This is a genomic window from Microlunatus parietis, from assembly GCF_013407955.1.
Lineage (GTDB): Bacteria > Actinomycetota > Actinomycetes > Propionibacteriales > Propionibacteriaceae > Microlunatus > Microlunatus parietis.
Genome location: NZ_JACCBU010000001.1, coordinates 619,373 through 677,043, shown reverse-complemented (window position 1 = coordinate 677,043; position 57,671 = coordinate 619,373). Strand labels below are relative to the sequence as shown.

General features: G+C 70.2%; 47 protein-coding genes and 2 pseudogenes (2 of these 49 running past the window's edge). 20 read left to right on the top strand and 29 right to left on the bottom strand.

The genetic code is table 11. The features are described from left to right. Nucleotides 1–547, bottom strand: partial view of an aldose 1-epimerase family protein gene (locus BKA15_RS03230; RefSeq protein ID WP_179748069.1) — the 5' portion only. It extends 392 nt beyond the left edge of the window; 547 of the gene's 939 nt are visible here — the first part of the coding sequence; its start codon is at nt 545–547; its stop codon lies beyond the left edge, outside the window. A 25-nt stretch (nt 548–572) separates the two neighbouring features. On the opposite strand from BKA15_RS03230, the gene miaB reads away from it, so the two are divergent. The 3 genes from miaB to BKA15_RS03215 all read left to right on the top strand — a co-directional run bounded on the left by miaB (nt 573) and on the right by BKA15_RS03215 (nt 4,295). Next, on the top strand, nt 573–2,036 hold the full coding sequence (gene miaB / locus BKA15_RS03225; protein WP_179748068.1) for a tRNA (N6-isopentenyl adenosine(37)-C2)-methylthiotransferase MiaB: 1,464 nt from the start codon (nt 573–575) through the stop codon (nt 2,034–2,036). A gap of 129 nt (nt 2,037–2,165) precedes the next feature. Further along, nucleotides 2,166–2,693, top strand: coding sequence for a ferritin (locus BKA15_RS03220; RefSeq protein WP_179748067.1), 528 nt, complete (start codon nt 2,166–2,168; stop codon nt 2,691–2,693). Between the two features lie 81 nt (nt 2,694–2,774). Then, the gene (locus BKA15_RS03215; protein ID WP_179748066.1) at nt 2,775–4,295 is read left to right on the top strand and encodes a hypothetical protein; all 1,521 of its coding nucleotides are present in this window, start codon (nt 2,775–2,777) and stop codon (nt 4,293–4,295) included. Between the two features lie 105 nt (nt 4,296–4,400). Here the strand turns inward: BKA15_RS03215 and BKA15_RS03210 are convergent, their stop codons facing one another. Beyond that, complete coding sequence (locus BKA15_RS03210) at nt 4,401–4,607, bottom strand: antitoxin (RefSeq protein ID WP_179748065.1); 207 nt, start codon at nt 4,605–4,607, stop codon at nt 4,401–4,403. Between the two features lie 191 nt (nt 4,608–4,798). On the opposite strand from BKA15_RS03210, the gene miaA reads away from it, so the two are divergent. From miaA to BKA15_RS03190, 4 genes are all read left to right on the top strand, one after another. Beyond that, the gene (gene miaA, locus BKA15_RS03205) at nt 4,799–5,707 is read left to right on the top strand and encodes a tRNA (adenosine(37)-N6)-dimethylallyltransferase MiaA (protein WP_179758199.1); all 909 of its coding nucleotides are present in this window, start codon (nt 4,799–4,801) and stop codon (nt 5,705–5,707) included. A gap of 4 nt (nt 5,708–5,711) precedes the next feature. Next, nucleotides 5,712–6,557, top strand: coding sequence for a diaminopimelate epimerase (gene dapF, locus BKA15_RS03200; protein ID WP_312878801.1), 846 nt, complete (start codon nt 5,712–5,714; stop codon nt 6,555–6,557). A 63-nt stretch (nt 6,558–6,620) separates the two neighbouring features. Then, nucleotides 6,621–8,114, top strand: a complete 1,494-nt coding sequence (gene hflX / locus BKA15_RS03195; protein ID WP_179748064.1) for a GTPase HflX — start codon at nt 6,621–6,623, stop codon at nt 8,112–8,114. 63 nt (nt 8,115–8,177) lie between these two features. Beyond that, a complete protein-coding gene (locus BKA15_RS03190; RefSeq protein ID WP_376766786.1) occupies nt 8,178–10,277 on the top strand; it encodes an ATP-dependent DNA helicase in 2,100 nt (699 codons plus the stop codon). 13 nt (nt 10,278–10,290) lie between these two features. Here the strand turns inward: BKA15_RS03190 and BKA15_RS03185 are convergent, their stop codons facing one another. The 9 genes and pseudogenes from BKA15_RS03185 to BKA15_RS03150 form a co-directional block, all read right to left on the bottom strand. Further along, nucleotides 10,291–11,058: an SDR family oxidoreductase gene (locus BKA15_RS03185; protein WP_179748063.1), complete on the bottom strand. Its 768-nt coding sequence runs from the start codon at nt 11,056–11,058 to the stop codon at nt 10,291–10,293. Then, nucleotides 11,055–11,870: a 5-dehydro-4-deoxy-D-glucuronate isomerase gene (kduI, locus tag BKA15_RS03180; protein WP_179748062.1), complete on the bottom strand. Its 816-nt coding sequence runs from the start codon at nt 11,868–11,870 to the stop codon at nt 11,055–11,057. The genes BKA15_RS03185 and kduI overlap by 4 nt, the downstream gene beginning before the upstream one ends. After that, nucleotides 11,867–12,967, bottom strand: coding sequence for a mandelate racemase/muconate lactonizing enzyme family protein (locus tag BKA15_RS03175; protein WP_179748061.1), 1,101 nt, complete (start codon nt 12,965–12,967; stop codon nt 11,867–11,869). The genes kduI and BKA15_RS03175 overlap by 4 nt, the downstream gene beginning before the upstream one ends. Before the next feature lie 36 nt (nt 12,968–13,003). Beyond that, nucleotides 13,004–14,959 (bottom strand): ABC transporter substrate-binding protein, encoded by a 1,956-nt coding sequence (locus BKA15_RS03170; RefSeq protein WP_179748060.1) that lies wholly within the window; start codon nt 14,957–14,959, stop codon nt 13,004–13,006. Beyond that, nucleotides 14,956–15,993: pseudogene (locus BKA15_RS03165) on the bottom strand (ABC transporter ATP-binding protein); the annotation flags it as partial. The gene BKA15_RS03170 and the pseudogene BKA15_RS03165, both read right to left, overlap by 4 nt. A gap of 23 nt (nt 15,994–16,016) precedes the next feature. Next, the gene (locus tag BKA15_RS36225; protein ID WP_281385374.1) at nt 16,017–16,592 is read right to left on the bottom strand and encodes an oligopeptide/dipeptide ABC transporter ATP-binding protein; all 576 of its coding nucleotides are present in this window, start codon (nt 16,590–16,592) and stop codon (nt 16,017–16,019) included. A 103-nt stretch (nt 16,593–16,695) separates the two neighbouring features. Further along, a pseudogene (locus BKA15_RS35235) lies at nt 16,696–17,082 on the bottom strand (ATP-binding cassette domain-containing protein); the annotation flags it as partial. Between the two features lie 10 nt (nt 17,083–17,092). Beyond that, the gene (locus BKA15_RS03155; protein WP_179748058.1) at nt 17,093–18,277 is read right to left on the bottom strand and encodes an ABC transporter permease; all 1,185 of its coding nucleotides are present in this window, start codon (nt 18,275–18,277) and stop codon (nt 17,093–17,095) included. Further along, nucleotides 18,270–19,262 carry an ABC transporter permease gene (locus BKA15_RS03150; RefSeq protein WP_179748057.1) on the bottom strand — a complete coding sequence of 331 codons (993 nt, stop codon included), beginning with the start codon at nt 19,260–19,262 and terminating at the stop codon, nt 18,270–18,272. Before BKA15_RS03150 ends, BKA15_RS03155 begins: the two co-directional genes overlap by 8 nt. Before the next feature lie 167 nt (nt 19,263–19,429). On the opposite strand from BKA15_RS03150, the gene BKA15_RS03145 reads away from it, so the two are divergent. Beyond that, nucleotides 19,430–20,197 carry an IclR family transcriptional regulator gene (locus tag BKA15_RS03145; RefSeq protein ID WP_179748056.1) on the top strand — a complete coding sequence of 256 codons (768 nt, stop codon included), beginning with the start codon at nt 19,430–19,432 and terminating at the stop codon, nt 20,195–20,197. Nucleotides 20,198–20,297: 100 nt separating this feature from the next. Here BKA15_RS03145 and lexA read toward each other — a convergent pair whose 3' ends face one another. Continuing rightward, the gene (lexA, locus tag BKA15_RS03140; protein WP_179748055.1) at nt 20,298–21,164 is read right to left on the bottom strand and encodes a transcriptional repressor LexA; all 867 of its coding nucleotides are present in this window, start codon (nt 21,162–21,164) and stop codon (nt 20,298–20,300) included. A gap of 113 nt (nt 21,165–21,277) precedes the next feature. Next, on the bottom strand, nt 21,278–22,054 hold the full coding sequence (locus BKA15_RS03135) for a DUF899 family protein (RefSeq protein ID WP_179748054.1): 777 nt from the start codon (nt 22,052–22,054) through the stop codon (nt 21,278–21,280). A gap of 402 nt (nt 22,055–22,456) precedes the next feature. On the opposite strand from BKA15_RS03135, the gene BKA15_RS03130 reads away from it, so the two are divergent. After that, nucleotides 22,457–22,798, top strand: a complete 342-nt coding sequence (locus BKA15_RS03130; RefSeq protein ID WP_179748053.1) for a hypothetical protein — start codon at nt 22,457–22,459, stop codon at nt 22,796–22,798. Here the strand turns inward: BKA15_RS03130 and BKA15_RS03125 are convergent. Next, on the bottom strand, nt 22,773–23,351 hold the full coding sequence (locus tag BKA15_RS03125; protein WP_179748052.1) for an RDD family protein: 579 nt from the start codon (nt 23,349–23,351) through the stop codon (nt 22,773–22,775). The two genes, BKA15_RS03130 and BKA15_RS03125, sit on opposite strands and share 26 nt — an antisense overlap. A gap of 627 nt (nt 23,352–23,978) precedes the next feature. Here BKA15_RS03125 and BKA15_RS03120 point away from each other — a divergent pair. The 4 genes from BKA15_RS03120 to BKA15_RS03105 all read left to right on the top strand — a co-directional run bounded on the left by BKA15_RS03120 (nt 23,979) and on the right by BKA15_RS03105 (nt 28,946). After that, nucleotides 23,979–24,887 (top strand): acyl-CoA thioester hydrolase/BAAT C-terminal domain-containing protein, encoded by a 909-nt coding sequence (locus tag BKA15_RS03120; RefSeq protein WP_179748051.1) that lies wholly within the window; start codon nt 23,979–23,981, stop codon nt 24,885–24,887. 55 nt (nt 24,888–24,942) lie between these two features. Continuing rightward, nucleotides 24,943–25,389, top strand: a complete 447-nt coding sequence (locus BKA15_RS34750) for a DUF2752 domain-containing protein (protein WP_218871039.1) — start codon at nt 24,943–24,945, stop codon at nt 25,387–25,389. A 156-nt stretch (nt 25,390–25,545) separates the two neighbouring features. Continuing rightward, entirely contained in the window at nt 25,546–26,091 is a 546-nt protein-coding gene (nrdR, locus tag BKA15_RS03110; protein ID WP_179748050.1) for a transcriptional regulator NrdR, read from the top strand. A gap of 50 nt (nt 26,092–26,141) precedes the next feature. Continuing rightward, nucleotides 26,142–28,946 carry a vitamin B12-dependent ribonucleotide reductase gene (locus BKA15_RS03105; RefSeq protein ID WP_179748049.1) on the top strand — a complete coding sequence of 935 codons (2,805 nt, stop codon included), beginning with the start codon at nt 26,142–26,144 and terminating at the stop codon, nt 28,944–28,946. A 12-nt stretch (nt 28,947–28,958) separates the two neighbouring features. On the opposite strand, the gene BKA15_RS03100 is transcribed toward BKA15_RS03105, so the two are convergent. From BKA15_RS03100 to BKA15_RS03065, 8 genes are all read right to left on the bottom strand, one after another. Then, on the bottom strand, nt 28,959–30,677 hold the full coding sequence (locus BKA15_RS03100) for an alginate lyase family protein (RefSeq protein WP_179748048.1): 1,719 nt from the start codon (nt 30,675–30,677) through the stop codon (nt 28,959–28,961). A gap of 121 nt (nt 30,678–30,798) precedes the next feature. Beyond that, nucleotides 30,799–32,646 carry a glycosyl hydrolase family 28-related protein gene (locus tag BKA15_RS03095; protein WP_179748047.1) on the bottom strand — a complete coding sequence of 616 codons (1,848 nt, stop codon included), beginning with the start codon at nt 32,644–32,646 and terminating at the stop codon, nt 30,799–30,801. A gap of 56 nt (nt 32,647–32,702) precedes the next feature. Continuing rightward, on the bottom strand, nt 32,703–34,217 hold the full coding sequence (locus BKA15_RS03090; RefSeq protein ID WP_179748046.1) for an ABC transporter substrate-binding protein: 1,515 nt from the start codon (nt 34,215–34,217) through the stop codon (nt 32,703–32,705). Between the two features lie 55 nt (nt 34,218–34,272). Continuing rightward, nucleotides 34,273–34,599 (bottom strand): DUF6385 domain-containing protein, encoded by a 327-nt coding sequence (locus tag BKA15_RS35230; protein ID WP_218871038.1) that lies wholly within the window; start codon nt 34,597–34,599, stop codon nt 34,273–34,275. A gap of 21 nt (nt 34,600–34,620) precedes the next feature. Then, nucleotides 34,621–35,553 (bottom strand): DUF6772 family protein, encoded by a 933-nt coding sequence (locus BKA15_RS03080; protein WP_179748045.1) that lies wholly within the window; start codon nt 35,551–35,553, stop codon nt 34,621–34,623. A 29-nt stretch (nt 35,554–35,582) separates the two neighbouring features. Continuing rightward, the gene (locus BKA15_RS03075; protein WP_179748044.1) at nt 35,583–37,217 is read right to left on the bottom strand and encodes a sialidase family protein; all 1,635 of its coding nucleotides are present in this window, start codon (nt 37,215–37,217) and stop codon (nt 35,583–35,585) included. Beyond that, a complete protein-coding gene (locus tag BKA15_RS03070; RefSeq protein ID WP_179748043.1) occupies nt 37,214–38,287 on the bottom strand; it encodes a LacI family DNA-binding transcriptional regulator in 1,074 nt (357 codons plus the stop codon). Before BKA15_RS03070 ends, BKA15_RS03075 begins: the two co-directional genes overlap by 4 nt. A 120-nt stretch (nt 38,288–38,407) precedes the next feature. Then, entirely contained in the window at nt 38,408–41,875 is a 3,468-nt protein-coding gene (locus BKA15_RS03065; RefSeq protein WP_179748042.1) for a hypothetical protein, read from the bottom strand. Nucleotides 41,876–42,000: 125 nt separating this feature from the next. Here BKA15_RS03065 and BKA15_RS03060 point away from each other — a divergent pair, with 125 nt between their 5' ends. Further along, entirely contained in the window at nt 42,001–43,611 is a 1,611-nt protein-coding gene (locus BKA15_RS03060) for an extracellular solute-binding protein (RefSeq protein WP_179748041.1), read from the top strand. Between the two features lie 38 nt (nt 43,612–43,649). Here BKA15_RS03060 and BKA15_RS03055 read toward each other — a convergent pair whose 3' ends face one another. Further along, nucleotides 43,650–44,222 (bottom strand): hypothetical protein, encoded by a 573-nt coding sequence (locus BKA15_RS03055; protein ID WP_179748040.1) that lies wholly within the window; start codon nt 44,220–44,222, stop codon nt 43,650–43,652. A gap of 520 nt (nt 44,223–44,742) precedes the next feature. On the opposite strand from BKA15_RS03055, the gene BKA15_RS03050 reads away from it, so the two are divergent. The 5 genes from BKA15_RS03050 to BKA15_RS03030 are packed head-to-tail and all read left to right on the top strand — an operon-like array spanning nt 44,743 to nt 50,641. Beyond that, a complete protein-coding gene (locus tag BKA15_RS03050) occupies nt 44,743–46,014 on the top strand; it encodes a nucleoside permease (protein ID WP_218871037.1) in 1,272 nt (423 codons plus the stop codon). A gap of 44 nt (nt 46,015–46,058) precedes the next feature. Further along, nucleotides 46,059–47,000 carry an AEC family transporter gene (locus tag BKA15_RS03045; protein ID WP_179748039.1) on the top strand — a complete coding sequence of 314 codons (942 nt, stop codon included), beginning with the start codon at nt 46,059–46,061 and terminating at the stop codon, nt 46,998–47,000. 39 nt (nt 47,001–47,039) lie between these two features. Beyond that, the gene (locus tag BKA15_RS03040; RefSeq protein WP_179748038.1) at nt 47,040–47,999 is read left to right on the top strand and encodes a hydroxymethylglutaryl-CoA lyase; all 960 of its coding nucleotides are present in this window, start codon (nt 47,040–47,042) and stop codon (nt 47,997–47,999) included. Between the two features lie 46 nt (nt 48,000–48,045). After that, complete coding sequence (locus tag BKA15_RS03035; protein WP_179748037.1) at nt 48,046–48,981, top strand: T3SS (YopN, CesT) and YbjN peptide-binding chaperone 1; 936 nt, start codon at nt 48,046–48,048, stop codon at nt 48,979–48,981. Continuing rightward, nucleotides 48,965–50,641, top strand: a complete 1,677-nt coding sequence (locus BKA15_RS03030) for an NAD-binding protein (protein ID WP_179748036.1) — start codon at nt 48,965–48,967, stop codon at nt 50,639–50,641. Before BKA15_RS03035 ends, BKA15_RS03030 begins: the two co-directional genes overlap by 17 nt. An 80-nt stretch (nt 50,642–50,721) precedes the next feature. Here BKA15_RS03030 and BKA15_RS03025 read toward each other — a convergent pair whose 3' ends face one another. The 5 genes from BKA15_RS03025 to BKA15_RS03005 form a co-directional block, all read right to left on the bottom strand. Beyond that, on the bottom strand, nt 50,722–51,153 hold the full coding sequence (locus BKA15_RS03025; RefSeq protein WP_179748035.1) for an endonuclease domain-containing protein: 432 nt from the start codon (nt 51,151–51,153) through the stop codon (nt 50,722–50,724). Nucleotides 51,154–51,748: 595 nt separating this feature from the next. Beyond that, nucleotides 51,749–52,612 carry a P1 family peptidase gene (locus tag BKA15_RS03020; RefSeq protein ID WP_179748034.1) on the bottom strand — a complete coding sequence of 288 codons (864 nt, stop codon included), beginning with the start codon at nt 52,610–52,612 and terminating at the stop codon, nt 51,749–51,751. After that, nucleotides 52,612–52,869 carry a hypothetical protein gene (locus BKA15_RS03015; RefSeq protein ID WP_179748033.1) on the bottom strand — a complete coding sequence of 86 codons (258 nt, stop codon included), beginning with the start codon at nt 52,867–52,869 and terminating at the stop codon, nt 52,612–52,614. Before BKA15_RS03015 ends, BKA15_RS03020 begins: the two co-directional genes overlap by 1 nt. Further along, nucleotides 52,869–54,071, bottom strand: a complete 1,203-nt coding sequence (locus BKA15_RS03010; protein WP_179748032.1) for an inorganic phosphate transporter — start codon at nt 54,069–54,071, stop codon at nt 52,869–52,871. The genes BKA15_RS03015 and BKA15_RS03010 overlap by 1 nt, the downstream gene beginning before the upstream one ends. Nucleotides 54,072–54,154: 83 nt before the next feature. Continuing rightward, nucleotides 54,155–55,471 (bottom strand): sigma-70 RNA polymerase sigma factor region 4 domain-containing protein, encoded by a 1,317-nt coding sequence (locus BKA15_RS03005; RefSeq protein ID WP_179748031.1) that lies wholly within the window; start codon nt 55,469–55,471, stop codon nt 54,155–54,157. 94 nt (nt 55,472–55,565) lie between these two features. Between BKA15_RS03005 and BKA15_RS03000 the strand changes: the two genes are divergently transcribed. Further along, a complete protein-coding gene (locus BKA15_RS03000) occupies nt 55,566–56,423 on the top strand; it encodes a phosphotransferase family protein (RefSeq protein WP_179748030.1) in 858 nt (285 codons plus the stop codon). Between the two features lie 7 nt (nt 56,424–56,430). On the opposite strand, the gene pgm is transcribed toward BKA15_RS03000, so the two are convergent. Beyond that, on the bottom strand, nt 56,431–57,671 hold the 3' portion of the coding sequence (pgm, locus tag BKA15_RS02995) for a phosphoglucomutase (alpha-D-glucose-1,6-bisphosphate-dependent) (RefSeq protein ID WP_179748029.1). It continues 388 nt past the right edge of the window; only the last 1,241 of its 1,629 coding nucleotides appear in the window; its start codon lies beyond the right edge, outside the window — the gene reads right to left on this strand; it ends in the stop codon at nt 56,431–56,433.

The following is a 57,671-nucleotide window of genomic DNA, read 5'->3' as shown; positions in this document are numbered from 1 at the left end:
ACACTTCGTCGACCGTCGACTCCCCGACGGTCAGGTACGGATGCGCGGCATAACCGAACGGCACCGGGACGTCGCCGATGTTGGTCACCGACACCTCGACCAGCAGCCCGGCCTCGGAGACGCTGTGCCCGATCGTCGCCTCGACGGTCCCGGGCCAGCCCGGCTGCGGGAAGACCCGGACCCGCTGCACCACCCGGTCGGCGCCCAGCTCGACCAGCGTCCAGGGCACGTGCCGGACCAGGCCATGGATGGCGTTGTTCCGGTCCGGCTCGGTGAGCGCCAGCTGCTGCGTCACGCCCTCGTACGGATAGCGGCCGTCACGGATCCGGTTCGGCCAGGGCAGCAACTGCTGGCCGAGGCCGCCGTGGATCACCTCGTGCTCGTCGAAGCCGCGGACCACGTCGCGGCCGGACACCCGGTAGGTCCGCAGCGTCGCGCCGACCTCGGTGATCACCGCCCGATGGTCGCCGGAGCCGATCTCGTACTGCTCGCCGGTGGGGTACGTCACGGGCCGCAACTCTACTGTCCGCCGGTCCGGCCCGCCCATCGGGCGGCATTACCCTAGGACCATCATGTCGCGCACCTACCAGATCCGCACCTACGGCTGCCAGATGAACGTCCACGACTCCGAGCGCCTGTCCGGGCTGCTCGAGGACGCGGGCTACCGGCGCGCCGGCGACGAGAGCCAGGCGGACGTGGTCGTCTTCAACACCTGCGCGGTCCGGGAGAACGCCGACAACCGCCTGTACGGCAGCCTCGGTCACCTGCTGCCGACCAAGAAGGCGCACCCCGGCATGCAGATCGCCGTCGGCGGCTGCCTGGCCCAGAAGGACCAGCACTCCATCGTGCAGAAGGCGCCCTGGGTGGATGTCGTGTTCGGCACTCACAACATCGGCTCGCTGCCGGTGCTGCTGGAGCGGGCCCGGATCGAGTCCGAAGCTCAGGTGGAGATCAAGGAGTCGCTGGAGACCTTCCCGTCGACGCTGCCGACCCGGCGCGACTCGCCGTACGCGGCGTGGGTCTCGATCAGCGTCGGCTGCAACAACACCTGCACGTTCTGCATCGTGCCGGCGCTGCGCGGCAAGGAGACCGACCGGCGGCCCGGCGACATCCTGGCCGAGGTCCGCGCGCTGGTCGCCGAGGGTGTCCAGGAGATCACCCTGCTCGGCCAGAACGTCAACGCGTACGGGGTCGAGTTCGGCGACCGGGCCGCGTTCGCCAAGCTGCTCCGGGCCTGCGGCGAGATCGAGGGCCTGGACCGGGTCCGGTTCACCTCGCCGCACCCGAAGGACTTCACCGACGACGTGATCGCCGCGATGGCGGAGACGCCGAACGTGATGCCGCAGCTGCACATGCCGCTGCAGTCCGGCTCGGACGCCGTGCTGCGCCGGATGCGCCGCTCCTACCGGAGCGAGCGCTATCTCGGGATTATCGACAAGGTCCGTGCCGCCATGCCGGAGGCCGCGATCACCACCGACATCATCGTCGGCTTCCCCGGCGAGACCGAGCAGGACTTCCAGGCGACGGTGGACGTCGTCCGGGCGGCCCGGTTCGCGGGGTCGTACACGTTCCAGTACTCCATCCGGCCCGGCACGCCGGCCGCGACGATGCCCGACCAGATCCCGAAGCCGGTCGTGCAGGAGCGCTACGTCCGGTTGGTCGAGGTGGTCGAGGACGTCGCCTGGACCGAGAACAAGACCCAGCTCGGCCGCACCGTCGAGGTGATGTTCGCCGAGGGGGAGGGCCGCAAGGACGCCGCCACCGCGCGGCTGTCCGGGCGGGCCCGGGACAACCGCCTGGTTCACGTCGCGGTGCCGGAGGATCCGGAACTGCGGCCGCGGCCGGGCGACGTGGCCGACGCCGTGATCACGTACGCGGCGCCGCATCACCTGACCGCCGACGACGGCATCACCGGTCTGCGCCGGACCCGCGGCGGCGACGCCTGGGCGGCCCGGCAGGCCCGGCCCGCCGACGCCGTTCCGGACCGTCCGGTGGTGACCCTCGGCATGCCCGGAATCGGCGCGCCGGTCGGCTGACGCGACGCTCCGCATCGGTTCCGCGTCCGGTCCCGCGGACGGTCAGTGGGCCGTGTCACCATGGGGGCGCGGGTGACCATCCCCCTGACGGTCACTGGCGCAAACCCAGAGCGACCAGGAGCAATACAGATGCCAGCAGAGCGTTTCGTGGAGCAGCTCAACGTTCAGATCGGACACGAGTTCTCCGCTCACCAGCAGTACATCGCCTGCGCCGTCTACTACGACGGCCTGACGATGCCCCAGATGGCCCAGTTCTTCTACAAGCAGGCGATGGAGGAGCGGGACCACGCGATGATGATGGTGCAGTATCTGGTCGACCAGAGCGCACCGGTGCAGATCCCCGCCGTCGAGCAGCCGGTGAACGAGTTCGCCGACATCGTCGCGCCCGCCGAACTGGCGCTGGAACAGGAGAAACGGGTCACCGGCCAGATCAACGAACTGACCAAGATCGCCCGCGAGGAGAACGACTTCGCCTCCGACCAGTTCATGCAATGGTTCGTCAAGGAGCAGGTCGAGGAGGTCGCCACCATGGGCGACCTGGTGACTGTCGTGAACCGGTCCCGGGACAACATCGAGGCGATCGAGGAGTACGTCCAGCGGGAGCAGTCCGGCGGCACCACCGACCCGACCGCACCGCCCATCGCGGGCGCCGGCTGAGGGTCCCGGCCGGGCGGTGATCCCGCCCGGCACGTGGCGTGAGTCACGGCGCTCAAGCCGCCTGATGCAAGAATGACGGCCGTGCCTGACGATTGGGATTGGTTCTGGGCCGGCGAGCACGGCCGCGACCGGCTGCTCCGCGAAGAGGTCGAGACGCTGTCGTACCAGGCGTCCGCGGCCGCCAGCCGGGCCAGCCGGATGCAGAGCCAGCTGGCCAAGTTGCAGGGGTCGCTGGAGACCCGGCTGAACGCGCTGTCCAAGGCCTTCGATGCCTACGTCGAGCTCGGCGACGTCCGCGAGGAGCTGGCCGGCTACCCGGACACGTCGGCGATCCGGCGCGACGTGATGGCCGTGATCGAGCAACTCTCCAACGGCCTGCCGGCCAGCCCGGTGGACCCGCGCGGCGTGGACTACTGGCTGCCGCACGCCACCAACACGGTGATCGAGATCGTCGGCGGCGACGCGGAGGCCGGGAAGTCGAACCTCGCTGCCACGCCGGAGGCCAGGCTGTACGTGGTCGCCGCGGTCGGCGCGCTGGGCCACGGCGAACGGGTCGCCGACCGGCTGCCGGAGTTGCTGATCACCGACCGGGAGCTGACCGGCCAGCAGGTCGTCCTGCTGGACGCCGTCGTCGCCGGGGTCTTCGGCCCGAAGGCGCTGGAGTCGTTGGAGCCGTCGTTCCGGCCGTTGCTGCAGCGGACCGACCCGGCCGGCTGGCGGGCGACGATCGAGCGGATCACCGGGGTGACGAACGACGACTTCATCCTCAACTGGATCCGCGGCCAGTTCGCCGAGTCGACCGCGGCCCCGTCGCCCGATGCGCAGTCGTCGCCGCCGCCCGCGAAGCCGGCCGCGGCGGGCAGCACCGCGGGCGAGGCGGATCCGCGGGCACGCCTGCGCGGGCTGGTCGTGTCCCTGATCGGCAGCGGCTACGGCGGCGAGGGCGCGTTGCTGGCCCGGGCCCGGGAGCTGCGCTGGCAGATCGAGAACCCCGGCCGGACCCGTCCGGAGTCGGAGCAGGGCCCGGCGCCGGTCGACGCCCTGGACCGCCTCGTGCACCACCTCAAGGAACTGCCGGTCGGCTCGCCGGAGCAGCGCACCTTGCTCCGCTGGGTGGCTCCCGGGCTGCAGACGTTCGTCGAGCCGCTCGGCACCGTCGCGGTCCGGCCGCCGGCCTCGGTCGATATCCGTACCTATTACGGGTCGCTCCCGGTCACCGCCGCCGGACCGGATCAGAACCGCTGGCAGCAGATCGTCCGCAACGTCGAGGAGGCCGGCCAGCTGCCGCCCGGCAAGCTCTACGGCTTCGGCATCGCGGCCGGGGTCTGCGCGGTGCTGGCGCTGATCTGTGCCTTGACCGGCCAGACCGTGCTCGCCGTCCTGACGATCATCGCCGCCGTGATCCTGGGCGTCATGTGCGCCATGCAGCTGCGCGCCCGGCACGAGGCGGCCGAGGCGGCCAGGACCGGTCTGGACCAGGTGAACCAGCAGCTCCGGGACGGGGTGCGGCGGGCCGAGCTCGCCGACACCGCGGCCCGCGAAGCCGCCGAGGAACGCCAGCGCCTGGTCGACCACATCCGGGCCAACCTGGCCCGCCTCTGACGTCGCCGGGCCGGCTGCGGCGGGCCTGGCCTGCAGCGGCCGGGCATGAAGCGAGGGGCCGCCCAGGGGCGACCCCTCGTTGATAGGCCTAAGTTCTGGCGAGAATCAGGCGGGCTGTTCCGGCTCGTCCTGGTTGCCACCGCCGAGGAAGTTCCCGGCCTGGTCCTTGACGAAGTCGGCACCCTGATCGATCTGCTCCGAGTGCTGCCCGCCGGTCTTCTCGTCGACAAAGTTGGCGGCCTGATCGATGCCCTGGTCGACCGCTTCCTGGTTGTCGCCCAGCATTTCCTTGGCCTTGTCGAAGATACCCATACTCCGTCCTCCGTTCCTGCTCCGGTACCAGCCACCACTCTGGCGGCGCGGCAGGTGACCTCCCCGCATGGAAGCGGACGCCTGCGGTACGCCCCCTTTCTATCGCTTCCGGACTCGCCTGGCCAGTGTCCCCGCCGTGCGCCGCGTCTGCGTCGCGGGTCCGGATCCGGCACACTGCTCGGGTGACAGTGGTGCTGGTCGGACCGACCGCCTCGGGCAAGTCGGCGCTGGCCCTGGCGCTGGCCGAGCGGCTGATCGCGGCGGGCCGGCCGGCCGAGATCGTCAACGCCGACTCGATGCTCGTCTACCGCAGGATGGACATCGGTACGGCCAAACCGAGCGCGGCCGAGCTCGCTGCCGTACCGCATCATCTGGTGGACATCTACGACATCGACCGGACCGCGACCGTCGCCGAGTTCCAGGAGTTGGCCCGGGCCGCGATCGCCGACTGCCGGGCCCGGACGGTGCTGCCGATCGTCGTCGGCGGCTCGGCGCTCTACATCCGCGCGATCGTGGACGACTTCCGCTTTCCCGGTACGGACGCCGCACTCCGGGCCGAGCTGGAACGGGAACTGGAGCAGCACGGGCCCGAGCCGTTGCACGCCAGGCTGGCCGAGGCCGACCCGGCCGCCGCGGCCGCGATCGAACCGCGCAACGGGCGCCGGATCGTACGGGCGCTCGAGGTCATCCGGCTGACCGGCGAGCCGTTCCAGGCGACCCTGCCGGCGCACACGGCGGTGCTGCCCGACCTGACCATGCTCGGCCTCGACGTGGACCGGCCCACGCTGGACCGCCGGATCGCGGACCGGGTGCAGGCGATGTGGCGGGCCGGCTTCGTCGACGAGGTACGCGAGCTGGCCGCCCGCGGCCTCCGGGACGGGCTGACCGCCTCCCGCGCGCTCGGCTATCGCCAGGTGTTGGCGTACCTGGACGGCGAGACCGACGAGGCCGGCGCGATGGACGCGACGATCACCGCGACCCGGAAGTTCGCCCGCCGGCAGGACGCCTGGTTCCGCCGCGACCCACGCATCCGCTGGCTCCCGTACGACGCGGACGACCTGGTGCCGCGCGCACTGGCGCTGGCGGCAGTGGAACACTGAGACCGTGCACAGCTTGACCTTCACCAAGGGCCACGGCACCCGCAACGACTTCGTGATCGTGCTGGACCGAGAGGACATGCACGACCCGAGTCCGGACGAGGTGCGGGCCGTCTGCGACCGCCGGGCCGGCATCGGCGGCGACGGGCTGCTGCGCGCGGTGAAGGCGGGCCGGATCGCGGAGTGGGATGGCGATCCCGACCTGTGGTTCATGGACTACCGCAACGCCGACGGCTCGGTCGCCGAGATGTGCGGCAACGGGGTCCGGGTCTTCGCCCGCTACCTGGCCGACAACGGGCTGGCCGACGGGCCGGTGATCCCGATCGCGACCCGGTCCGGGGTGCGCGAGGCCACCCTGCTGCCCGACCGCCGGGTCCGGGTGGACGTCGGCACGGTCACCGTCGAACCCGGAGCGGTCAAGGTCACCGCGGCCGGGCTGGACCAGGCCGTGCCGGCCACCAAGGTCGACGTGGGCAATCCGCACGCCGTCGCGTTCGTCGACGATCCGGCGGTCCTCGACCTGACCAGGCCGCCGGTCTGGGAGCCGGCCGAGGCCTTCCCGGCCGGCGTGAACTGCGAATTCGTCCGGATCGTCGGCGAGCGGCACGTGGAGATGCGGGTGTTCGAGCGGGGCGTTGGCGAGACGCTGTCCTGCGGCACCGGCACCGTGGCGGTCGCCGCGGCCGCCGCCGAGCGGGAGGGTGTGGCCGAGCGGCCGGTGACGTACCGGGTGGACGTGCCGGGCGGCACCGTGGAGGTCGAACTGGCCGGCGGCGACGGCGTGGAGCAGGCCTTCCTGACCGGCCCGGCGGTGATCGTCGGCCACGGCGAGTTCACCCTGCCGGAAGGCTGATCCGGCCCGGCCGGCCGAAATCGGTGGTCGGGATTTGCCCCGGCGTGAGAGTCTGGGTTGACGATGACATCAGCCGCAGAGAATCCCCTCGACGACGCGTACGTCGACGACACCGCACCCGAGCCGTACCCCAGTGGCGAGCCTGATCCCGAGGCTGTGGCCGAGGACGAGAGTGGCGGCTACGACGGAGCGCAGTGGGACCTCGAGGACCGGCTGTCGCTCCGCCGCGTGGCCGGGCTCTCCACCGAACTCACCGACGTCACCGAGGTCGAATACCGCCAGCTCCGGCTGGAACGGGTCGTCCTGGTCAGCGTCTGGACCACCGGCAGCGAGGTCGACGCCGAGAACTCGCTGCTCGAGCTCAAGCTGCTGGCCGAGACCGCGGGCTCGGAGATCCTGGAGGGCCTGATCCAGCGCCGCCAGCGGCCGGACCCGGCAACCTACATCGGCCGCGGCAAGGTCGACGAACTGCGCCAGGTCGTGGTGGCCACCGGCGCCGACACGGTGATCTGTGACGGCGAACTGGCCCCGGCTCAGCTGCGCAACCTGGAGGACCGGGTCAAGGTCAAGGTGATCGACCGGACCGCGTTGATCCTGGACATCTTCGCCCAGCACGCGAAGAGCGCCGAGGGCAAGGCGCAGGTCGAGCTGGCCCAGTTGCAGTACCTGAAGCAACGCCTCCGCGGCTGGGGCGGCAACCTGTCCCGGCAGGCCGGCGGACGGGCCAGCGGCGGCGCCGGCATCGGCGGCCGTGGTCCCGGCGAGACGAAGCTGGAGACCGACCGGCGCCGGATCAACAGCCGGATCGCGAAGCTGCGGGCGTCGCTGCGCGACATGGACTCGACCCGGGAGACCAAGCGGGCCGAACGGCGCCGGCACGAGATCCCGTCGGTGGCGATCGTCGGCTACACCAACGCCGGCAAGTCCAGCCTGCTGAACCGACTCACCGGGGCCGGCGTGCTGGTCGAGGACGCGCTGTTCGCGACCCTGGACCCGACCACCCGGCGGGCCGAGACGACCGACGGCCGGGTCTACACGCTGACCGACACCGTCGGTTTCGTCCGGCACCTGCCGCACGACCTGGTCGAGGCGTTCGCGTCGACCCTGGAGGAGTCGGCCCAGGCCGATCTGCTGGTCCACGTCGTGGACGGCTCGGACGCCGATCCGGTCGGTCAGATCAAGGCCGTCCGTACGGTGCTGGGCGACATCGGCGCCGGCAAGGTGGCCGAGTTGATCGTGATCAACAAGGCCGACCGGGCCGAGCCGGACCAGCTGACCACACTGCGCAGCCAGTATCCGGACGCCATGATCGTTTCGGCGCGGACCGGTCGCGGGATCGACGAGCTGCGGGCCCGGGTGGAAGCCGGTCTGCCGCGCCCGGAGATCGAGGTGACCGCCCTGATTCCGTACCAGCGTGGGGATCTGGTCAATCGGATCCATCAGGCCGGCGAGCTCCTCGATGTCGATCACCAGGCCGAGGGCAGCCTGGTCCGGGCCCGCGTGAACGCGCAGCTGGCCGGAATGCTGGAGCCGTATCAGGTGGCTCCGGCCAGCTGAGTTCAGTGCCCTGAGCCTGTCGAAGGGTCGGCTGTCGGCCACGGCCCTTAAGGTTGTCGGGTGGTGGCGGAACCGACGGCGCAGGTACGGGAGAGCGAGACGACGGAACCGGGACACCGGAAGGTGCTCGACGCCGCCGTCTCGGGGATCTCCGGCCAGGAACGTCCCGGCCAGGTGGAGATGGCCGACGCCATCGCCGCAGCGCTGGATTCCGGGCGTCACCTGCTGGTCCAGGCCGGCACCGGCACCGGCAAGTCGCTCGGCTACCTGGCGCCCGCGTTGATCAAGCTCGTCGAGGGATCGGCGACCCGGATCGTGGTCGCGACCGCGACCCTGGCCCTGCAGAGTCAGCTGGCCGACAACGACATCCCGGCCGCGCTGGCGGCGGTCAAGCAGGTGACCGGCAAGCAGCCCCGGCACGCGGTCCTCAAGGGCCGGACCAACTATGCCTGCCTGTACCGGGCGCGCAGCGGGGGAGCGGACGACCAGGCGGCGCTGTTCGGTGTCGACGATCTCGCCGACACCCTGCCGAGCGCCGGGTCGGCGGCCGAGCCGGAGTCCGCGCTCGGGGCCGAGGTGCTGCGGCTGCGGGAGTGGATCGAGGAGGAGCACGACCGGACCGGCCTGGCCGACCGGGACGGCGCGCCGAGCCACTCCGAGCGGGCCTGGCAGCAGGTGTCGATCCCGGTCCGGGAGTGCCTCGGCGTGCAGCGCTGCCCCTACGGCGACTCCTGCTTCGTGGAGCGGTCCCGCGACGTCGCCCGCGCCGCCGACCTGATCGTCACCAACCACGCGCTGCTCGCGATCAACGCTATGCACGGCGAGACCGCGCTGCCCGAGCACGACGCGGTGATCATCGACGAGGCGCACGAGCTGGTGTCTCGGGTGACCGGGGCGGCGTCCGCAGAGCTGAGCCCGCAGGCCATCGAACGGGTCGGCCGGCGCGCCGCCGGGTATCTGGAGGACGAGGTCGCGCTGGACCTGCTCGAGTCGGCGGACGCGCTGCGGGCGGCCCTGGACGAGTCGCCGCTGGAGCGGATCGAGGACCCGGACTCGCCGCTCGGCCTGGCCTGCGCGACGGTACGGACCGCGGCTCGGCGCGCCGTCAGTGACCTGACCAGCGGCGGCGAGAAGGCCGACCCGGAGCAGCGGCAGGCGGCCGCGGCGGTGAAGGAGATCTTCGACATCGCCGAGCGAATGGCCGGGATGAGCCAGTACGACGTGATCTGGGTGACCGAACGGGAACGCACCGGCCGGGAGGCGTGCGTGGCGCCGCTGTCGGTGTCCGGCCTGATGCGGTCCAGCATCTTCGGCGCCCGGACCGTCGTCCTCACCTCGGCGACGCTCAAGCTCGGCGGCGACTTCGGGCCGGTCGCGGCGTCGGTCGGGCTGCGGCCGGAGGAGCGGGACGACTCCGTACCGAACGGGGGCGAGGGCGCGGAGTCCGATGATCGGGAGGGTGAGGATCCAGAGGGGCCCCAGCCGTGGCGCGGGCTCGACGTCGGCTCGCCGTTCGACTATCCGCGGCAGGGCATCCTCTACATTGCCACCGACCTGCCGCCGCCCGGCCGGGACGGGATGGCCGAGCAGACGCTGGCCGAGATCGCCGAACTGGTCTGGGCCGCCGGCGGCCGTACCCTCGGGCTGTTCTCGTCCCGGCGGGCCGCCGAGGCCGCCGCGACGTACGTCCGCAAGCAACTGCCGAAGCAGACGATCCTGTGCCAGGGCGACGCGCAACTGACCGAACTGAAGCGCCGGTTCGTCGCCGAGGAGGAGAGCTCGCTGTTCGGCACGCTGTCGCTGTGGCAGGGCGTCGACGTGCCGGGCGACACCTGCATCCAGGTGATCATCGACCGGATCCCGTTCCCGCGGCCGGACGATCCGCTGCTGCTGGCGCGGCAGCGGTCGGTGGCCGAGGCCGGCGGCAACGGCTTCATGGCGGTGGCCGCAACGCACGCCGCGCTGCTGCTGGCGCAGGGCACCGGGCGGTTGATCCGGCGGATCAGCGACCGCGGCCTGGTCGCCGTCCTTGATCCGCGGCTGGCCACGGCGAGGTACGGAAGCTTCCTGCGCGCCTCGCTGCCGGCGTTCTGGCCGACCCGGGACCGCGAGGTCGCCGTACAGGCGCTGCGCCGGCTGACCACCCCGCCCGGCACGGCCTGACCGTTTCTTCGCGTCAGCGACCGAGCCAGCCGCCGTCGACGGCGAGGATCGCTCCGTGGACGTACCGGGCGGCATCGCTGGCCAGGAACACGGCCGCCCCGGCGACGTCCTCGGCGGTGCCCCACCGGCCGGCCGGGATCCGGTCCAGGATCTGCCGGGACCGCTCCGGATCGTTGCGCAAAGCCACGTTGTTGTCGGTCGCGATGTAGCCGGGCGCGATCGCGTTGACGTTGACCCCGGAGCCGGCCCACTCGTTGGCCAGCGCCTTGGTGAGGCCGACGATCCCATGTTTCGCGGCGGCGTAGCCCGGCACGGTGATGCCGCCCTGGAAGCTCAGCAGGGAGGCGGTGAAGATGATCTTGCCGTAGCCGCGCTCCACCTGCGACCGGCCGATCGGCCGGGTGAGCAGGAACTGGCTGCCGAGATCGGTGGCGAGCACGTGCTCCCAGTCCGCCCGGGTGTGCTCGGCCGCCGGCGCCCGCCGGATCGTTCCGGCGTTGTTGATCAAGATGTCGATCGGCGGGTCGTGCCGGGCCAGCTCCGTACCGAACGCCTCGGCCGCGTCGGCGTCGGACAGGTCGAGCCGGCGGGCGTCGCACCGCCGGCCGAGGGCGGTCACCCGCCGCTCGACCTCGCTGCCGGCGGTCTCGATGGTGGCGCTGACGGCGATGATGTCCGCACCGGCGCGGGCCAGGGCCTCGGCCATCGCGAGCCCGAGACCCCGGTTGGCGCCGGTGACGAGCGCGAGCCGCCCGCTGAGATCGAGCCGGAACCCGGTCATCGCAGGGAGGCGACGGCGACCGCGTCCATGTCCGCGTAGTCCTGGTTCTCCCCGGCCATCGCCCAGATGAACGAGTACGCCCGCGTCCCGGCACCGCTGTGGATCGACCAGCCGGGACTGATCACCGCCTGGTCGTCGGCGACGATGATCGGCCGGGTGTCCTCCGGCGGCCCGGCCAGGTGCACGACATGATCATCTTCGCCGAGCCCGGTGTAGAGGTAGACCTCGGTACGGCGCAGATGGGTGTGCGGCGGCATGGTGTTCCAGACGCTGCCCGGATGCAGCGTCGTCACCCCGAGCACCAGGTTCGCCGAGGCGACGCCGTCGGTGTGGATGTGCCGCCGGATCGTGCGCCGGTTGGCGCGTTCCTGCTCGCCGAGCTCGGTCGCGTGCGCCTTCTCCCGGTCGGCCACCGCGGTCGGGCAGTGCTGATGGGCGGGCGCCGAGACGAGGTAGACCCGTCCCGTTCCGTCGAGCGAGATCTCGCCGGTGCCGAGCCCGACGTAGAGCACGTCCAGCGGATCGAGCCGGTGATCGGTGCCGTCGGTGGTGACCGTGACCGGGCCGCTCAGCGGTACGACGGCCAGCTCCCGGCGGGCGCAGAGCGCCTGGCCGCCCAGCTCGGCCGGTGCGGTGACCGGGCAGGGCGCGCCGGCGAGGGTGACGCCGCCGAGCAGCAGCCGGTCGTCGAGCGAGTTGACCCAGGTCACCCGGTCGGCGTCGAAGAGTCCTTCGACGAGGAACCGGGAACGCACCTCCGTGCTGTCCAGCCGGGCGAACTCGCGGGGATGGGTGGCGGGCAGGATCTTCACGACGCTCCTGAGTTCAGCTGGTCCGGGACGGGGATGCCGAAGCCCGGCTGGTCGGGGACGGTGATCAGGCCGTCCTTGATCAGGTACCGGCCGGTGTCCACGTCGACGGTGTCGCCCGGAACTCCTTCCACGATGGGCACGTTGCCGAGCCCGGCGGCCAGCTGCGCCGCGTACAAGGTCTTCAGCGGCAGTCCCCAGGCATGCGGCGACGCCTGCGCGCCGGCCTTCGCCACCGTCGGCATCAGCCGGCGCCAGGGGGTCAGGCCGTACGAGACGACGTCCATCAGCATCATGTCGAGGGCGCCGTCGGCGGCGATGTCCAGCAGCTTGTCGACGTCGGGATGGGACTCGCCGTCGGCGATCAGCGTCTTCGGGCTGACCCGGTCGAGGTGTTTCCGCAGCGCCGCCAGGTCGGCAGCGCTGTCCAGGAACGGTTCCTCGACCCAATAGAGGTTGCAGTCGGCCACGGCGTCCAGGTAGCGCAGGAAGCCGTCCAGGTCGTAGCCGTCGTTGGCGTCCACCAGAATCCGGGCCTCGGGGTACGCCGCGCGTACCGCCCGGGTCACCGCGATGTCGCGCTCGTCGCCGGTCTCTCGCTCCATCCACCGGTTGCCCCGGCCGATCTTGAGCTTGAAGTCGGTGAACCCGAGGCCGGTGTCGTCGGCACAGTGGCCCAGGACGGCGTCGATGCCGCGCGGCGCGTCGTCCGGGTCCAGGTCGGCGAAGTAGATGCCGCCGTCGTAGCACGGCACCGTCGGCGAGCCGGCGGCGCCGAGCAACGCGTACACGGGCTGGTCCAGGATGACGCCGGCCAGGTCGTGCAGCGCGAAGTCGAGCCACCGGTGCTCGTCCGGGACACCGTCCTCCTCGTCGAACAGGTCACCGACCGGACGGCCGACCACGGTGCCCGGATCGGCCGCCGGGCCGGCGAGGAGTCCCCAGCCGGCCCGGCCGGTGTCGGTCCTGATGATCGCGGCGTCGCTGGTCGGACCGTCGCCGTGGCTGCCCAGCCTGGCGTTACGACCGATCGTGCGCGGATAACGGGTCGTGATCTTGATGGTCTCCACCGAAACGACGGTGTGATCATGAAGGGACATGATGCCTCTCTGCCGGTTGATCATGAACAAGGATGGTCAGCTGCTGAAGTAGGACTGGCACACGTCGATCTGGTAAAAGGGCTGGGCCGGGTCGACCGGCACCGGGACGTTGCGGAAGCGTTCGCTGGCGATGCCGTAGCTGACCGGGGTCAGCACGGTGCCCATCACCCAGAAGTTCTCCTGGGCGATCTTGAGGATCTCCTTGGTCAACTCGACCTGCTTGGCCCGGCCGGTGGTGGCCTTCACCTGGTCGTACAGCTCGAACTGCCGCTTGATCTCGGCCGGCGGCTCCATCGCGTCCTCGCCCTTCGGATCCTCGGACCAGATCGACCAGCCGCGGGCGAAGGTCAGGTAGGCCGGGTCGGGGAAGTACCAGTCCGGCACCTGGGTCGGGTTGAGCCCGCCGTCGCCCTCCCAGGCGTACACGTCGCTGTCGTTGGACTCGTTCTGGGAGGCCAGCAGTGATCGTTCCTGGGGCTGCAGCCGGGCGTCGATGCCGACCTCCTGCCAGTGCTTGCGCACCAGCTCCAGCGTGTCGGACGGCTTCGCGACCGAACCGGCCGCGAACGCCATGTTGAAGGCGATCGGCTTGCCGTCCGGGCCGATCCGCCGGCCCTGCCCGTCCCGTCGGTAGCCGGCCTTGTCGAGGTGCTCGTTGGCCTTGTCGAGATCGAACTCCGTGTACTGCTTGGCGAACGTCTCGTCGTAGAACGGCGACTCCGGCCGGGGCGCGGCCTGCCACGGCTCGCCCTGGCGCTGGTGGGCGACCTGGATGATCTCGTCCCGGTTCAGCGCGTACGACAGCCCGATCCGGAAGTCGAGGTTGTTGAAGATCTCCCGCCGCACCGGGTTCTTGTGGCTGAGGTTGAAGATGATCAACGCATTGTTCATGATCTCCGGGCTGGTGTCGAAGAACCGGTACTTGCCCTTCTCCCGGCCGTCGGCCAGAACGGGCTTGTTCTGCGACGTGTTGAAGTGCCGGAAGTGCATGTCGAACTGGCCGTTCTGGGCCTTGAGCAGCATCACCTCCTCGTCCTGGATGATCGTGAACTCGACCGCGTCGATGTAGGGGAGCTGGTTCCCCTCCGGGTCGGTCTTCCAGTAGTAGGGGTTGCGGACGAAGGTGGTGCTGCCGCCCTCGCCGAGCACGGTGGCCGGGCCCCAGGCGTGCAGCCGCGGCAGCTCCGGGTTCTGCCACACCGCGTTGTACGGGGTGCCCTCGATGCCGCCGCCCTTGCGCCCGAACAGCTCGACCCAGTCCGCGGCGCCCTCCTTCTTCACAAGATCATTGATCTTGGGGTTGTACTTCTTGTGGAACTGCTCCAGATAGTGCTTGGGCTTGGTGACCAGGCCCCCTCCGAGCCCGCTCTCCAGCCACAGCGAGTGCGGCTTGCTCAGGGTGAGGGTGACGGTCAGCTCGTCCACCTTGGTCGCGGTGACCACGGTGTCGCCGAGCACGGACAGTTCCTCGTTGTTGTAGACGTCGTTCTGGGCGAAGACCACGTCGTCGGCGGTGAACGGCGCGCCGTCGGACCAACGCATCCCCTCGCGCAGCTTGAACGTGTACTTGGCGCCGGTGGGGTCGGCCTCGAACGACTCGGCGACGTTCGGCAGCAGCTCGTTCATGTTCGGGTTCCAGCGGACCATCGGCTCGCTGAACAGTTGATCAAGCCAGGCGGCGTCGGCCGGACCGAGCAGGGCGGTCCGCCACTTGCCGCCGTACTGGCCGATCTGCTCGACCGGCGGGATCACGACCGGGGTCTTGGGCAGCCGCTCGGCCAGCGGCGGCAGCTCGCCGGCCTCGACCTGCTTGGCCAGGTCGGGCGCCTGCTGGCCCTGGATGGCGCCGGCCTGTGGATCTTGGTTGCCGGACGACGTCGGCGCGGTGGACAGGAAGCTGCAGCCGGGCAGCGCGGCGGCGGCGACGGTGGCGCCGCCGACCTGGATCAGGCGGCGCCGGGAGAAGGCGGACGGGGGCGTGTGCTGGTTCATGGGACGGGAACCTCTTCTTCGGGGTGGTGAGGCGCGATGCCGGTCAGCTCGAGTTGATCGGCGAAGTGGCAGGCGACCGTACGGTCACCCGGGGTGGCGCCGAGTTCCGGTGACTCGTCGGCGCAGCGCTGCGGCCGGCGGTACGGACAGCGCGTGTGGAATCGGCAGCCGGACGGGGGATGGCCCGGGTCGGGAAGATCCTCGGCGAGGTGCTTGCGCCGGCCCTGGCCACGCAGGTCCGGGTCGGGCCGCGGGACCGAACCGAGCAGCGCCTCCGTGTAGGGATGCCGCGGGGCGCGGAACAGCTCGCGGGTCGGGCCCTGCTCGACGATCCGGCCGAGGTACATCACCGCGGTCCGGTCGCACAGGTACTCAACCACGGAGAGGTCGTGGGAGATGAACAGGTAGGTGAGCCGGAACTCCTCCTGAAGATCACGGAGCAGGTTGAGGATCTGGGCCCGGACCGAGACGTCGAGGGCCGACACCGCCTCGTCCGCGATCACCAGCCGGGGCTGCAGGATCAGCGCCCGCGCGATGTTCACCCGCTGCCGTTCCCCGCCGGAGAAGGCGTGCGGGTAGCGGCGCAGGTAGTCCGGGCGCAGGCCGACCTTGCGGAGCATCTCCGCCACCCGGTCGTCGAGCTCGGAGCCGGTGGCGATCTTGTGCGTGCGGAGCGGCTCGCCGACCAGATCCCGCAGCGTCATCCGCGGATTCAAGGAGGAGAAGGGATCCTGGAAGATCAGCCGTACCTCGCGCTGGTAGTCGCGCAGCGGCTCGCCGCTCAACTCGGCGACCTCGACCGACGACCCGGCCGCCGTGCGGTACTGCATCCGGCCGGACGTCGGCCGGTAACTGCGGACGATGCACCGGCCGAGGGTCGTCTTGCCGCAGCCGGACTCGCCGACCAGGCCCAGCGTCTCGCCCTCGGTGATCGTCAGGTCGACCCCGTCGACCGCTCGGAGCTGGCCGACGGTCCGCTTGAACACGCCCCGCCGGATCGGGAAGGCCATCGACAGGTCGTTGACGGTGAGCAGCGGAGCGGCGGGTACGGACTCGGTCATCGGGTCGCCATCCTCGGGTCCGGACGACCGGCGTCGTCGACGGCCGGGTCGTACAGGTGGCACTGGACCGACGCATCGTCGGCCAGTCGGGTCGTGGCCGGGACGTTCTGCTCGCAGAAGCCGGCGATGGCCGCGTCGCAGCGCGGATGGTACGAGCAGCCGACCGGCCGCCGGCTCGGATGCGGCACCAGGCCGGGGATGGCCTGCAGCCGATGCCGGCGGTCGAGGCCGAAGGTGGGGATCGACCGCAGCAGCGCCCGGGTGTACGGATGCGACGGCTGGTGGAAGATCCGCGACACCGGGCCGTACTCGACCACCTTGCCGAGGTACATCACCGCGACCTCGTCGGCTACCTCGGCCACCACACCGAGGTCGTGGGTGATGAAGAGGATCGACATCGCCAGGTCCTCTTTGAGTTCCAGCAGGAGGTCGAGGATCCGGGCCTGGGTCGTGACGTCGAGCGCGGTAGTGGGTTCGTCGGCGATCAGCAGCGCCGGCTGGCAGGCCAGCGCGATCGCGATCATGGCTCGCTGGCAGAGCCCGCCGGACAACTGGAAGGAATAGGCGTCCATCCGGTCCTCGGGCCGCGGGATCCCGACCCGGGCGCAGTTGCTCGATGCCGCGGTCCCGGGCCTCCCGCTTGGAGACCGGCTGGTGCAGCCGGATCGCCTCGACGATCTGATCACCGATGGTGTGCATCGGCGACAGGGACGCCATCGGCTCCTGGAACACCATCGAGATCTCGTTGCCGCGGATCCGTCGCATCGGTTCGCCGCGCGGGTCCAGTCCGGCCAGGTCGACCGGTTCGCTCGTCCCGTCCCGGGACCAGAGGATCTGCCCGCCGATGTGACGTCCGGGTGGGTCGACGAGCCGGAGCACCGACCGTGCGGTGACCGACTTGCCGCAGCCGGACTCGCCGACCACGCAGACGACGCGGTTGCGGCCCACCGAGAGATTCACCCCGTCGACCGCGGGCACGGTGCCCTCGCTGCCGACGAAGTGCGTCTTGAGGTCGACGATGTCGAGCAGGGGGCGGTCGGAGGTCAGGGCGTTTTCGATCATGAGATGGGCCTCATCGCCGGTAGGGGTCGGCGGCGTCGCGGAGCCCGTCGCCGAGGAAGTTCAGGGACAGTACGGCCACCACGACGGCGAGGCCGGGCACCAGCAGCCAGGGCGCATCGGCCAGCGTGCGTACGTTCTGGGCCTCCTGGAGCAGCACGCCCCAGGACACGACCGGTGCCTGCAGGCCGAGGCCGAGGAAGCTCAGCGCGGTCTCGGCCAAGATCATTCCCGGGATCGAGAGGGTCAGCGAGGCGATCAGGTGGCTGCTGAACGAGGGCAGCATGTGCCGGAAGATCGTCCGGGCCCGCCGGGAGCCGTCCAGCGTCGCGGCCTCGACGAACTGCTCCTCGCGCAGCGACAGGAAGCGCCCGCGGACGACCCGGGCCAGGTCGGTCCAGGCGATCATGGACAGGATGATCGTGATCGCGAAATAGCGGGTCAGTGGACCCCAGTCCGCCGGCAACGCCGCCGCGAGGGCGAGCCAGAGCGGCAGGGTGGGGAAGGACATGAAGAACTCGACGATCCGCTGGATGATCATGTCGGTACGGCCGCCGACGTAGCCGGAGATCCCGCCGAGGGTGACCCCGATCAGGAATGCGATGGCGACCCCGACCAGGCCGATCGACATCGAGATCTGGGTTCCCAAGATCATTCTGGAGAGCAGGTCGTGGCCGGTCCGGTCCGCGCCGAGCAGGAACATCGGCTGGCCCGGCGTCACCGGCCCGATCAGGTGGCGGTCGGCCGGGATGAACCCGAACAGCCGGTACTCCTCGCCCTTGACGAACAACCCGACCGGGATCTTCTGGGTCGGGTCGACCGTGAAGGTCAGTTTCAGCGTCTCCTGGTCCTGCACGCTGGTCAGGCCGTGGACGTACAGGCCGAATTCGGTACGGCCACCGGACGTGTCGACGATGTGCAGCTGCTGCGGCGGCGCGTACGTGTAGCCGGGATCGAGGTGCCCGCTGGAGAACGGGGCCAGGAAGTTCGCGAACAGGGCGATCAGATAGATGATCACGGTGATCACCAGGCCGACGACGGCCATCCGGTGCCGCCGGAAGCTCCAGACCACGAGCTTCCACTGCGGGGCCACCGCGACGACGTCGTCATGATCACGATGCGACGCCGGTTCCTCGGCGACGGCGGTCGCCGACGGGCCGGCCGGTACGGATTCGGGGAGCAGTCGATGTTCAGCCATGGCCGTGCCTCACTCGGGGATCGATCCAGGCCAGCAGGAGGTCGGACAGGAAGGTGCCGATCACCGTGAGCACGCTGACGATGAAGAGCACGCTGCCGGCGAGGTACATGTCCTGGCTGAGCAGGGCCTGCAGCATCACCGGGCCGGTGGTCGGCAGGGACAGCACCTGGGCGACGATCACCTCGCCGGAGATGAGGGCCGGCAGCACCCAGCCGACGGTCGAGATGAACGGGTTGAGCGCCACCCGGAGCGGATACTTGATCACCAGTCGTCGCTCGTGGGCGCCGCGGGCCCGGGCTGCCACCACGTAGGGCTTGCGCAGTTCGTCGAGCAGGTTGGCCCGCAGGATGCGGATCAGCCCCGCGGTGCCGGCGGTGCCGAGCACCACGACCGGCACCCACAGGTGGGAGAACAGGTCCAAGAGCTTGCCCAGATTCCAGTCCGACGCGGCGAACTCGGGGGAGAACAGCCCGCCGAGGTCCTGGCCGAACACCTTGAAGGCGATGAACATCAAGATCAACGCCAGCAGGAAGTTCGGAATCGCCAGCCCGAGGAAGCCCAGCGTGGTGACCGTGTAGTCGCCGATCGAGTACGGCTTGACGGCGGAATAGACGCCGATCGGGAAGGCGACCGCCCAGGTGAAGAGCAGGGTGAGGACCGAGATGCCGATGGTCAGCGGGAGCCGGTCGGCCAGCAGGTCGGCGACCGGCCGGTTCCATTCGAAGGACTGGCCGAAGTCGCCGTGCAGCAGGATGCCGCCGATCCATTTCAGGTACTGCACGTAGATCGGGTCGTTCAGCCCGTACCGCGCCTCGAGTGCCCTCAGCTGGGCCTCGTTGATCGAGTCACCCTGGGAGGCCAGCTGAGCCTGCAGCGCGGTCAGGTAGTCACCCGGCGGCAACTGGATGATCGCGAACGAGGCCACCGAGATCGCCAGCACCGTCACGACCATGAACGCGACCCGGCGTAACAGGTAGGTGATCACAGGACGCCCGGTGCGGGTCCGGGGTCGGTCGCGGTCATCGCACAACTCCTTCGTCGCGGTGTTGTCCACATATGTAGTTTCAATCCTCATATGTAGACTGCTTCCAGAAACTTAGAATGTATGCTCGGTTCCGCACTGTCAACCCCGGTACCTCGGAAGGTGGACCGATGGACTATCGACCGGTCAAGTCGGCCGAACGCGCCATCCGGCTCCTCGAAGTTCTGGCCGCGTCGCCGGAACTGCTCACGCTGCCTGAGCTGCAGGAGCGGCTGGGCTATCCGCGATCGAGCCTGTACGCCCTGGTCCGCACGCTCCGCGACCTCGGCTGGATCGAGTCGGACTCGACCGGATCAGCGTTCGGGATCGGTCCGGACGCGCTGAGTTCCGGCACGGCGTACCTGGACCGGGATCCCGCGACGACGTACGTCGCCAAGGCGTTGGATGCGCTCTCCCGGGAGGTCGAGCATGCGGCCCACTACGCGCGCCGGGACGGTTCGTCCGTGCTCTACCTGGCCAGCCACGACTACGACGACGGGGTCTACTGCGCCTATCAGGTCGGGCGCCGGCGGCCGGCCCACATGACCGCACTCGGCAAGGCGCTGCTCGCCGAGCTCACTCCGGCGGAGGTCGACGAGCTGCTGCCGCAGCGGCTGACGGCCGCGACAGAGCACACGGTGACCGATCGGCGTCAGCTGCACCGCCAGTTGGACCTGGCGCGGGACCGGGGCTGGGCCATGGAACGGGAGGAGGGGGTGCTCGGCATCGCCTGCGTCGCGACCGTCGTCAGTTACCGGATCCCGGCCACCGATGCGATGAGCTGCACGCTTCCGGTCGAGGTGGCCGACGAGCCGGCCGAGCTGGCCAAGGTGACCGACGCCTTGATCGACCATGCCCGGCGGCTGGAGCGCACGCTGCGGGCCGAGGGGATCCGGTAGTCGGGTCGTTCCTGTCCTTGGTTCACGTCTTCGTGATCAAGGACAGCACCCGGAAGTCGATCATGGCGAGCGCCGGACTGCGCGCCTGAGGCGCTGGTGATCAGCCGAGCCGGCGGAGCACGGCGACGACCTTGCCGAGGATCGTGGCGTGGTTGCCGTCGATCGGGTCGTAGGCGGGGTTGTGCGGCATCAGCCAGACCTGGTTGCCGGTCCGCTTGAACGTCTTGACCGTCGCCTCGGTGTCCAGCAGGGCGGCGACGATGTCACCGTTCTCGGCGGTCTGCGCCTTCCGCACCACCACCCAGTCGCCGTCACAGATCGCCGCATCGACCATGGAGTCGCCGCGGACTTCGAGCAGGAAGAGCTCGCCGTCGCCGACCAGCTGGCGGGGCAGCGCGAACACGTCCTGCACCTGCTCCTCGGCCAGGATCGGACCGCCGGCCGCGATCCGGCCCAGCACCGGGACGTGCACCGGTGCCGGGAAGTTGTTGCCGACCTCCGACTCGTCGAACTCGGACTCGGTGGCCGCCGAGACCGGTCGCGCCACCGCGGCAGCGGCCGGGTCGCCCGGCAGCAGCACCTCGAGCGCCCGCGGCCGGTTCGGGTCGCGGCGCAGGAAGCCCTTGGCCTCGAGCACCTTCAACTGGTGCGCGACGCTGGACGAGCTGGCCAGCCCGACCGCGTCACCCATCTCCCGGATGCTCGGCGGATAGCCGCGGGCCTCGACCGTCTCCTTGATGACCTCGAGCACCCGGCGCTGCCGCGGCGTCAGGCCGGCGGCGTCGATCGGGCCGTCCGGCAGCGAGCTCACGGTCGCGCCGAGCTCGGCCGCGACGTCGGCGTCCCGCGGCCGGCCGCGACGGCGCGCCGGGGTGGCCGGGGTCTTCGATGCGTCGTCGGTCGCCCGCGACCGCGTCGCCGCCGGGCCCCGCTTCTTGTCCGATGCCTTGTCGTCGCGCTTCGCCATGCACCTGACAGTAGAGAAGCGGTCCGACAAATTCAAACATCTGTTCGACCGGCGTGTCGGCGGTTCGAACGTCACGTTCGACGATGCCGATGGAGTCCGCCCCCGCTGATCACTCAGGTGCCGAGGTCGTCGGAGCGTCCGGCTTCGATCCGTGACCAGTGTGCGATGGGACGTCCGTTCGTCCGCCAGTGATCGGGGTTCGGCTCGTCACCCCAGGGCTGGGGCCAGCCGTCGGGGGAGTCCTCCCACGTCTCCTGCCGACCGTAGACGGTCATGTCCCACAATCCGATGGTCGGGGCCATGATCTCGACGCCGCGACCGCCGGTGAAGTACGTCTCGAACACTCGCTCGCCGTCGCGAACGTAGGCGACGAGATGGTGACTCTGCCAGTCGCGGGCCTCGAGCAGTTGCGGCGCGGTCTTCTCGACCGAATACCACGGCATTTCCAGGCCCAGGAAGTCCCGGTAGCGGATGCTTTCCTCGTACGGCCCCTTGCAGAGCGCGGCGTACGTGACGTCGCGCGAATGCAGGTACGACAGCTCGCGGACCTGGCAGTTGAAGAACGTGCAGCCCTCACACTGCTCCGCGGCGGATCTGCCGGGCCACCAGGCGTGGTAATAGCCGAGGAGCTGCTTGCGCCCCTCGAAGACGTCGAGGATCGTGACCGGACCGTCGGGTCCGATCACCTCGATCGTGGCGTCGATCTCCACCATCGGCAGCCGACGCCGGGCCGCGGCGATGGCGTCGCCTTCGCGGGTGTGCGCCTTCTCCCGTACCTTCAGTTCTGCCATCTCGGCCATGAAGGTCGCCCGGTCGACCGCTCGTGGCAGGCTCGGTGCTTCGCCGGCGGCGGCCCTCATCCGGTCCGGGGTTGGTGATTCGTCGGTCATGTCGATCTCCTGTGTCGTCGGTGACGGGATCCCGGTCCGCCGACCCGATCCGGCGAGGCGCGGAACTCACGCCTTCTGTCGTCGCCCGGACACGCCACATCGGGGGTGCGTGTCCTCACGCAAGCTACCGCAGCGTGATCAACCGTCTTCCGCGGCGGCCTGTTGGCACCGTGCCCGCCTGGAAGGCGCGACGGGTAGTGACTTTTGTCAGATGGATCGTCGGCCGTGGTTGGTGAGGCCTCCGGTCGAGGCGGACTGTCAGTGGTCGCTGATTGACTCGAATCCATCGGAAGACACACCCGAACACGCGTGCGAATGTGCTTGCTTTCGACGACAACGCAGAGGCATTATCAAACACACGTTCTATCGAACATCAGTTCGAGCTGACAGAGGGAGAAGGCGATGGCGACAGCAGCCTTGATCGCGGATCCGACCCGGACTCGCGTTCGTCGTCCCAGCCGTGGATCGGCCCGGCAGGTCCGGCCGGTCACGCAGCCGGTGACCGCGATCCGCGGCCCGCAGGTCCGGCAGACCCCGGTGGCGGGCGTGCGTTCCTGCCGGGACGCCGGCGTCGTGCCGGTGCGCGACCTGGACGTGCAGTGGCGGCTGACCAACCGGGGGATCGCGGTGATCATGGTCGTCGGGCTGCTGATCGCCGCCGCGGCGCTGACCGTGATCGGGGCGACCGTGGCGCGAGTGACCAGCGACGACTACCGGCCTACGGCCCAGTCGGCCGTTCGCTGACCGGACCGGTCTGCGGGGCCGGCTCGTCGACGACGATCGTCTGCATGAGTTTGTCGGCGAAGGTTTGCCGCTTCTCGTCCCAGAGGGGCCACAGATAGCCGATGTACGCGGCGCCGTCGACGATGTGGACCAGATCTCGCAGGAACGCATAACCCGCGCCGATCGGCTGCCCGGTCTGCTCGCCGATCAACTTGATCTTCATCAACCGCTTGCCGAGTGACTGCCCGGTCCGGCCGGCCGTGATCCACCGGTTGTAGATGTTCCAGCCGAGAGCGATCAACCAGAGCACGACGACAACGACGATCCAGAGCGTGAAGTCGGACAGGTTCGGGCTGTATGTGCCCGAGTTCTGGATGGACGCGAACAAGCTCAAGATCACGTTCACGTAGCCGATCATGAAGAAGATCAGATAGACCATCGACGGAACGGTGTCGATCAGATTCGCCCCGACCCGCTTGCCCCAGGACGCGTAATCCGTGCGGAGCTGCGGTCGCGGCGGAAACGGCAGCGGGTACGGCTGCCCGGCAGCCGGGGCCGGTGGGCCAGGCGGCACCGGTCCGGGTGGTGGCCCGGGCTGCGCGGCGGGTGGTTGACCCTGCGGGGCGAACGCCGGCGGGCCCGGCTGGTACGGCGGAGGTTGATTCGGGGGTGCGGCGGGACCGGACCAGGACTGCTGCGTTGAACTGGGACCAGGGGCGGCCCACGAACTGTCCGGAGCCGTTTGCGGCCCGGCCTGCCACGGCTGATCCGACGCCGGACCGGATCGGGCGTGATCAGAATCGGGTCCCGGCTGCGCGGGTCCCGACCCACGGAACTCCGGCTGGGTCGGTCCGCCCTGGTCGGGCTGGTCCGGAGCCGGGCGTGCCCACGGACTCTCCTGGACCGGCGGCCCGGCCGGACCGGGCGGAGGCGCGTCGGCGGCCGGCCTCGGGCCGGCCCCCGCCAGGCCGGGATCGGAGTCGGAGTCGGGCTGTCGCCCGGGTTCGGTCGGTGGTTGGCTCACCTCGCACCCTCCCGCGTCAGGACGCCGCCGACAATGACGGCTCAGGCAGGGGAGCCTAGCGCCCGTTCCCGTCTGCCTGCGGCGCCTTCGCTCCGCGTCTCGAAGACGGGTCCGGGTGAGGATCCAGGAGCCGTGCCGCCGGCGGACAGTGTCGGTACCGCCTCCTAGGCTCCCGTCATGGACCTGAAGGCCGATCGCGACCTGCCCAGAGCGGCGGGACTCACTGGTGTGTTGATCTCTCCGGAGGGCGCCGCTCCGGAGGGCGGTGTCGTCCTGATCGGCGGCTCCGAGGGAGGCCTGCACGAACGCGATGCGGCGGTCCTGGCGGGCGAGGGCTTCGCCGTTCTCGCGCTGGCCTACTTCGGGGCGCCCGGCGTGCCGCCGGTGCTCAAGAACATTCCGCTGGAGTACTTCTCGCGGGGCGTGCAGTTGCTGCTCGACGGCGGCGTCCGGCGGGTCGGAATCCTCGGTGGTTCACGCGGCGGCGAGGCGGCGCTGCTGGTCGCGAGCCACGATCGGCGGATCGCCGCAGCGGTGAGCGTCGTGGGCAGCGGCGTGGTCACCCAGGGCATCGACTACGGGCTCGGCCCGGTCGACGTGATCATGGCGACGCCGACCGTCGCCTGGACCCTCGGCGGCGCACCGCTCCCGGCGCTGCCGAATCAGGTTTCCGCGGAGTTCGCGGCCGCGGTGGCCGCCGGCGGGCCGGTCGGCCTGGCCACTCAGTACGGGCCGCTGCCGACCGAGCCGGCCGCCCTGGCGGAGATCAGCATCCCGGTCGAACAAAGCGACGCCGCGATCCTATTGATCGCCGGCGAACGCGACGCGATGTGGGACTCCGCCTCCTATCACGCGGTCGCCGCCGCCCGGCTGGAGGCGGCGCGCCATCCGCGTCCCTGGCACCACGTCGTCCTTCCCGGCGCCGGCCACGGGATCGCCGGGCCGCCCGGCGAGCCGATCACGAGCACGGTCTCGCCAGGCCCGGGCGTCAGCTTCGAACTCGGCGGCGACCCGGCCGCGACGACGGCGGCGCGGGCCGAGGCCTGGCACCGCACGGTGCGGTTCCTTCGGGAGCACCTGACCTGACCCCGGACCGGTCCGCTCGCTCGCAGCCGCACCGCTGAGGTGCAGAATGGGCGACATGGTCGGACCCGGAGACAGTCGCACCACTGCGCCCGCCGCTGTGGCCTCACCGTTCCGGGTGACCACCGGACTGAAGTATCTGGGCGGCTTCTTCGGTGGCGGGGTCGCCCTCAGCGCGCTCTACGCGACGACCGGCCAGGGCATCCCGTGCCCGCTCCGGATGCTGACCGGCTGGGAGTGCCCGCTCTGCGGCGGCACGCGGCTCGGCAGCGCGCTGCTGCACGGCGACCTGGTGGCCGCGTTCGCGTACAACCCGCTGATCTTCCTCGGCCTGATCGGCCTCACGGTGGTCGGGGTGCTCTGGGTCGTCGAGGCGCTCGGCGGCCCGAAGGTGCGGCCGCCGGCCAGGCTCGGTGCCCTGCTGAAACGGATGACGGCGACCCGCTGGCTGATCGCCGGTCTGGTGGTCTCGGTGGCGTACCTGCTGCTGCGCAACCTGCTCTGACAGGCCCATACCAGACGTCGAATCCCGCGCTTGTCATTTACCCCCGAAGATCCCTTGCGTGTCGCTCACGTGAGCCCTAGGGTCTAGATGTAGTAGTCAGGGGACGGACCACGGCCCACAGCTAGTGGTAGTCGGGTCCCGGGGAGAGGACAACCAATGCACTGCCCGTACTGCCGACACACCGACTCGAAGGTCTTGGACTCGCGCACCGCGGAGGACGGCTGCAGCATCCGCCGGCGCCGCCAGTGCCCGTTCTGCTCGCGTCGTTTCACCACGATCGAGCAGATGCAGCTCGTCATCGTGAAGCGGAGCGGCGTCGTCGAGCCGTTCAATCGGGACAAGGTCGTTTCCGGGGTTCGTAAGGCCTGCAAGGGGCGGCCGGTCGACGAAACCCAGCTCGCCCGGCTCGGCCAGGTCGTCGAGGACACGCTGCGCGCCTGTGGGCAGTCCGAGATCCCGGCCGACGAGGTCGGCGTGGCCATCCTCGGCCCGCTCCGGGAACTGGACCAGGTCGCGTACCTCCGCTTCGCCAGCGTCTACAAGCAGTACCACTCGCTGGAGGACTTCGAGTCCGAGATCGCGATGCTGCGGATCGAGTCCGAACCGCTCGGCATCGAACCGCTGATCCCGGATCGGGTCGCCGACAACAAGGTCAGCAATTTCACGCCGCACAAGCTCACCCCGGGGCGTACCGAGGCCTGACTGTCAGTCCCTGGGTACAGGATCGGAGGTAGCAGAAGGAAGGACGGACGATGACCGAGCGCACACCAGCCACCGGCACCGAGGCCGGGTCGGCCCCGAAGGGCCTGCGGATCGAGCGGGTGTTCAGCACACCCGGCGTGCACCCGTACTCCGAGGTCACCTGGGAGAGCCGCGACATCGTCCAGACCAACTGGAGGACCGGCGAGGCGATCTTCGAGCAACAGGGCACCGAGTTCCCCGACTTCTGGAGCGCCAACGCATCCACCATCGTCGCGACCAAGTATTTCCGCGGTGCGCTGGGCTCGGCCACCAGGGAGCGGAGCCTCCGGCAACTGATCGATCGCGTGGTGCACACCTACCGCCGGGCCGGTGAGCAGTACCGCTACTTCGCCACGCCGGACGACGCGGAGGCGTTCGAGCACGAACTGACCTGGCTGCTGCTGCACCAGTACTTCTCGTTCAACTCGCCGGTCTGGTTCAACGTCGGCACGCCGGCGCCTCAGCAGGTGTCGGCCTGCTTCATCCTGTCCGTCGACGACACGATGAATTCGATCTTGAACTGGTACCGCGAGGAGGGGCTGATCTTCAAGGGCGGATCCGGCGCCGGGGTCAATCTTTCCAAGATCAGATCCAGCAAGGAACTGCTCAGTTCCGGCGGTACGGCCTCGGGGCCGGTCTCGTTCATGCGCGGGGCGGACGCGAGCGCCGGGACGATCAAGTCCGGCGGCGCGACTCGCCGGGCCGCGAAGATGGTCGTGCTCGATGTCGATCATCCCGATATCGAGGAGTTCGTCGAGACGAAGGCGCGCGAGGAGGAGAAGATCCGCGCGCTCCGCGAGGCCGGCTTCGACATGGATCTCGGCGGCCGCGACATCAGCTCGGTGCAGTACCAGAACGCCAACAACTCGGTCCGGGTCACCGACGAGTTCATGCGCGCCGTCGAGGACGGTACGGAGTTCGGCCTGCGCGCCCGCACCGACGGCCGGGTCGTCGACACCGTGGCCGCCCGCGAACTGTTCGACAAGATCGCCAAGGCTGCCTGGGAGTGCGCCGATCCCGGGCTTCAGTACGACGACACGATCAACGACTGGCACACCAACCCGGAGTCCGGCCGGATCAACGCGTCTAACCCTTGTTCGGAATTTCTGAGCCTCGACAACAGCAGTTGTAATCTGGCCAGCCTGAACCTGATCAAGTTCCTGGCCGACGACGGGACGTTCGACGGGGAGCGGTTCGAGCGGGCGGTGGAGTTGATCATCACCGCGATGGACATCTCGATCTGCTTCGCCGACTTCCCGACCGAGGCGATCGGGCAGATCACACGGGACTTCCGCCAGCTCGGCATCGGGTACGCCAACCTGGGCGCGCTGCTGATGGCCACCGGCCACGGCTACGACACCGAGGGCGGGCGCGCGCTCGCCGCCGCGATCACATCGCTGATGACGGGCGCCTCGTACCATCGCTCGGCCGAGCTGGCCGGCGCCGTCGGCCCGTACGCCGGCTTCGCGCGGAACGCCGAGGCGCACCGCCGGGTGATGCGCAAGCACCAGGCCGCCAACGACGCGCTGCGGCCGGTCGGGTCGCTGGACGCGTCCGTGCAGAAGCGGGCGACGGCCGCCTGGGACGCGGTGATCAAGACCGGCGAGGTCAACGGGTTCCGCAACGCGCAGGCGAGCCTGCTGGCGCCGACCGGGACGATCAGCTTCATGATGGACTGCGACACGACCGGAATCGAGCCGGACTTCTCGCTGGTCAAGTTCAAGAAGCTGGTCGGCGGCGGCTCGCTGCAGATCGTCAACCAGACGGTGCCGCGCGCGTTGCGCAAGCTCGGCTACGCCGAGGAGACGGCCGAGGCGATCGTGGAATACATCGCCGAGCACGGCCACGTGATCGACGCGCCCGGGCTGCGGCCGGAGCACTACGAGGTGTTCGACACGGCGATGGGGGAGCGGGCGATCAGGCCGATGGGCCATGTCCGGATGATGGCCGCGGTGCAGCCGTTCCTGTCCGGCGCGATCTCCAAGACGGTGAACCTGCCCGAGTCCGCGACGGTCGAGGAGATCGCCGAGGTCTACCTGCAGGGTTGGAAACTCGGGCTCAAGGCGCTGGCCGTCTACCGGGACAACTGCAAGGTCGGTCAGCCGCTCAGCGGCGGCAGGACGAAGGCGAAGGACGCGCCGGCCGAACAGACCATGATCGAATACCGGCCGATCCGCAAGCGGCTGCCGAAGACCCGGCCGAGCCTGACCACGTCGTTCTCGGTCGGCGGCGCCGAGGGCTACATGACCTCGGGTTCGTACCCGGACGACGGGCTCGGCGAGGTGTTCCTCAAGCTCGGCAAGCAGGGCTCGACCCTGGCCGGCGTGATGGACGCGTTCTCGATCGCCGTGTCGATCGGCCTGCAGTACGGGGTCCCGCTGGAGACGTTCATCCAGAAGTTCACCAACCTGAAGTTCGAGCCGGCCGGCCTGACGGACGACAAGGACATCCGGATGGCGCAGTCGATCATGGACTACATCTTCCGCCGGCTGGCCCTTGATCATCTGTCGTTCGAGCGCCGTGCCGAGCTCGGCATCTACACCGCCGAGGAACGCGCCCGCCAGGTCGAGACCGGCTCCTACCTGCCAGCCGACGACTCGGTCAGCGAGTCGGAGTCGTTGAAGAGTACGGACACCGAGGCCGGGCCGGCCGCGACCCCGGCCGACCCGAACGTCCACACGACGGCCGAACTGGTCGAGTCGATCTCCGGCACCAGCGTCGACGCCCCGCTCTGCTTCAGCTGCGGGACGAAGATGCGGCCCAGCGGCAGCTGCTACGTCTGCGAGGGGTGCGGCTCGACCAGCGGTTGCAGTTGATCTTCGACGCGCTCAGACGAACCGGACGGAGTCGAACGACACGGTGCCCGGCTCGAGGCCGGTCCCGGGATCGATCCGAAGCTGCCGGATTCGGCCCGTCCAGCCGGGGTTGCCGCCCAGATCGATCCGGTAGGTGTGAAAGTCGCTGTCCCCGGTCGACATCGTCGCGGTCACCGACTTGCTCGCGGAATAGGTCGGGTCGTCGTCGGAGATGAAGAAGACCTGTACCTGCGGGTCGGTGGTGTGGTTCCGCACCGTGATCTCCACAGCGCGATACTCGCTGCTGGACAACCCGAGGAGGTCCGGCGAGACAATGCCGGGATCCGACCGGGTGATGGCCACGTGGAGAGCACCGTCCCGCACCGTGACCTGTGCATTCCGGATGGTCCAGTTCTCCAGGTCGTCGTCGCGGTCGAAGGTCCAGGACGTCTCATCGCGGGACGGATAGGGGTGGGGCGCGATGGCAAGATCATCTTCGCCGTCGGTGAGCAGCAGGGTCCAGCCGAACGTCTGGGAATCGAAGGCCACCCGGTCGAACGACTCGAGCAACCGCCGGACGTCGGCGTTGCCGGGATACTCCCGGTGCGCGATCTCGTACAGGGGGAGCAGGCCGTAGTCGACGCTGCTCCGCCAGTAGTAGCCGGTCCGCGCGTTCGAGTTCCCGGTCAGGAGAAACTCGGAATAGAACGTGAAGGGGAGTTCGAGATTCTCGCCGTTCGGCCCGGTGTAGGCGAACCAGTCCCGTCCGAGGCGATTGTTCTTCAGCAATTCGGCCTGCAGCACCAGGAACCGGAAATGGATGTGGGCGTAGTGCAGACCCTTGCCGGCTGCGGTGCGATAACGGTCCCAGATCTCACCGGCCTCCGGCGCCGGCGCGCCCTGCGTCAGGGTCACGTCCTTCCACCAGACGTCTCCGGGTCCACCCGACCCGAAATCCCGGGGCATGATGATCACCCCGTCGATGAGCTCCTTGAGATCGCGGGGATTCTCGGGGTGCTGGACGGCCTCCTGCACCAGCCGGTGGTCGCCGGTCGCCAGTCCGATGGCCAGGAAGCCGAGGTTCTGGGCACCGAGGTGATTGTTGAAATACTGCCGGTCGAGCCACGGCGGCTCGTAGCGCACCGGTTCGGTGATCGTTCCCGACTCCCAGATCTCCAGGCTCCGACGGATCGGCGTGATCATGTGCGCGAACCAGCGGCGGATGAGGTCCCGTTCGCCCGGCGGGGTTTCGTCCCACACCAGGGCATGCCCGTCGGCGAAGATCGGCAGCACCCGCCCCAGGACGAGCCCGGCCGAGTGCGGCTCCTGTTGCCCCGGGTACGGTGCCTCGAGCGCGTCCGCGGCCCAGAGCCGCAGGATCTCCCTCGCCTTGTCCGCGTACCGTTCCTCGTCGGTGATCCGGTACGCGAGCGCCAGGCTGCGGACGTCCTGGGCGTGCGACTTGGCCAGGCTGAACCAGGCCTCGTGGTGCGCCAGTTGCTCCGGCACATACGTCCGCCCGAGCGCGGCATCGGCCGCGTCCTTCGTCCTCAGCCACGCTCCGTGGAACGGAGCGAGCCGCTGATCGACCCGCCGCCTGGCTCGGCGGACCTTCGCCTCCGTCGTGAACAGCACCGGCCGCCACTCGGCCGGCCGCTCCTCGACCGGCGCCGCCGGGACCTCGAGCCCGAGCGCGGCGCCGGCTCCGACGGCGCCGGCTCCCAACATCACGGACCGCCGCGAAATGATCATCAGCTCTCCCTCGAATCTCCTCGGGCCACGCTGACCGTAACCGTCGGATCAGCCGGCGCCCATGATCGCTCGGCGAGATCCCGGTGCTCGGGCACCCGGGTCCTCGCGACCCGCGGTTCGGTCAACCGATCGGGTCGGCGAGCGGGATGCGGCGCCAGGACCTGCCGTCGGAGAGGGCCAGGCAGGGTTTGCCGTCGTGGCCGTCGCCGACCTGGATCAGCGCGCCCGGGGCGTCGGCGGCCTTGGGCAGCGTCGCGACGGTGTACGGGTGCAGCCGGGCCTCGTGGGTGTGCACGGTCCGGAGCGCGGCGTCCGGGCTGCCGAGGTCGCGGGCGTTGTCGACCGGCGGGATCAGGCCGGCGACGCTGGCCTGGAAGGAGACCACCTCGTTGGTCGAGTTCGTCGCGCAGAGGAGGTTGGTGGCTGCCGAGCCGGCGCCGTTCACGGCCACCACGTCGATGCCGCCCTTGACGCCCGGCCCGGAGCCCGCCGCCAGCGTGCCCTCGACCAGATAGCCGCCGTAGCGTTCCGTGGCCGCGATCCCCTCGGTGGCGGTGCTGACGACGCGGGCGGCGCCGCCCTTCGGTGCGGCCAGTTGCAGCCGGGAGAACCGGCCGGGTTCGGACTCGACGAACGAGTCGGCGGCGATGGTGCCGGCGGCGACCAGGGCGGGCGACTCGAACACGTTGCCGATCACGTTGGACTCGCTCAGCGCGCCGGCAATCCGGATCGGCACGCCGTCCGGGTTCCCGCCGGTGGAGAAGGCGTTGCTGCTGATCGCGAACCGGGTCGCGTCGGCCATGGCAAGAACGGCGGCGTGGGTCGACGCCTTGCTCAGGTTCCAGTGGTCGAACGAGTTCGCGGTGATGCTGATCTTGTCGGCCGGCCGGTCGAACCGGATCGGGGAGCCGGCGATCCAGTTGAACGTGTTGGCCGAGATCGTGACGTTCTTCGCCTCGACCGACCCGCCGAACTGGATGGCGTACCGCGGCGGACCCCAGGCGCCCGGCGTGGTGTCGAAGCCGCCGATCACGTTGCCGCTGATGGTCAGGTTGTGCCCGCCGGAGGTGATCTCGATGATCGCGTTGCCGGTGCCGTTCTCGACCACGTTGCCGGTGATCGTCGAGTTGGTCAGGCTGCCCTTGAACAGCCGGCGACCGATGTCGAGCAGGTTGTTGCTGATCACCGCGCCGCGGAAGTCGCCGTCCGGGGCGCCGTTGAAGATGATCGCGTCGAAGTTGGAGTGGAAGTGGTTGTCGGTGATCAACCACTTGCGCAGGCCGTACGGCAGCTTGTGCACCACGCCGCCCGGGATCTCACCCGCCGGCCACGAGATGGTGATGCCCGTGGTGCAGACGGCGACCTTGTTCTTGGTGAACAGGAAGCCGCGGCCGACACTCTCCATGGCGCGCTGGAAGCGCAGGAACGAGCACTCGACGATGGTGACGTCGGTGTCGTCGGTGTTCGCCGAGTTGCGGGCGACGTGCAGCGCGACGTTGTTGGCGGTCTTGGCCGGGGCGTCGAAGGCGACGCCGTGGATCCCGCCGAGGGAGGCCTCCCAGCGGATGCCGACGCCGTCCTGATGGAAGATGATCTTGGACGGCTCCTCGCCGAACATGCCGTAGCCGCGCAGCACGAACCGGTTCAGGTGTTCGCCCGGGGTCTCGTACTCGTGATCACCGACGACGATCGTCCGGGTCACCTTGTACTGGCCGGGCGGCAGCACGACGATCTTGTTCTGCTGCTTCCGGGCGGCGTTGATCGCGGCCTGGATGGCGTCGGTGTCGTCGGCCACGCCGTCGCCCACGGCGCCGAACTGTTGTGGGGTGAGCACGGGCGTGCCGTCCTCGTTCGTGGTGCTCGGCGGTTCGGCTCTCGCCGTGCTGCTGGTGGCGGCCAGCAGGCCGAGGCCGGCCGCTCCGGCCATGATCATCCTGCGGCGGTTGAGGTTGACGTCGTCGTCGGTCATCGCACTGCTCCCATCGATCGTTGGTGGCGTGGGCTCGTGGTGGTCATGCGCTGTGGTCATTCGGTCACCGAGACGTTGTCGAAGCGCGGCAGCCCCTCGCCGTCGGCGACGAAACCCGAGACGGTGGTCCGGGTCGCGAAGACGTTGTCGACGAACATCGGGTACATGCCGACGGCCTCGGTCCAGATCAGGGCGGTGGCGTCGGCGTACGCCTGCTCGCGGGCGGCCGGATCGGTGGAGCTGCCGGCCTTCTTGAGCAGCGCGTCCAGGTCCGGATTGCAGTAGCCGGTACGTTTCGCCGCGCAGGTGTAGAGCCGGCCGAGGTTGTACGAGGCGTCCAGGCCCAGCGTGCCGACCTGCTGGATGTTGATGTCCCAGCGCAGCGCCAGCAGGTCCTCGGTGTAGACGGCCTGCTCCTTCTCCAGCACCTCGACCTTGACCCCGACAGCCGCCAGGTCGGAGGCGACCGACTGCACCCACTGCTTGAACTGGGTCTGGGAGAAGTGGAAGCGCAGGGTCGTGTTCTCGAAGTCGAAGCCGGCGTCGGCGAGGGCCTGCTTGGCGGCGTCCGGGTCGTGGGCGACCGGCTGCTGCGGCGCGTAGCCGAAGACGGTCGGCGCGAGGACGGAGTCCGCCGGCTTGCCGCTCTCCGGATAGAGCTGGGTGATCAACGTGTCGAAGTCGACCGCCTGCCACAGCGCGCGCCGGACCTTCGCGTCCTTGAGCGCGGGCGTCGAGGCGTTCATCCACATCGTGATCACCGCCGAGCCGACGGCGGATTCGATCTTGATCTCGGGGTTGCCGCGGAGCTGGCGGACGTCGTCGTCGGAGATGCCCCAGATGACGTCGAGTTCGCCGGTGCCGAGCGCGGTGACCCGGGTGGCCAGCTCGGGGATCGACCGGATCGTCAGCCGGTCGACCTTCGGCTTGTCGCCCCAGTAGTGCTGGTTCGGGATCATCACCAGGTCACCGCCGGGGGAGAACGACTCGACGGCGAACGGGCCCGAGGTGACCGGCTTGCCCTCGTAGCTCTGCACGGTGGCGCTGGCCGGGGTGATCATCAGCCCGGTCAGCTTGGCCGGCAGCGCCGGGTCGGCGGCGGGCGCGGTGAAGGTCACGGTGCGGTCGGTGGCCTCGACCTCGACGCCGACGAAGTTGGCCGAGTACGGGCCGTCCGACTCGACCGTACGGGTGAACGAGGCGGCGACGTCCTGGCCGGTGATCGGGGAGCCGTCCGAGAAGGCGATCCCCTCCTTCAGCGTGAACTCGAACGTCCTCGCGGCGGCGTCGGCGTCCCACGTCTCCGCGGCGACCCCCTCGAACTCGCCGGGGCCGATCGTGCGCAGCAGCGGGCTGTACAGCTGGATCGAGGCGACCCGGGTGCCGCCGTCGATGGCCAGCTTCCCGTTCGGGTCGATGGACTCGATCGGGAACTGGCCGGCCACGGCGAGCTCGCCGCCGGTCTCGCCGGCACCCGGCGCCGCGGGGCCGGTCGTGGTGGTGCTGCAGGCGGTGATGATCATGGTCAAGAACGCGGCGGTCGCAACCGCCGCAGGCCTGAGGGATCTCATGGCCTCACTCCTCGTTGAGTCGGGACTTCGGGGTGGGTGATCGGGACGGGGGCTATCAGCCCTTCAGGGCGAGGTGCACCAGGACCCGGGCGGGTTGTTCCGGGGTCGCGCCGGCGAAGGTCAGCCGGAGCCAGCCGCCGAAGTTGGCCAGCTCGATGGCGATGATCTCCTCCTCCGGCGCGATCTTCCGGGGGTCGCCCCGGTCGACCCAGTGCAAACCGTCGGGGGAGATCTGTGCCTGAACGGACAGCTCCGGATGATCACCCTCGACCTGGACGAAGAAGACGGCCTCGGCGGCCCAGCCCGCTTCGTACGGATGGGTCGCGTGGACGTCGTTGATCGTGAGCCGGCGTTCGATGACGGACGTGGCGAAGTTGAGCACTGCGTGGCCTCCGGGGCGCGGTCAGTCGGTGGAGTAGACGACGGAGTCGAGAAACAGATTCACGCTGCGCTGCGTGTCGGTCTCGACGAAGAAGATCGGGTTGATCAGATTGGTGATGCTCTTGTACGGGCTGACCAGCGTCGGGGCCAGCCCGCGCAGGTCGAACGTCCGGTCCATGCTCTGCAGCTCGACGTACTCGCGGGCCTGGTAGTCGATCAAGAGCCGGAAGTAGAGCCAGTTGATCTTGTCCGGACTTTCGTTGTACAGCAGGTCCTGCGCGCCGTCGGGGACCCATTGGAAGGCGTCGGCCGAGCCGTCCGGGAACCGGCGCCCGTACCAGAGGTTGTCCACGCCGGGCCGCTGCCAGCCGTCCTCACGGCCGTAGCACCAGTCCTTCTTGGTCACGCCGTCGGCGACCTTCCAGTACTGCCACTTCTTGGTCAGCTCGCCGTTCACGGAGTTGACGTAGCGGACGCCGGGCATCCAGCGGTACTCGGCGTCCTGGATGTCGAAGTAGAACCCGAAGGCCCGCAGGTCCTCCTCGCCGAACCCGAGCCGGTCCTGCTGCGGCGTGTAGGCGTACCAGGTCTCGATCTGGACGTGCCGCAGGTTCGGGTCGTAGTTCGACAACCGCTTCAGGGCGACGCCCATGCTGCCGTCGGCCGGCTTCTCCTCGTAGCGATTGGCGACCGGCTTGGTGTTCAGCTTCAGCGAGTACGTACCCTCCATCGACCCGTGCGTCGCGGCGAACCGCATCGGCGCCGCGCTGATCATGGACGGCGCCCAGCTGGCCAGGTCGACCTCGGACGGATGGTGCCGGTAGTCGTCGTTGACGAAGTTCGGGGTCAGGTCCAACCAGCCGTTGAAACCATGATCGAAATCGTCGTAGGTGACGATGTTGCGCAGCGGCTTGAACTTCTCCAGGCCGCGTTCGTACTGAATGACCTTCTGCACTGTGCCTCCGAGCGAAGAGTGATGGGGGCTTAGGGATGGATCTGGATGGCGTCGATCTGGAAGGCGAACCCGGCGTCGGGGCCGGGCTCGACGGCGACGAACTCGACGCGGACCGGGCGGCCGGCCCGGACCATGATCATCCCGAGTTCGACCTCGAGGAACGGGTCGCCGGTCGAGGTGGCGACGACACCGCCCCGGCGGCGGCCGTCGATCTTGATGATCACCGCGGCGCCGGCCGCCGGCCCGGGGGTACGGAAACGGCACCGCAGCCGCCGGCGACCGGACGACTGCGGCACGATGATCACGGTGTGCGCGTCGTGCCGGGCCACCGCGGGCACGGCCAGCACGGCCGAACCCTGGGCCGCCGGTTCGATGATCATCGGCGCCCGGGGGACGGTGGACTCGGCCCGCAGCCCCTCGGCCTGATAGCGATGCCGGAGCCCGGCCGGCCCGGTCCGCACGTCGTCCTGGCCCTGGCTGAGCCAACCGAGGTCGAACCGAGCCGCGACCACGTCGAGCGTCGCGGCGCCGGAGTCGCCGAGGCGGCTGTACAGCACGAGCAGCGTGGCGTCGTCCAGCCAGACGGCGTCGGAGTAGCCGACCCGGGCACCGTCGACCACCCGGCCCCAGGACCAGGACTCGGCGCCGTCGTGACTGAGCCGGGCATACAGGGTGTCCCGGGCCGTGCCGGCGACGGGGCTGCTGTAGACGACCCGCTCGACGCCGCGCCGGTCGACCCGGGCCGCCAGTCCGACGGTGATCCCCGCATGCGGTGGCAGGTTGGTCTCGATCACGGCTTCGGTGAACGTCAGCCCGCGGTCCCGGCTCCGCGCCACCGCCCGGCTGCTGTTGCTCACGCCGCCGCCCAGCCTCGAGTTCAGGATCACCTCGCCGGTGGCCAGCTCCGCGATCCGCGCCTCGTTCAGGCCGAGGCCGGCGCCGTCGGGGACAGTGCCGCCACGAGCCCAGGTCAGCCCGCCGTCGTCGCTGTAGATCACGCTCGCCGTGTAGTCCCGCTCGGCCGCGGGCAGGTCGAGCGGCCGCCGGTGCCAAACCTCGACGAGCAGCCGGCCGTCCGCGAGCTGGATCCCGTGGCCGGGACCGGGCAGGTGGAACGTCCAACCGGCCGGGTTACCGGCGAAGAGCTGGGTCTGCTCGGTCGGCTCACTCCAGCTGAGTCCGTCGTCGGTCGACCAGCGCCGGAAGACCCGCGACGCCTGGCCCCGGTCGTTCCAGGCGTACCAGACGGTGATCCGGCCCGTGCGCCGATCGACCACCGGAGTGGGGTTGGCCCAGCCGCCGCCGTCGTGCCGTTCGAGAAACGTGGTCGGGCCCCAGGTCCGGCCGCCGTCGAGGCTGCGGCGCAGGACGAGGTCCTTCGGCCCGTCGTCCGCGCTGGTGCCCACCCGGGCCTCGCTGAAGGCGAGCACGACGCCGGCCGGGGTCGTCGCGACGCCGTGGACGCGGAAGTCGACCCAGCCGTTCTCGCCGCCGCGGGTCCACAGGGTCGTCGCTTCGAAGTGTCCCGGTCGGTCGCTGGTGTCGGGGGAGTCGTCGGTCGGCTCGGCCGCGGCCGGATCCGCGGCCCCGGTCACGATCGCCGCCGTGATCGTTCCGGCGCCGGCCAGGAACGTTCGTCGTGGGGTCGCATCCGGGCTCCTCATGGCCGTGCCTCGGGCCGGGACCGGGGTGCCGCCACCGAATCCCCGGGGATCGGGATGCAGTCCAGCATCAGCTGCCGCGCCGCGCCGGAATCGTCGGCGAGCAGTTCCAGCAGCAGCCGGACGGCGGCCCGGCCCATCTGCTCCCGCGGAATGGCGAACCGGGTCCAATCCCGGGCGGTGGCGTTGACCAGCGGCGGATCACCGAGGACGACCACCGACAGGTCCGCCGGGATCCGCGCGCCGACCGCGGTGACGGCCCGTTCCACGGCGGAGATCGCGCTGTCGTCCTGGCTCGGCTCCACCAGGACGGCCGTGATGCCGGCCGTGAGCCAGTCCTCGATCAGGGACTCGGCGACGACGTCGGAATCCTCCAGTGGGTGCAGCAGGATCCCGTCGGCCGGCAGGCCCAGTTCCTCGACGCCCTGCCGGAAGCCGGTCTCGCGGTCCTTCGTCCATTCCTGATCGTGGGCGACCTTCAGGTACGCCAGCCGCCGGTGCCCGAGCTCGGCCAGCGACCGCACGACCGTCCGGGTCGCTCCGACGTAGTCGGCGCCGACGTAGGACAGGTCGTGGCCCGGCACGTCGCGGCGGCCGATGAAGACGAACGGGAAGTCCTCGCGGAGCAGCGCCGCCATGTCGTCCTGGTGCAGCCGGCGGCCGAGCAGGACGCAGCCGTCGGCGACCTTGAGCCGGTTGACGCCGTTGGCGTAGATCCGGCGGTCACCGCTGGCGTTGGCGGAGCTGAACAGCAGCAGGTCGTAGCCGTGTTCGGCGGTCGCCTCCTCGACGCCGAGCAGGAACGGGAAGTAGAAGTCGCGCTGGTCCACCGGGAAGACCGGCTCGAACGTGTAGACGCCGAGCAGCCGGTTCACCCCGCCCTTCAGGTTGCGCGCCGAGGCGTTGACGGCGTAGCCGAGTTCCCGGGCGGTCTCGAGCACGCGCCGGCGGGTCTCCTCGGCGATCAGGTCGCCGGCCGGGCCGCCGCTGACGACCAGCGACACCGTGGACTGGGAGATCCCGAGTCGAGAGGCGATGTCCTTCTGCGTTGCGCGTCGTCGTTGAGCCGCCATTGACATCCTTCATACGTATGAATGACCTGTACCTCACGTTACGAATCGGGTGCAGGTGTCGTCAAGGGCTTCCGGGCGATATTCCGCGGCGGCGTCCGGTCGGGTGTGGCGGGCGCCGCTTCAGTCGGCGTACGGCAGCCAGGAATGGCCGGAGCCGTCCCGGAGGTACAGCCCGGTGACGCCGTCGCTGCGGAGCGGTGCGACGGCCAGCACCGGTTCCGATCGGTCGAGGTGGCCGGAGTCGGCGCCGTCGAGGCCGTACCGCAGCAGCCGGCCGGCCGTGGCGACGACGATGGAGCCGCCGACGACGGCCGCGGCGATCACCCCGGACCCGACTCCACGCTGCCAGCGCGTGGTTCCGTCCGGCGCGACCCGATACAGGAATCCCGCCCTGGTCCCGACGATCAGGTCGTCGCCGTTGTTGATCATGGTCGTGATCACGTCGCCGAAGGCACGGTCCCAGGCCCGTTCGCCGTCCGGGCGGTAGGCGGTCAGGTGGCCGTCCCAGCCGCCGAACACGGCGAGCCGTCCGGCTCCGTCGGGATCGGGTACGGCAGCGACGGCCGAACCGCCCGAGCTCTCCACGCCGCGGGTCCGGAACAGGGCGGTGCCGTCCGGGCGGACCGCGTGCCAGGTCCAGTACTCGGTCGCGGCGATGATCTCGTCCAGGCCGTCGCCGTCCAGATCGGCCGCGTCGGCCGCGGAGGCCGCGTGGATCACCTCGTAGCGCCAGCGGAACTCACCGCCGGCCGTGAACGCCTCGACGTGGCAGCTCTCGGTCGCGATGATCACCGACGGCGGACCGTCCGGATCGAGCCGGGCCGAGAAGGCCGCGCGGACCGTCGCCGGGTGGCCCATGTGGGGCTGGAACGTCTGCTGCCACAGCGTCGCGCCGGCGGGGTCGAGCACGGTCAGCCGGCCGTCGGCCTGGCCGACGATGACCCCGGCTCCGTCGGGCCCGCCGCCGCGGCCGAGCGCCGTCACCGGTGCCACCGTGTCGGCGCGCCAGAGAAGTTGATCTTCCTGGTAGCAGGACACCCCGGTCGCGTCGCCGAGCAGCAGCCGGTCGGTGCCGTCGCCGGCCAGGTCCGTGATCAAGGTCGCCGAGGCCGGGTGCTGGATCGACCAGCGGGGATCGGGGTGTGCGGTGGTCTGCCCTTCGACAGGCTCAGGGAACGACCGGGTCGGTCTTTCGGCGGACCCGGCGTCGGTGATCACGCGCGGGCCGTCGCCGGAGGCGAGCGCGGCGAGATCGAGCCGCAGCGACTGGTCTCCGATGATCACCCGGGCCTGGTCGCCGGACCGCTCCAGGGCGGCCTCGCCGGGGCCGTCGGCCAGCAGGTGGACCAGGGTTCGCGACTCGCCGGCGCGGACGTCGGCCGCGGAGACCTGGCGGAGCACGGAGACCTCCGGCTCGGCGTAGCGATAGTCGGGCCAGTTCGTCCGCCGGTACGGCTCGGTGGCGAGCTCGGTCCGCCAGCCGCCGGACGGTGCCGCGGTGATCAGCCGCAGCCGCTCCTCGCCCATGATCATCGTCCAGTGGTCGCCGGCCCCTTCGCTGTCGACTCGCTCGGTGCGGCCGACGGTCCGCCACAGACAGTGCGTCTCCAGCGGTCCGGCCTCCTCGGCGGTGATCGTGTCGACCACCAGAAAGCCCAGTCCGGTCAGCATGATCACCGAGCGGGTCCAGTCGCAGCCGGAGAGCCCGGTCAGGCCCACCGTCGCGATGGCCACCTGTTGATCATGGAACTGCCAGTGCAGGCTCGCGTACGGCGGCCGGACCGAGGTCTCGCCATCGCGGAAGATCACCACGGTGTTGTGGAAGTTCGCCGAGATCTTGTCGTAGTCGGCGTCCTCCAGCCAGAGCCGGTTCCGCGAGGTGAGCCGGACGATCGCCCCGGCGTCCACGTGGCCGTGCCCGCCGACCCCGACGCCGTCCAGCAGCAGATAGCGATCCGTCTCGCCGATCCCGTCCCGCAGCGCCAGCTTGTCGAACCCGTCGGCCGGCGCCGGCAGTTTCACGCTCTCGACGAAGGCCGGGTCCAGCGGCCGGACGTCGATCGGCGCAGGAGTGAACAGGGTGTCGTCGCGGCGCCAGCCCGAGGAGCCGTAGTCGTGCCCGATCGGGGCGATTCCGAGATGGGCCGGGTCCGGCCGGGAGCTGAGCTTGCGCGCCACCAGCGAGCGGGCGGCCGGGTCCTGCAGCAGCCAGGCGGCCGGAGTCCAGAACGCGAGCTCGGCGTAGTTGCCGTCGTAGCGGGACGCGTCGCCGTGCGGAACCTGGTGGCCGAGGTTGTCCATCGCCGTGATCCCGCGGTCCAGGGTGGCCCGGCACCACCCGTCCTCGACGTAGGCCGGCCAGGGCCGGACGAGGGCGTACCGCAGCGTGTGGGCAAGGGTCAGCCAGCCGTAGCTGTCGCAGTCCTCGGTCGGCTTGGTCGCGGTGAGCTGCGGGGCGAAACACTCGTCGGCCATGGCCAGCCAGCGCTCGGCCCGCTCCGGGTCATGGGTCCCGGCGATCATGGTCGCACCGAACAGCAGCCCGAGCGCGGCGAAGGTGAAGTGGTTGTGCCGGGCGGGATGGCTCGCGGTGGCCCGGTGCATCACCCACTGTTCCTCGCTGTTGCCGAGGTACGCCAGCAGATGCGCGGTCAGCTGCCGCCGGTCCTCGGCGGTGAACGTGGGGGAGTCCTTGATTGCGTGCCAGCCGGCGATCATGCCGACCGCGGCGAAGTCGGCGTCGAAGCCCCAGCGGCCCCACTGATCCGGTTGCCAGGCCGCGGTCTCGATGATCATGTCGGCGAAGATCGCGCGATAGCGCTCGGTGAAGCCCGGATCACCGGTGAGCTGATACATCAGCGCCAGGTGGTTCAGGTACGGCGTCATGCCGCGATGGGTCCGGGTCCGGTACGCCTGCTCCGCCGCCGACCGGAACTCCTCGGCGCCCAGTCCTTCGCCGTGGTAGTCCGGCGAGAGCTGCGGGTACCGGCGGCGCAGCTCGTCGGCGATCACCACCTGGTGCAGCCGGCTGATCGCGACCCGGCCCTCGTCGATGATCAGGTACGGCTCCAGCAGGTCCAACGCCGGGTCCAGATCGGTGTCGTCGCTGACCCCGATGATCAAGGCGTCGCTGCCGTCGCACCACGGATCGGCGAACGTGCGCAGGTAGGCGCCGCCGTGGCCGGGAAAGGTCGGATCCACCGGCAGGCAGAGGCTGTGGTAGAGCCCGGCCAGGTCGGCGTTGCTGTCCACGTTGCCGATCATGATCCGCAGCGCTGCCGTACCGCCGAGGGAACGGGCTCGCGGTGTCCGCGGTGTTCCCTCCGGCCAGCCGGCGGGGATCGGGTCAGCCACGATCGCGGTCAATCCGGCCGTACGACCGGCGGCCCGGAGCCGTTCGGTCAGCCGGCGACCGGCGGCCAGGCCCGCCGGCGAGGCCGGGCAACTGATCTGAAACGTCGTTCCGGACCGGTCGATCATGGTGAACGCGTCCGGACTGGGCACGTCGGTGATCTTGGTCAGTGGGACGGGGTAGTCGGCGTTGAGTTCGTCCCAAGCGAGTTCGGCTCGGGCGGGCTGGGGGCGCATCGATGTCCTCGAGGTGAGCGAACGAGACCGCGTCGTCGAGTCACTGTAACAACATTGGGACACACTTAACTAGCTAATGTGTCTGACCTTATCTACGATGATGGAGCTACCAGAAAGGAGCTGAAATGGATCGACGTGGATTTCTTTTCGGCACATCACTGACCGCCGCGGCTGTCGCTGTCGGCCTGTCCGGGTGCACCGACCAGACCGGACAGCCCAGCAGCCGCGAAGCCGGAAGCGGTGAGTTGCCGACCCGAGTGCCCTTCGCGTCCGTGAAGCCGGACCTGCCCGAACTCGACGGCGGTGTGCCGCCCGGGTACTTCACCTACCCGGCCGATCCGGTCAAACGGGACGGCTTTCCGTACCAGGGGGCCTCCGGGCCCATCACCGCGCTGCTGCAGGGCAACGCGGCCGGCACGCCCCGCGGCAGCAACCCGTGGTGGAAGGCGATCGAGGAGGCATCCGGCTTCGGCTTCACGATCGCCAGTGTCGTCTCCGCCGACTACCAGGCGAAGCTCCAGGTGACACTGGCCGGCGGGGACGTCCCCGACCTGGTCCAGATCGTCAATGTCCCCGGCCTGCCCGGGGTGCTGGACAAGTACTTCGCCGACCTGTCGCCCTATCTGTCCGGCGACGCGATCAAGGAATTCCCTGGGCTGGCGGCGATCCCGACCGAGACCTGGAAGATCCCGATGGTCAACGGGAGACTCTGGGGCATCGCCCAGCCGCGGCCGCCGGCCGGCCGGATCGCGAGCTATCGCGGCGACCTATTCGCCAAGTACGGCATCACGGAGCCGCCGGACCTGCGCGACGGCCAGGATTTCCTCGAGGTCTGCAAGCAGGTCTCGGATCCGAAGAACTCGATCTACGCCATGGGTGCCGATCCGGCGGGCTGGATGATGCCCGCGATGCTGGAGATGATGGGCGCGCCGAACGTGTGGTCGGAGGAGGCCGGCAAGTTCACCCACCAGTACGAGACCGAGGTGTTCAAGGCCGCTTTGGACCAGGTCACGCAGATGTTCAAGGCGGGCTACCTGCATCCGGACTCGGCCTCGGCCGGCGCGGAGAACTACACCTGGTGGCAGGGCGGCCGGACCTCGATCTACATCCAGTCGATCGCCGGCTGGAGCGGCTACGCCAAGCAGTTCCCGCAATGGAAGCTCGACGTGCTCACCCTGCCGAAGTGGGAGGGCGACGGACCGGCGGCCAAGCATCTGCTCGAGGCCGGTTACGGTGCCTACGTCGCGATCAAGAAGGGCAGCGAGGAGCGGATCAAGGAGCTGCTGCACTTCGCCGACTTCGTGGCGTCGCCCTTCGGGACGCAGGAACAGCTGCTGTTGGGGTACGGGGTCGAGGGCACGCACTTCAAGCGGGAGAACGGCGAGCCGGTATCGCTGCCGCCGGCCCAGACCGACGTCCCGCCGGGCCTCGGTTACATCGGCGCCCAGGGGTCGGCCGTCGTCTACACGCCGAACGACAAGACGATCGTGCAGAAGCAGTACGACTACCTGAAGACGGTGCTGCCGACCGGCGTCGACAACCCTGCGCGTGGTCTGTATTCGGAGGCCTCGGTCACCAGCGGTGCGTCCGCCGCGACCGCGATCAACGATCTGCAGAAGGAGATCATCATCGGCCGCAAGCCGTTGTCCGATTGGGATGCCGGAGTGCAGCGCTGGCTCAGCGAGACCGGCGAGGAGCAGCGGACCCAGTACCAGGAAGCGCTGCAGAAGAGGTAGGCCACCGGGCGGACGGCTCGGCGCGCGTCGGGCGCAGGCTAGACCCGGACCAGCGACGGCCGGTCGTAGCGGCGGGCGCGCCGCCGGGCTCGTTCGGTGGCGAGGTCGATCGCGGGTGCGGCGGCGGGTCGTTCGGTCGTTCGTTGATCACTGCGTTGATCAAGAAGGGCGAGCAGGGCGGGCACACCATTCCGGGCTGCCGCGACGGCCGCCTCGGGAATCCCGAAGCCGGACAGGTCCGAGGTCGGCAGGGAGGCCAGGACCTCGGCGCGCCGAGCGGTGACCGGATCGGTGAACTCCGGGTACTCGGTGCAGTCGAAGGCGTCCTCGGTGGTGTGCAGGAAGCGGCCGAGCTGCGGGGCGGCCGCTTCGGGCAGGGCGGACAGCCAGGTCAGCCAGGCTGCCGCCGCGGCGGCGCCGCGCGGAGTGCGGTCGTGCCGCAACGTGCCGAGGTCGATCGCGGAGGACCGGGCGACCAGGTCCGAGCTGAACCTGCGCATGCTCAACTCGGTCGGGCCGTTGCTCCACCGGACATGCCAGCCGTTCCGCCAACTCCGGCCCGGGCCGCGGTAGACGAGTTCCACCTCGACGTCGGTTCGCCGGGTCAACATGCGGCCCAGGATCCAAGCCTGGAACGACTCGTCGCGCCGTGGTTCGGTCAACATTTCGGTGTCCTATCTGGGTTGCCGCTCAGCCGTGCAGGCCGGCCCGTCCATCCACTCACCTCCGCCGATGAGTCGCCGCCTGGACGAAACAGGGCCCCGCAGCCCGGGCATAGGAACGTGGTGTCGAACGGTGACCTACTGCGCGGCACCCGGGCACGCGCCTCGCGGCACGCGAGCCGCTCGCGCTACGGCCCGGTAGCCCTTCACGCCTCGCGCACCCCGAGGCACGCACCCGCGCACCTGCTCGCTACGGCCACCGCTCGACACCACCCTCCTCGTGAGTGCCCGTTGCCCTGCTTCATCGAGCTAGACACCTGGTGGGCGGCCCTTTGACGCACCGTCGACGTGATCTGGAGCACACTCCGGTACCGGGGACCTGGCGGCAGTACCGGCCGTAGGAGCAACTTCCCGGTACGATGAGGCGCAAGTCACAAGATCATCGCGGTGCTGCGAGAGGGGCTTGATCATGACGGGTGCGGAGGGGATCGAGGTCCCGAAGCTGGCTGACACCGGCCGGGGCAGCCGGTTGCCGATGGGCATCCGGGTCCGGCTGTCCGGGCTGATGCTCGGCGAGTTCTTCGTCTGGGGGGCCTGGTTCGTCACGCTGGGCACGTTCCTGACCCAGCAGATGGGTGCGTCCGGCGCGGAGATCGCGCTCGCGTTCCTGACCCAGTCCCTCGGTGCGGTGATCGCGCCGTTCATCGTCGGGCTGATCGCCGACCAGTTCTTCCCGGCGCAGCGGATCCTCGGTGTGCTGCACCTGGCCGGCGGCGTGCTGCTCTGGGTGGCGTCCTTGATCACCGACTTCGGCCCGTTCTTCGTGGTGATCTTGATCTACATGATCTTGTTCATGCCGACGCTGGCACTGGCCAACACGGTGGCGTTCCGGCAGCTGCACAGCCCGGAGACCCAGTTCCCCGCGATCCGTGTGTTCGGCACGATCGGCTGGATCATCGCCGGGCTCTTGATCGGCTTCCTTGCCTGGGAGTCGACGAAGAGCCTCGACCTGACGTTCAAGATGGCGTCGATCATGGCGATCCTGCTCGGCATCTACTGCTTCACGCTGCCGCACACGCCGCCGGAGGGGCGCGGCGAGAAGCGCACGATCCGCGACATCCTCGGCCTGGATGCCCTTGCGTTGTTGAAGAATCGCACATTCGCGGTGTTCTTCGTTTCATCGATCGCGATCTGCATCCCGCTGGCCTTCTACTACAACTTCACGAACCTGTACCTCAACGAGATCGGCATCGAGGGCGCCGCCGGGCTGCAGACGATCGGGCAGATGAGCGAGGTCGCCTTCCTGCTGGTGATGCCGTTCCTGATGAAGCGGCTCGGGGTCAAGATCACGCTGGCGATCGGGATGGCGGCCTGGGCGCTCCGCTACGTCCTGTTCGGCTTCGGCGACGAGGGCGCCTTGTTCTGGATGATCGTCGTCGGGCTGCTGCTGCACGGCGTCTGCTACGACTTCTTCTTCGTGGCCGGCCAGGTCTACACCGACCGGTTCGCGGGCCCCGGGCTGCGGGCATCGGCGCAGGGGTTGATCACGCTCGCGACGTACGGCGTCGGGCTGCTGATCGGCTCACTGATCTCCGGCCCGATCGTGGACGCGTTCGCGACCGGCGAGGCGTCGCACAACTGGCTCCAGATCTGGCTCATCCCGGCGGCGATCGCCGCCGTGGTGCTGGTCGGGTTCTGGTTCCTGTTCCGGGACTCGAAGGAAGGCGCCGACTCGGCATAGGAGACACTTGACCCGGTTTCGGAACGCCGGGTCAGGAGTGGAACGTGCTGGGAGTCCTCGAGGGCTTTGTCACGATCATCGTGATCATCGTCCTCGGTGTCGGCCTGGCCCACTTCAAGATCGTCGACCTGTCCGGGCAGGTGCTGCTGTCCCGGATCGCGTTCTTCGTCGCCAGCCCGGCGCTGATGATCACGGTGCTCGGCGGCACCGACGTGAGCACGCTGTTCTCGGCCAACCTGGCGGCGTCGATCGGCAGCGTGGTGGTCACCACGGTGCTGGCCCTGATCCTGCTCCGGGTGGTCTGGCGCCGCAGCGGGGCCGAGACCATGATCGGCATCTTCTCCGCCGCGTACGTCAACGCCGGCAACCTGGGCCTGCCGATCGCCGCGTACGCCCTCGGCAACGCCTCGCTGATCGCGCCGATGCTGCTGGTCCAGCTGCTGGTGCTGCAGCCGATTGGGATCGCCGTCCTGGACCTGACCACCCGGCCCGAGGAGGCCGACCAGTCCCGCCGCCGCCGACTGCTCCGGCTGGTCGGGCAGCCGTTCCGGAACCCGCTGATGATCGCCTCGCTGATCGGCCTGATCCTGTCGCTGACCGGTTTCCAGCTGCCCCGGGTGGTCAACGACCCGCTGCACCTGGTCGGCGGGATGGCGGTGCCGGCCATGCTGCTGGCTTACGGCATCTCGCTGCGGCTCGGCCCGCTGCCCGGCCGCGGCGAACCACCGGTCCAGATCGGCGCCCTGGTCGCGCTCAAACTGATCGTGCAGCCACTGGTCGGGTTCCTGCTGGCCAAGTTCGTGCTCGGTCTGGACCCGCTCGGCGTGCTCGCGGTGACCGTGATCGCCGGCCTGCCGACCGCGCAGAACGTGTTCACCCATGCCGTCCGGTTCGACCGCGGCATCGTGCTGGCCCGGGACACGATCTTCCTGTCCACGCTCGGCTCCATCCCGCTGATCGCCATCCTCGCCGCCGTGCTCGGCTGATTTCAGGGAGCGTGGTCTGCCGGAGGTAGTGTCGCGGCCATGACCGAGTTTCCGTCGCCGTACCCGATGGCCGGGCTGCCGGACCGGGTCGACATCTACGAGGTGGGCCCGCGGGACGGGCTGCAGGCGGAGCCGGTCCTGGTGGACCCGGCGACCAAGATCGAATTCATCCGGCGGCTGGCCGGCTGCGGGCTGCGGACGATCGAGGCGACCAGCTTCGTGTCGCCGAAGCGAGTGCCGCAACTGGCCGACGCCGACCAGGTGCTGACGGCGCTGGACCTGGCCGAGCCGGGCCTTCGCTATCCCGTGCTGGTGCCCAACGAACGGGGCCTGGACCGGGCCGTCGCGGCCGGCGCGCGGGACGTCGCGGTGTTCGTCAGCGCCACCGAGCGGTTCGCCGCGGAGAACCTCGGCACCACCCGGGCCGGTGCGATCGAGCTGGCCGCGCCGGTGGTCCGGCGGGCGCTGGCCGACGGACTGGGCGTGCGCGGCTATGTCTCGATGTGTTTCGGCGACCCGTGGGAGGGCTCGGTCGAGCCGGGCGCGGTCGCCGACGTGGTGGCCCGACTGGCCGAGCTCGGCGTGCAGCGGTTCAGCCTCGGCGACACGATCGGCGTCGGCACCGCCGGCCAGGTCGCGGCCGTGCTGGCCGCGGTGGACCGGGCCGGCGTCGGCCGGGACCGGATCGCGCTGCACTTCCACGACACGTACGGGCAGGCGCTGGCCAACGTGGTCGCGGGCCTGGCCGAGGGGATCACCGAGTTCGACGCGTCGGCCGGCGGACTGGGCGGCTGCCCGTTCGCGAAGTCAGCCACCGGCAACCTGGCCACCGAGGACCTGGTCTGGCTGCTCCACGGGCTCGGCTACCGGACCGGTGTCGATCTGCCGGCGTTGGCCCAGGTCAGTCGCTGGTTGGGGGAGCGGATGGGCCGGGCCCCGGTGTCTCGGGTCGTCGCAGCTCTGACCGGACCGGCTGAGAACACCCGGGCCGCTCGATGATCACCGTGGGTTGATTGGATAGGTTCGCCTGAGGAGGTGGGGACCAGTGGCGGATTACGAGGACTTCGACATCGATCGGAGCACGGCCCAGGCCTGGGCTGAGTTCACCGACCGGCTGTCCGAGGTGATCTCGATGATCGACGAGTCCGGGGATCTGAGGATCGGGACGGTGGCCGATGCCGGTGGTCCGCCGCCGTTCGTCAGCTTCGTCTCGGCCGCCGACGCCGACCGGCCGCGGGAGATCCGGGCCGAGGCGGCGAGCAACGCCAACCTCGGCGAGACGTTCCAGCTGAGCCCGGACCAGCTGGCCGCGATGGAGAAGCTCGGCTGGTCCGCTCCGTCGGCCGAGCCCGGCGGCTCGGCCAACTTCTGGGCCGACCGGCCGCAGGACGAGTCCGAGGAGATCAGCCGGCTCGCGGTCGGCGCGCTGCGCGACGTGTACGGGGTGCAGCACCCGGTCTTCCTGGCGCCGAATCAGCTGGCCGAGGTGCTCACCTCCCGGCCGGCCGCCGAGGTCGACGTCGCCGACCTGCCGGAGTCGGTGGTCGCGCTGCTGCCCGGCAGCCGGGAACACCTGGACGAACTGATCGACGCCGAGCTCACCGACCTGCTGGGCCACCCGCCGATTCGCGACGCCGAGGGTGACGTGGCGATCCGGGTCGGCTCGACGATGGTCTTCCTGCGTACCGCCACCGACGGCCGCGAGATCATCGTGTTCGCCAGCGTGGTGCATGACGTCGACGGTCGCTCCCGGGCGTCGGAGGTGTTGAACGACCTCAACAGCGAGGCGCGCTGGGTCAAGTTCCAGCTGATCCGGGACCGGGTGTTCGTCAGCCTGTCGATCCCGGCCCGCCCGTTCGTACCGTCGCATCTGCGGCAGGCGGTACGGATCATGTCGGACGTCGCGGACGGGATCGACGACGAGCTGGCCAGCCGGCTGCGCGGGCGGACCACGTTCGGCGACCATGACGAAACTCGCTGAGCCGGTCGACCAGGCGTCTGCGGGCGCGACCGGCCATGTGGTGATCATCGGGTCCAGCAGCACCACGATCCGGCTCGCCGAGGAGCTGGAACGCGCGGGCGAACGGGTGATCGTCATCGTCCACGGCAGCGCCGATCCGGGCGTTGTCGCCGACCTGCAGCTGATCGGCGCCGAGGCCGAGCTGAGCCAGCAGGTCAGGCCGGCCGAGCTGCGCCGGGCCGGCATCCAGCGGGCGAAGGCGGCCGTGATCGTCGGCGACGACGATGTGTTCGCGATCCGGGTCGCGCTCGCCATCGAGGAGCTGAACCCGACCGTACGGCTGGTGATCGAGCTGAACAACCCCGAGCTCGGTTCGCGGCTCGGCCCGCTGTTCGGCGAACACGTCGTGCTGTCCTCGGCCGAACTCGCGGCACCGGCGTTCGTCGCGGCGGCCTTGGCGTCCACGGCGACCCGGACGTTTGAGATCGGCGGCCGGCTGGTCGTCGCCGGGCCGCGCTCCGAAGTCGGTGGTACGGAGCTCGCGGTGCTCGGCGACAGCGCCGGCTACGGCATCGACGCCGTCCTGCCGCCGACCGGCGACGTGGTGCTCGGCACCGAGCTGATCGGCGACCGGGACATCAGCGTCCGCCGCTCCGGGGTGATCGGCGCGCTGACGTACGTCTTCGACCGCCGGGTCCGGATCGTCCTGCTCGGCCTGGTCATCCTGATCGTCCTGTCGACGCTCTACTTCCATCTGGCCGGTTCGGACTGGGTGACCGCGCTGTACCGGGCGCTGACGGCGTCGACCGACACCGGGCTCGAGGTGGACGACCTGAGCATCGGCTACCGGTTCGGGGCGGTGGTGATCCAGCTGTTCGGCCTGGTCCTCTCCTCGGGCATCACCGCCGTGATCGTCGACGCCCTGATCAGTTCCCGGCTGGCCGTGCTGACCGGCGGCATCCGCGGCCGGCCCCGGCACCACGTCGTCGTCTGCGGCCTGGGCCGGATCGGCACCTCGGTCGCCAGTCGGCTGCGGGAGCGACAGGTGCCGGTGGTCGCGATCGAGCACAACGAGGGAGCGCCCGGCGTGCTCTGGGCCCGGCAGGCCAAGATCCCGGTGATCATCGCGCCGGCGACCGACGCGGCCGCACAACTGGCCGCCGGCATCTCCCGCGCCGACGCGGTGCTCGCGCTCACCGACGACGACGCCGCCAACCTCGAGATCGGCCTGGTCGCGAAGGAGGCGAATCCGGACGTCCGGGTCGTGCTCCGGCTCTACGACCACGAACTGGCCGACCGGATCGAGCGGCGGCTCGGCCTGCGGCCGACCCGGAGCGTGTCGATGCTCGCCGCGCCAGCGTTCGCCTCCGCCGCGCTCGGCCGGCGCGGCGAGGTGATCTTCCCGGTTGGCCGCCGGGTGCTGCTGTTCACCGAGGTCACCGTCCAGCCCGGCTCCAACGCCCCCGGCCGACGGCTGGCCTCGCTGTCGGAGCGCGGATCGTGCCGGGTGCTGGCGTACTCGCCGGCCGGGCGCCCCTGGACCTGGCAGCTGACCAATCCCGTGCTCCGCCCCGGCGACCGGATCGCCGTCGCCGCGACCCGCGCCGGCCTGGCCCGCCTGCTGCTGACCACCAAGCAGCTGAACGGAACCGCGCCGACCGACCCCGACTCGCCGGCCTAACCTGTCGCGATTTCTCTGCTGACGGGCCGTTGCCGCGTGGCAGCGGCCGTGTGCGGCTGGTGCGAAGAGAAATCGCGACATCACGACCCGAGCACCCGACGGACCCGGTCGACGACCCAGCCCGGGTCGAAGACCAGGTGGTCCCAGGTCAGATGGAGGACGGTCCAGCCGGCCGCGGCGAGCTCGGTCCACTTGCGCCGGTCCCGCTGGAACTGGTCCCGGTTCTCCGCCCGGTGATAGGCGTAGCCGTCGACCTCGATGATCAACCGCGCGCGTTCGAAGACCACGTCGACGGGATAGCGGTGGCCGGCGCAGGCGACCTCCACGTTGCCGGCCCAGCCCCGGAAACCCGCCTCCCGGAGAATGCGGTGCAGCAGCCGCTCGGCCTCGGACCAGGGCGCGTTGCGGGATTCCAGCAGCGCGGCTCGGCGGAGGCCGTTCCCGTTCCGCTTCGGGGTGAGCGACAGCATCTGCCAGAGCTGGTCGACGGTGACCGTTTCCGACCGCAGCACCTCGTCGATGCCCCGATGCCCGGCCCCAGGCGACGAGGTCGAGCGCGGTGAACGCCGGCACGGTGACCCAGCAGCCGCGATGTCGGGTGATCACCTCGGCGGGCAGTCGTTCCTGGCTGACCCGGAATCCGGGGGCGGGTGTCCGGCGCATCGGCCGGGACAGGGTGATCACCGGAACCGGGTAGCCCGGCCAGCCGCTCAGCCAGGCCGCGGCCGGTCCGGTGAACACTGCCTCGGGCGCCCACAGCGCTGCGGCCCGCAACCGGACCTCGATCCGGTCGGCGTCCTCGGCGGCGCAGTAGATCCCGGGCAGCAGGGAACTGAGCTCGCCCCTGGCTGCCAGCCGGTGGATCGTCCTGCCGATCGTCCGGTGGTCGCGCAGCCTGATCGCACCGCCACCTTCGTGGAGCGCCCGTCGGATCTCGTCGCTGGTCGTCATCTGAGGAGCATCCGGCGCACCGGACGGTGCTGGCCCGGTTGTCCACAGGGGTAGGTGTTGTCCGTATCAGGCAGGTGATGTCGCGATTTCTCTTTGCATCAGCCGCAATCGGTGTTTCCACGCGGCAACGGCCCGTCCGAAGAGGAATCGCGACAGCTAAGGCGCGGTACGGATCGCGCGCTCGACCGCCGCCACGGCGAGCAGCCGGACCAGGTCGACCGGCGCGTCCACCCGGCCGGTGGCCGCGGCGATGAACGCGTCGCCGTCGCCCGAGGTGTGTGGCGGCGCGATGGCCCGGGCCAGCCCGTCGTGCGCGCCCTGGGCGGCGGCCAGGCAGCCCAGCTTGTCCAGTCGGGCGTTCGTGATCACCACGCCGATCGTCGTGTTCTGGGCCTGCTCCAGGAAACTCGCGGCGACCCGGATCGCCGCGGCACTCTGCTCCAGGTCGCGCTCCAGGACCGTACCGTCGTGGTCGATCGAGCCGAACGCGTTCACGGCACAGAGCGCCGCCACCACCAGGTCGCCGGAGGTGAGGACGGCCGAGCGCAGGCCGCCGGGCCGGGGCGTGCCGGTGATCTTGGCGACGGTGGCCCCGGCGCCGGCGCCGATCAGCCCGTCCGTCTCGCCGTCGGGCGTGGCCGAGGCCGCGGCCGCGTAGCCCTGGTCCGGCCCGGGCCGGACGGACGCGTCGCCGATCATGAGGTCGTACAGGCCGAGGGTGGGCACGATCGGCACCGGGCCGGCCGGCGTCGCCACCCCACGACCCTGCTCGGCGCAGAATCGCATCACCCCGTCCGCGCTGGCCAGGCCGAACGCCGACCCGCCGGTCAGTACGGCCGCGTCGATCCGATCCACGGTCCGCTCCGGGGCGAGCAGTTCGAGCTCCCGGGAGGCCGGGGCGCCGCCGCGGACCTCGGCCGAGGCGACGGTGCCGTCGGGGAAGATCAGCACGGTGCAGCCGGTCCGGGCGACCGGGTCGGTCCAGTGGCCGACCCGTACCTCCTCGAAGCCGAGCGCCATCAGCCGAACAGTTGGTTGCCGAAGATGATCACCACAATGCCGAACAGCGTAGCCAGGGCGACCACGCTGAAACAGACGACGGCCGCAGCCGTGGCGCCCGGCGGCCGGGTGATCACGCCGTCCGCGCCCCTGCTGTGACCCGCGCGGTACCAGAATCGGAGGCCGAACGCGAACAGGGCCGGCAGCCCGGCGCCGAGCAGCAGCCCGACGGCGACGACCTGCCAGAGGGCCTGGGCGGAGGAGACGATGACGTCCATCAGGCGGCCAGCTTCGAGTCGACGTCGTCGTGGTCCGCGGGCGGCACACCGTCGACCCAGACGTCGTTGACGTTGTCGTGGTGGATCCGCTCCCGGCGGGACCTCAGGTACATCAGCAGCGACGCGATCACCAGGATCGCGAAGACGACCCCGACGCCCGGGACACCGCCGATCGCGTGGGCCAGGAACCAGCAGAGCGCGCCGATCAGGCCAGCGGCCGGCAAGGTGATCAACCAGGCGATCGCCATCCGGCCGGCCACCCGCCAGCGGACCGTTGCGCCGGCCCGGCCGACCCCGCTGCCGAGGATCGAACCGGTCGCGACGTGCGTGGTGGACAGCGCCATGCCGAGATGGCTGGAGGACAGGATGATCGCGGCGGCGGCGGACTGGGCGGCCATGCCCTGCGGCGGCACGATCTCGACCAGCCCCTTGCCGAGGGTACGGATCACGCGCCAGCCGCCGACGTAGGTGCCGGCCGCGATCGCCAGCGCGCAGGCGACCTTGACCCAGACCGGGACCGCGTGCAGGTCGGTCCAGGTGCCCGCGGCGATCAACGCCAGCGTGATCACGCCCATCGTCTTCTGCGCGTCGTTCGTGCCGTGCGCGAGCGAGACCAGCCCGGCCGAGCCGACCTGGCCCCAGCGGAAGCCGGTGTCGCGTTGCTGCTCGGGCAGGCCGGCCACGATCCGGAAGATCATCTTCGTACCGACCGCGGCGACCAGCCCGGCCACCAGCGGGGCCGCGATGGCCGGAATGATCACCGAGACCAGGACGCCGTTCCACTTCACGCCCCCGGGGCCGAGGGCGGCGATCGCCGCGCCGATCAGGCCGCCGAAGAGCGCATGCGAGGACGAGGACGGCAGGCCGAACAACCAGGTCGCGAGGTTCCACAGGATGCCGCCGACCAGGCCGGCCAGGACCAGGGTGAGGATCGGCACGCCCATCAGCCCGGCCACCGGACTGCCGTCGCTGCCCTGGATGTTGACCACCTTGTTGCTGACCGTCAGCGCGACCTCGATGGAGAGGAACGCGCCGACCAGGTTCAGCACCGCGGAGACGGCGACGGCCACCTTCGGCCGCAGTGCGCCGGTGGCGATCGTGGTCGCCATCGCGTTGCCGGTGTCGTGGAACCCGTTGGTGAAATCGAAGGCCAAGGCCGTAACGATGACGACCGCCAGGATGATCAAGACCTCAACGGGCACGGGAACATCGTGCTGGTTGTCACCTCAATTTGTCGAACCAGACGTGTGAAAGCCGCTCATCGTTCACCGAGCGTTCACCTTGGCTAGGAGGTCGGCAGGGCCGTCTCGGCGTCGAGCCAGGTGGCCGGATCGGCCGGGTCGGCGGCCAGGATGACGTGCCTCGCGAGTTGGTCCAGCTGCCGGCGGGCACGCTCGCGCTGGTCCTGACTGGGCTCGGCAACGTACCAGTGCAGGGCGGCGCAGACGATGCCGTCCGGAGTGCGCAGCAACTGCCTCACGGTGCCGGCGACCCGCGGTTCCGCGGAGTCGTAGCGGGAGGCTCGCGGAGCAGTGCCCATCGAGGGACAGGTCCGCACGTCCCGGGGGTCGGGCGGCACCGTCAGGCCGACGTGGAAGTCGTACCGGCCGACGGTGAGCTGGTGCGTCGCACCGTCGGCGTTCTCGGTCCGGTCGAGCGTCGGGCCGCCGAAGATCGGTGGCACCCCGGACAACCCGATCGGGGTACGGAACTCGCTCGACTCGAACCGAATGGCGTCGGCGAGCCGGAGCAGCAGGTCGCGCTCCGTGGGTTGGTGGCAGCGGATGGCGATCGGCCCGGGGGAGGCGAACCAGCTCAGTTCCGAGTCCGAGATCATGCCCGGTTCGCCGCGGACGATGACCTCCCGGGCCGGTCCCAGGATGCCGATCGCCCCGCCCACCGTGACCCAGCAGCGGAGGCCGGCGTCGCTCTGCAGGGTGGTCGTCGCGACGGTTCGGGACAGGTGGGTGGCGAGCACCCGCCAGCCGGGTGGCGGATCGACCCGGTGGCGCAGCTGGAGACCGCCGTCGCCTCCCGCAGTCTGGGAGGTGTAGGACCGCAACGCACCGGCGCCGTACGAGACCATGATCAACATCAGCGCCGCGACGGTTGCGAGCGAGACCAGCGCGCGGCGCCGCTGCGACTGCACGCGCTGCCGGGTCTCGACCGCTCGTCGTACGGCGGCCGGGCTGGGCGCCTGTTCGGCGAGCCGGTCCAACCCATAGGTCAGGTACGCCTCCGCCGGCGGCGGCACCTCGGCCGCCAGGGCGGCCAACCGGGACTCGACCCGGGTCACGGGCTGGCCGAGGATCCGGGCCAGCTCGGCGGGCGCCAGCCGCTCCCCGTACCGGAGCGTGAGCAGCACCCGGTCGGCCACCGGGAGGCGGCGCAGCCACCCGGTGATCGACGGCGTCGCGTCGTCGGCGGCCACGATCACCGGTCCCCGGGGCAGATCGAGCGCGGCCCGGACCAGCCGGTCCCGTGTCTCGGGCAGGTCCTCGCCGGCCGGCCTCGGCAGCACCCGGGCCAGGACGTCGACCGCCGAGTCACCGGCCAGGCAGGCCGCGAGCTCGGCGAGCCGGTCCAGGTCCGGGTCGCTCATGGACGCGACTTTGGCAGACTCGGGCCGGATCCGCAGCCGTACGAGGCCGGAAAATCGGTGTCGCCCGGCGAGCCCGCTGGCTACCGTCCCTGGCATGCCGTCACCGCTGACCGAGACCCGTACCCTGCCCGAGCTCGCCGAGCTGGTCCTGGCCGAGGACCGCGATCTTGACCTGCCCGGCGCGGAACTGCTGGTCGGCTGGGAGAACGCGGTGATCAAGACCGCCGACGGCTGGATCTACCGCTTCCCGCGGATGGGGGCCGAGGCCTATCGTCGGGAGTTGGCGATCTTGAACCGGCTGGCCGGGACGTTGCCGGCCCGGACACCGGAGATCGCCTGGACCGGGCGGCGGACGGAGTTCGCGGCCTACCGCACGATCGTCGGTGCCACCCCGGACTCGGCCGCCCTGCGCACCGCTCCGGAAGCCGTGCGCCGCGCCACCGCCCGGTCGCTGACCGAGTTCCTGGTCGCGATGCACCGCCGGTTCGACGCGGCCGAGCGGGCCGAACTCGGCATCGGGACCCAGGACCCGCAGGCCGTCGTCCGCGAACTCGAGGAGGCCCTGCCGACCCTTCCGGGTTCGGACCGGGACCGGTTGCGGCGCCTGCTCGTCGCGTACCAGGAGACCGAGCTGGCCGGCCCGGAGGCGCGACCGGCCGTGCTGCACGGCGACTTCCACTTCGGCAACCTGGTCCTCGATCACCCGACCGGGACCCTGGCCGGCGTCTGGGACTTCTCCTGCGTCGAGTACGGCAACCCGGCCAGCGACCTGCGTTACCTGCTGCACGACCCGGCCGACCTGGGTGAGCTGATCATGGAGAGCTACGCCGAACTCACCGGCCGGGTTCTCGATCTTCGGGGCGCGCGGCTGGTCGGTGCCCTGGAGTTCGTCTGCGACGCGCTGGTCGAGCACCGGCCGCTCGACCCGGTGCTGCGCTCCGTCGGGTTCTGATCGACGCTCAGCCGAGCGCGGCCGAGACGACTTCCCGGGCGGCCTGCTGCACCTCGGCAAGATGATCTTGGCCGCGGAATGATTCCGCATAGATCTTGTAGACGTCCTCGGTGCCGGACGGCCGGGCCGCGAACCAGGCCGACTCGGTGATCACCTTGAGGCCGCCGATCGGCGCGTCGTTGCCGGGCGCGGAGGTGAGGATCCCGGTGATCTTCTCCCCGGCCAGTTCGGTGGCCGACACCGCCGACGCGTCCAGCTTGGCCAGCTTCGCCTTCTGGTCCCGATCGGCCGGCGCGTCGATCCGGGCGTACGCCGGCGCGCCGTGTTCCGCCGTCAGCTCCCCGTACAACTCACTGGGGGAGCGGCCGGTCACCGCGGTGATCTCGCCCGCCAGCAGGGCGAGCAGGATGCCGTCCTTGTCGGTGGTCCAGGTGCTGCCGTCCAGTGCCAGGAACGAGGCCCCCGCGGACTCCTCGCCGCCGAACCCGATCCCGCCCGAACGCAGCCCGTCGACGAACCACTTGAACCCGACCGGCACCTCGACGAGCCGCCGGCCCAACGACTCGGCGACTTTGTTGATCATGGACGACGAGACCAGCGTCTTGCCGATCCCGGCGTCCGGGTTCCAGCCGGGCCGGTTCCGATAGAGGTACGAGATCGCGACGGCCAGGTAGGCGTTCGGATTCATCAGCCCCGCGTCCGGCGTGACGATCCCGTGCCGGTCGGCGTCGGCGTCGTTGCCGGTCGAGATCGCGTACGCGTCCCGGTTCTTGATCAAGGAGGCCATCGCGGCCGGCGACGAGCAGTCCATCCTGATCTTGCCGTCGGTGTCCAGCGTCATGAACGCCCAGCGCGGATCGACCGCCGGATTGATCACCGTCAGGTCGAGGTCGAGCCGCTCGGCGAGGTAGCCCCAGTAGCCGACGCTGGCGCCACCGAGCGGGTCCGCGCCGAGCCGCAGCCCGGCCTCCCGGACCGCCGGGAGATTCAGCGCGTTCGCCAGGTCGTCGCAGTAGCGGCCGACGTAGTCGAACCGCTCCACCTGCTGGTACGCGCTCGCGAACGGGACCCGGCGAATCGAACCGGGATCCCGGAGCAGCTCGTTGGCGCGGGCCGCGATCGCCTTGGTGGCATCGGTGTCGGCCGGCCCGCCGTGCGGCGGGTTGTACTTGAAGCCGCCGTCCCGGGGCGGATTGTGCGACGGGGTGACGACGATCCCGTCCGCCTCGGCGCTGTCCGCCGTGCGGT

Bases quoted from the DNA above. Each gene is read 5' to 3' on its own strand.
- miaB (WP_179748068.1), top strand. From the start codon at position 573: ATGTCGCGCACCTACCAGATCCGCACCTACGGCTGCCAGATGAACGTC.
- BKA15_RS03220 (WP_179748067.1), top strand. From the start codon at position 2,166: ATGCCAGCAGAGCGTTTCGTGGAGCAGCTCAACGTTCAGATCGGACAC.
- BKA15_RS03210 (WP_179748065.1), bottom strand. From the start codon at position 4,607: ATGGGTATCTTCGACAAGGCCAAGGAAATGCTGGGCGACAACCAGGAA.
- hflX (WP_179748064.1), top strand. From the start codon at position 6,621: ATGACATCAGCCGCAGAGAATCCCCTCGACGACGCGTACGTCGACGAC.
- BKA15_RS03185 (WP_179748063.1), bottom strand. From the start codon at position 11,058: ATGACCGGGTTCCGGCTCGATCTCAGCGGGCGGCTCGCGCTCGTCACC.
- BKA15_RS03175 (WP_179748061.1), bottom strand. From the start codon at position 12,967: ATGTCCCTTCATGATCACACCGTCGTTTCGGTGGAGACCATCAAGATC.
- BKA15_RS03170 (WP_179748060.1), bottom strand. From the start codon at position 14,959: ATGAACCAGCACACGCCCCCGTCCGCCTTCTCCCGGCGCCGCCTGATC.
- BKA15_RS36225 (WP_281385374.1), bottom strand. From the start codon at position 16,592: ATGGACGCCTATTCCTTCCAGTTGTCCGGCGGGCTCTGCCAGCGAGCC.
- BKA15_RS03155 (WP_179748058.1), bottom strand. From the start codon at position 18,277: ATGGCTGAACATCGACTGCTCCCCGAATCCGTACCGGCCGGCCCGTCG.
- BKA15_RS03145 (WP_179748056.1), top strand. From the start codon at position 19,430: ATGGACTATCGACCGGTCAAGTCGGCCGAACGCGCCATCCGGCTCCTC.
- lexA (WP_179748055.1), bottom strand. From the start codon at position 21,164: ATGGCGAAGCGCGACGACAAGGCATCGGACAAGAAGCGGGGCCCGGCG.
- BKA15_RS03135 (WP_179748054.1), bottom strand. From the start codon at position 22,054: ATGACCGACGAATCACCAACCCCGGACCGGATGAGGGCCGCCGCCGGC.
- BKA15_RS03130 (WP_179748053.1), top strand. From the start codon at position 22,457: ATGGCGACAGCAGCCTTGATCGCGGATCCGACCCGGACTCGCGTTCGT.
- BKA15_RS03120 (WP_179748051.1), top strand. From the start codon at position 23,979: ATGGACCTGAAGGCCGATCGCGACCTGCCCAGAGCGGCGGGACTCACT.
- BKA15_RS34750 (WP_218871039.1), top strand. From the start codon at position 24,943: ATGGTCGGACCCGGAGACAGTCGCACCACTGCGCCCGCCGCTGTGGCC.
- nrdR (WP_179748050.1), top strand. From the start codon at position 25,546: ATGCACTGCCCGTACTGCCGACACACCGACTCGAAGGTCTTGGACTCG.
- BKA15_RS03105 (WP_179748049.1), top strand. From the start codon at position 26,142: ATGACCGAGCGCACACCAGCCACCGGCACCGAGGCCGGGTCGGCCCCG.
- BKA15_RS03100 (WP_179748048.1), bottom strand. From the start codon at position 30,677: ATGATCATTTCGCGGCGGTCCGTGATGTTGGGAGCCGGCGCCGTCGGA.
- BKA15_RS03095 (WP_179748047.1), bottom strand. From the start codon at position 32,646: ATGACCGACGACGACGTCAACCTCAACCGCCGCAGGATGATCATGGCC.
- BKA15_RS03090 (WP_179748046.1), bottom strand. From the start codon at position 34,217: ATGAGATCCCTCAGGCCTGCGGCGGTTGCGACCGCCGCGTTCTTGACC.
- BKA15_RS03075 (WP_179748044.1), bottom strand. From the start codon at position 37,217: ATGAGGAGCCCGGATGCGACCCCACGACGAACGTTCCTGGCCGGCGCC.
- BKA15_RS03070 (WP_179748043.1), bottom strand. From the start codon at position 38,287: ATGGCGGCTCAACGACGACGCGCAACGCAGAAGGACATCGCCTCTCGA.
- BKA15_RS03065 (WP_179748042.1), bottom strand. From the start codon at position 41,875: ATGCGCCCCCAGCCCGCCCGAGCCGAACTCGCTTGGGACGAACTCAAC.
- BKA15_RS03060 (WP_179748041.1), top strand. From the start codon at position 42,001: ATGGATCGACGTGGATTTCTTTTCGGCACATCACTGACCGCCGCGGCT.
- BKA15_RS03055 (WP_179748040.1), bottom strand. From the start codon at position 44,222: ATGTTGACCCGGCGAACCGACGTCGAGGTGGAACTCGTCTACCGCGGC.
- BKA15_RS03050 (WP_218871037.1), top strand. From the start codon at position 44,743: ATGACGGGTGCGGAGGGGATCGAGGTCCCGAAGCTGGCTGACACCGGC.
- BKA15_RS03040 (WP_179748038.1), top strand. From the start codon at position 47,040: ATGACCGAGTTTCCGTCGCCGTACCCGATGGCCGGGCTGCCGGACCGG.
- BKA15_RS03030 (WP_179748036.1), top strand. From the start codon at position 48,965: ATGACGAAACTCGCTGAGCCGGTCGACCAGGCGTCTGCGGGCGCGACC.
- BKA15_RS03020 (WP_179748034.1), bottom strand. From the start codon at position 52,612: ATGGCGCTCGGCTTCGAGGAGGTACGGGTCGGCCACTGGACCGACCCG.
- BKA15_RS03015 (WP_179748033.1), bottom strand. From the start codon at position 52,869: ATGGACGTCATCGTCTCCTCCGCCCAGGCCCTCTGGCAGGTCGTCGCC.
- BKA15_RS03005 (WP_179748031.1), bottom strand. From the start codon at position 55,471: ATGAGCGACCCGGACCTGGACCGGCTCGCCGAGCTCGCGGCCTGCCTG.
- BKA15_RS03000 (WP_179748030.1), top strand. From the start codon at position 55,566: ATGCCGTCACCGCTGACCGAGACCCGTACCCTGCCCGAGCTCGCCGAG.